General features: G+C 72.9%; 52 protein-coding genes and 1 riboswitch (1 of these 53 only partly in view). Of the genes, 23 read left to right on the top strand and 29 right to left on the bottom strand.

The genetic code is table 11. From position 1 onward, the window contains the following. A partial coding sequence (locus AB0K80_RS29735) for an Hsp70 family protein (RefSeq protein ID WP_365674950.1) occupies positions 1-113 on the bottom strand: 113 nt, incomplete at its 3' end. Positions 114-158: 45 nt separating this feature from the next. Next, positions 159-518, bottom strand: coding sequence for a J domain-containing protein (locus AB0K80_RS29730; RefSeq protein WP_365674936.1), 360 nt, complete (start codon positions 516-518; stop codon positions 159-161). A gap of 172 nt (positions 519-690) precedes the next feature. Here AB0K80_RS29730 and AB0K80_RS29725 point away from each other — a divergent pair, with 172 nt between their 5' ends. Continuing rightward, the gene (locus AB0K80_RS29725) at positions 691-1,062 is read left to right on the top strand and encodes a hypothetical protein (protein WP_365674934.1); all 372 of its coding nucleotides are present in this window, start codon (positions 691-693) and stop codon (positions 1,060-1,062) included. 229 nt (positions 1,063-1,291) lie between these two features. Here the strand turns inward: AB0K80_RS29725 and AB0K80_RS29720 are convergent, their stop codons facing one another. Next, a complete protein-coding gene (locus AB0K80_RS29720) occupies positions 1,292-2,992 on the bottom strand; it encodes a glycoside hydrolase family 13 protein (protein WP_365674932.1) in 1,701 nt (566 codons plus the stop codon). A 314-nt stretch (positions 2,993-3,306) separates the two neighbouring features. On the opposite strand from AB0K80_RS29720, the gene AB0K80_RS29715 reads away from it, so the two are divergent. Continuing rightward, on the top strand, positions 3,307-4,266 hold the full coding sequence (locus AB0K80_RS29715; protein ID WP_365674930.1) for an LAETG motif-containing sortase-dependent surface protein: 960 nt from the start codon (positions 3,307-3,309) through the stop codon (positions 4,264-4,266). A gap of 49 nt (positions 4,267-4,315) precedes the next feature. On the opposite strand, the gene AB0K80_RS29710 is transcribed toward AB0K80_RS29715, so the two are convergent. Then, a complete protein-coding gene (locus AB0K80_RS29710) occupies positions 4,316-5,050 on the bottom strand; it encodes a dienelactone hydrolase family protein (RefSeq protein ID WP_365674928.1) in 735 nt (244 codons plus the stop codon). Between the two features lie 233 nt (positions 5,051-5,283). Here AB0K80_RS29710 and AB0K80_RS29705 point away from each other — a divergent pair, with 233 nt between their 5' ends. The 4 genes from AB0K80_RS29705 (at position 5,284) to AB0K80_RS29690 (ending at position 9,010) form a co-directional block, all read left to right on the top strand. Beyond that, the gene (locus AB0K80_RS29705) at positions 5,284-5,799 is read left to right on the top strand and encodes a DinB family protein (RefSeq protein WP_365674926.1); all 516 of its coding nucleotides are present in this window, start codon (positions 5,284-5,286) and stop codon (positions 5,797-5,799) included. Positions 5,800-5,879: 80 nt separating this feature from the next. Continuing rightward, positions 5,880-6,575: an alpha/beta hydrolase gene (locus tag AB0K80_RS29700; protein WP_365674924.1), complete on the top strand. Its 696-nt coding sequence runs from the start codon at positions 5,880-5,882 to the stop codon at positions 6,573-6,575. A gap of 169 nt (positions 6,576-6,744) precedes the next feature. Further along, complete coding sequence (thrS, locus tag AB0K80_RS29695; RefSeq protein ID WP_365674922.1) at positions 6,745-7,983, top strand: threonine--tRNA ligase; 1,239 nt, start codon at positions 6,745-6,747, stop codon at positions 7,981-7,983. A 37-nt stretch (positions 7,984-8,020) separates the two neighbouring features. After that, positions 8,021-9,010, top strand: a complete 990-nt coding sequence (locus AB0K80_RS29690) for a nucleoside hydrolase (protein ID WP_365674920.1) — start codon at positions 8,021-8,023, stop codon at positions 9,008-9,010. A 30-nt stretch (positions 9,011-9,040) separates the two neighbouring features. On the opposite strand, the gene AB0K80_RS29685 is transcribed toward AB0K80_RS29690, so the two are convergent. The 3 genes from AB0K80_RS29685 to AB0K80_RS29675 all read right to left on the bottom strand — a co-directional run bounded on the left by AB0K80_RS29685 (position 9,041) and on the right by AB0K80_RS29675 (position 11,040). Continuing rightward, entirely contained in the window at positions 9,041-9,430 is a 390-nt protein-coding gene (locus tag AB0K80_RS29685; protein WP_365674918.1) for a signal peptidase I, read from the bottom strand. A 22-nt stretch (positions 9,431-9,452) separates the two neighbouring features. Next, positions 9,453-9,878: a VOC family protein gene (locus AB0K80_RS29680; RefSeq protein WP_365674917.1), complete on the bottom strand. Its 426-nt coding sequence runs from the start codon at positions 9,876-9,878 to the stop codon at positions 9,453-9,455. Between the two features lie 73 nt (positions 9,879-9,951). Beyond that, entirely contained in the window at positions 9,952-11,040 is a 1,089-nt protein-coding gene (locus tag AB0K80_RS29675; protein ID WP_365674916.1) for a HoxN/HupN/NixA family nickel/cobalt transporter, read from the bottom strand. A gap of 27 nt (positions 11,041-11,067) precedes the next feature. Beyond that, positions 11,068-11,265: riboswitch (cobalamin riboswitch) on the bottom strand. 200 nt (positions 11,266-11,465) lie between these two features. Here AB0K80_RS29675 and AB0K80_RS29670 point away from each other — a divergent pair. After that, a complete protein-coding gene (locus AB0K80_RS29670) occupies positions 11,466-12,242 on the top strand; it encodes a hypothetical protein (RefSeq protein WP_365674914.1) in 777 nt (258 codons plus the stop codon). 10 nt (positions 12,243-12,252) lie between these two features. Here AB0K80_RS29670 and AB0K80_RS29665 read toward each other — a convergent pair whose 3' ends face one another. The 11 genes from AB0K80_RS29665 to AB0K80_RS29615 form a co-directional block, all read right to left on the bottom strand. Continuing rightward, a complete protein-coding gene (locus tag AB0K80_RS29665) occupies positions 12,253-12,528 on the bottom strand; it encodes a ribosomal protein L7/L12 (protein ID WP_365674912.1) in 276 nt (91 codons plus the stop codon). Positions 12,529-12,586: 58 nt separating this feature from the next. Then, positions 12,587-13,354: a GAF and ANTAR domain-containing protein gene (locus AB0K80_RS29660; protein WP_365674911.1), complete on the bottom strand. Its 768-nt coding sequence runs from the start codon at positions 13,352-13,354 to the stop codon at positions 12,587-12,589. 296 nt (positions 13,355-13,650) lie between these two features. Next, on the bottom strand, positions 13,651-13,869 hold the full coding sequence (locus AB0K80_RS29655; RefSeq protein WP_365674909.1) for a hypothetical protein: 219 nt from the start codon (positions 13,867-13,869) through the stop codon (positions 13,651-13,653). A gap of 34 nt (positions 13,870-13,903) precedes the next feature. Beyond that, positions 13,904-14,593, bottom strand: a complete 690-nt coding sequence (locus AB0K80_RS29650) for a TIGR03943 family protein (protein WP_365674907.1) — start codon at positions 14,591-14,593, stop codon at positions 13,904-13,906. Next, entirely contained in the window at positions 14,590-15,594 is a 1,005-nt protein-coding gene (locus tag AB0K80_RS29645) for a permease (RefSeq protein ID WP_365674905.1), read from the bottom strand. The genes AB0K80_RS29650 and AB0K80_RS29645 overlap by 4 nt, the downstream gene beginning before the upstream one ends. Positions 15,595-16,021: 427 nt before the next feature. Beyond that, positions 16,022-16,441 carry a hypothetical protein gene (locus AB0K80_RS29640; protein ID WP_365674903.1) on the bottom strand — a complete coding sequence of 140 codons (420 nt, stop codon included), beginning with the start codon at positions 16,439-16,441 and terminating at the stop codon, positions 16,022-16,024. A gap of 427 nt (positions 16,442-16,868) precedes the next feature. Further along, positions 16,869-18,245, bottom strand: a complete 1,377-nt coding sequence (locus AB0K80_RS29635; RefSeq protein ID WP_365674901.1) for an extracellular solute-binding protein — start codon at positions 18,243-18,245, stop codon at positions 16,869-16,871. After that, positions 18,245-21,088 (bottom strand): substrate-binding domain-containing protein, encoded by a 2,844-nt coding sequence (locus AB0K80_RS29630; RefSeq protein ID WP_365674899.1) that lies wholly within the window; start codon positions 21,086-21,088, stop codon positions 18,245-18,247. Before AB0K80_RS29630 ends, AB0K80_RS29635 begins: the two co-directional genes overlap by 1 nt. A 4-nt stretch (positions 21,089-21,092) precedes the next feature. Beyond that, the gene (locus tag AB0K80_RS29625; protein WP_365674898.1) at positions 21,093-21,482 is read right to left on the bottom strand and encodes a hypothetical protein; all 390 of its coding nucleotides are present in this window, start codon (positions 21,480-21,482) and stop codon (positions 21,093-21,095) included. A gap of 104 nt (positions 21,483-21,586) precedes the next feature. After that, positions 21,587-22,648: a hypothetical protein gene (locus AB0K80_RS29620; protein WP_365674896.1), complete on the bottom strand. Its 1,062-nt coding sequence runs from the start codon at positions 22,646-22,648 to the stop codon at positions 21,587-21,589. A gap of 64 nt (positions 22,649-22,712) precedes the next feature. After that, positions 22,713-23,945, bottom strand: a complete 1,233-nt coding sequence (locus AB0K80_RS29615) for a PP2C family protein-serine/threonine phosphatase (protein WP_365674948.1) — start codon at positions 23,943-23,945, stop codon at positions 22,713-22,715. A gap of 153 nt (positions 23,946-24,098) precedes the next feature. Here AB0K80_RS29615 and AB0K80_RS29610 point away from each other — a divergent pair, with 153 nt between their 5' ends. Together AB0K80_RS29610 and AB0K80_RS29605 are read left to right on the top strand one after the other, a co-directional pair. Beyond that, complete coding sequence (locus tag AB0K80_RS29610; protein ID WP_365674894.1) at positions 24,099-24,542, top strand: hypothetical protein; 444 nt, start codon at positions 24,099-24,101, stop codon at positions 24,540-24,542. A gap of 67 nt (positions 24,543-24,609) precedes the next feature. Continuing rightward, positions 24,610-25,482, top strand: a complete 873-nt coding sequence (locus AB0K80_RS29605; RefSeq protein WP_365674892.1) for a hypothetical protein — start codon at positions 24,610-24,612, stop codon at positions 25,480-25,482. 15 nt (positions 25,483-25,497) lie between these two features. Here AB0K80_RS29605 and AB0K80_RS29600 read toward each other — a convergent pair whose 3' ends face one another. Together AB0K80_RS29600 and AB0K80_RS29595 are read right to left on the bottom strand one after the other, a co-directional pair. Then, the gene (locus AB0K80_RS29600) at positions 25,498-26,265 is read right to left on the bottom strand and encodes a methyltransferase domain-containing protein (RefSeq protein WP_365674890.1); all 768 of its coding nucleotides are present in this window, start codon (positions 26,263-26,265) and stop codon (positions 25,498-25,500) included. 40 nt (positions 26,266-26,305) lie between these two features. Further along, complete coding sequence (locus AB0K80_RS29595; RefSeq protein WP_365674889.1) at positions 26,306-27,655, bottom strand: PLP-dependent aminotransferase family protein; 1,350 nt, start codon at positions 27,653-27,655, stop codon at positions 26,306-26,308. An 80-nt stretch (positions 27,656-27,735) separates the two neighbouring features. Here AB0K80_RS29595 and AB0K80_RS29590 point away from each other — a divergent pair, with 80 nt between their 5' ends. Then, positions 27,736-28,512 (top strand): alpha/beta hydrolase, encoded by a 777-nt coding sequence (locus AB0K80_RS29590; protein WP_365674887.1) that lies wholly within the window; start codon positions 27,736-27,738, stop codon positions 28,510-28,512. Positions 28,513-28,598: 86 nt separating this feature from the next. After that, positions 28,599-29,600: an endonuclease/exonuclease/phosphatase family protein gene (locus AB0K80_RS29585; RefSeq protein WP_365674885.1), complete on the top strand. Its 1,002-nt coding sequence runs from the start codon at positions 28,599-28,601 to the stop codon at positions 29,598-29,600. Positions 29,601-29,650: 50 nt separating this feature from the next. On the opposite strand, the gene AB0K80_RS29580 is transcribed toward AB0K80_RS29585, so the two are convergent. Beyond that, a complete protein-coding gene (locus AB0K80_RS29580) occupies positions 29,651-31,726 on the bottom strand; it encodes a PhoX family protein (RefSeq protein WP_365674883.1) in 2,076 nt (691 codons plus the stop codon). A 266-nt stretch (positions 31,727-31,992) separates the two neighbouring features. On the opposite strand from AB0K80_RS29580, the gene AB0K80_RS29575 reads away from it, so the two are divergent. Both AB0K80_RS29575 and metG read left to right on the top strand, forming a co-directional pair. Further along, positions 31,993-33,660: a VWA domain-containing protein gene (locus tag AB0K80_RS29575; protein WP_365674881.1), complete on the top strand. Its 1,668-nt coding sequence runs from the start codon at positions 31,993-31,995 to the stop codon at positions 33,658-33,660. Between the two features lie 98 nt (positions 33,661-33,758). Continuing rightward, positions 33,759-35,375 (top strand): methionine--tRNA ligase, encoded by a 1,617-nt coding sequence (gene metG, locus AB0K80_RS29570; RefSeq protein ID WP_365674879.1) that lies wholly within the window; start codon positions 33,759-33,761, stop codon positions 35,373-35,375. 71 nt (positions 35,376-35,446) lie between these two features. Here the strand turns inward: metG and AB0K80_RS29565 are convergent, their stop codons facing one another. Continuing rightward, complete coding sequence (locus AB0K80_RS29565; protein ID WP_365674877.1) at positions 35,447-36,787, bottom strand: pectate lyase; 1,341 nt, start codon at positions 36,785-36,787, stop codon at positions 35,447-35,449. 140 nt (positions 36,788-36,927) lie between these two features. Here AB0K80_RS29565 and AB0K80_RS29560 point away from each other — a divergent pair, with 140 nt between their 5' ends. Further along, on the top strand, positions 36,928-37,293 hold the full coding sequence (locus AB0K80_RS29560; RefSeq protein WP_365674876.1) for a PH domain-containing protein: 366 nt from the start codon (positions 36,928-36,930) through the stop codon (positions 37,291-37,293). A gap of 151 nt (positions 37,294-37,444) precedes the next feature. On the opposite strand, the gene aspS is transcribed toward AB0K80_RS29560, so the two are convergent. After that, on the bottom strand, positions 37,445-39,208 hold the full coding sequence (gene aspS, locus AB0K80_RS29555; protein WP_365674874.1) for an aspartate--tRNA ligase: 1,764 nt from the start codon (positions 39,206-39,208) through the stop codon (positions 37,445-37,447). A gap of 157 nt (positions 39,209-39,365) precedes the next feature. Here aspS and AB0K80_RS29550 point away from each other — a divergent pair, with 157 nt between their 5' ends. Both AB0K80_RS29550 and AB0K80_RS29545 read left to right on the top strand, forming a co-directional pair. Continuing rightward, a complete protein-coding gene (locus tag AB0K80_RS29550) occupies positions 39,366-41,507 on the top strand; it encodes a SpoIIE family protein phosphatase (RefSeq protein WP_365674872.1) in 2,142 nt (713 codons plus the stop codon). Between the two features lie 88 nt (positions 41,508-41,595). Further along, positions 41,596-42,483: a hypothetical protein gene (locus AB0K80_RS29545; RefSeq protein ID WP_365674871.1), complete on the top strand. Its 888-nt coding sequence runs from the start codon at positions 41,596-41,598 to the stop codon at positions 42,481-42,483. A gap of 55 nt (positions 42,484-42,538) precedes the next feature. Here the strand turns inward: AB0K80_RS29545 and AB0K80_RS29540 are convergent, their stop codons facing one another. Then, a complete protein-coding gene (locus AB0K80_RS29540) occupies positions 42,539-43,516 on the bottom strand; it encodes a pirin family protein (protein ID WP_365674869.1) in 978 nt (325 codons plus the stop codon). Positions 43,517-43,709: 193 nt separating this feature from the next. Continuing rightward, complete coding sequence (locus tag AB0K80_RS29535) at positions 43,710-44,177, bottom strand: SseB family protein (RefSeq protein ID WP_365674867.1); 468 nt, start codon at positions 44,175-44,177, stop codon at positions 43,710-43,712. A gap of 187 nt (positions 44,178-44,364) precedes the next feature. Between AB0K80_RS29535 and AB0K80_RS29530 the strand changes: the two genes are divergently transcribed. The 3 genes from AB0K80_RS29530 to AB0K80_RS29520 all read left to right on the top strand — a co-directional run bounded on the left by AB0K80_RS29530 (position 44,365) and on the right by AB0K80_RS29520 (position 48,152). After that, the gene (locus AB0K80_RS29530; protein WP_365674866.1) at positions 44,365-46,191 is read left to right on the top strand and encodes an acyl-CoA dehydrogenase; all 1,827 of its coding nucleotides are present in this window, start codon (positions 44,365-44,367) and stop codon (positions 46,189-46,191) included. A 334-nt stretch (positions 46,192-46,525) separates the two neighbouring features. Continuing rightward, positions 46,526-47,815, top strand: a complete 1,290-nt coding sequence (locus tag AB0K80_RS29525; RefSeq protein ID WP_365674864.1) for a M18 family aminopeptidase — start codon at positions 46,526-46,528, stop codon at positions 47,813-47,815. Positions 47,816-47,903: 88 nt separating this feature from the next. Continuing rightward, positions 47,904-48,152, top strand: a complete 249-nt coding sequence (locus AB0K80_RS29520; RefSeq protein ID WP_365674863.1) for a DUF6458 family protein — start codon at positions 47,904-47,906, stop codon at positions 48,150-48,152. Positions 48,153-48,164: 12 nt separating this feature from the next. Here AB0K80_RS29520 and AB0K80_RS29515 read toward each other — a convergent pair whose 3' ends face one another. Next, entirely contained in the window at positions 48,165-49,988 is a 1,824-nt protein-coding gene (locus AB0K80_RS29515; RefSeq protein WP_365674862.1) for a thioredoxin-like domain-containing protein, read from the bottom strand. A 30-nt stretch (positions 49,989-50,018) separates the two neighbouring features. Continuing rightward, positions 50,019-50,405, bottom strand: coding sequence for a cupin domain-containing protein (locus tag AB0K80_RS29510; protein ID WP_365674860.1), 387 nt, complete (start codon positions 50,403-50,405; stop codon positions 50,019-50,021). Positions 50,406-50,457: 52 nt separating this feature from the next. Here AB0K80_RS29510 and AB0K80_RS29505 point away from each other — a divergent pair, with 52 nt between their 5' ends. Together AB0K80_RS29505 and AB0K80_RS29500 are read left to right on the top strand one after the other, a co-directional pair. Next, positions 50,458-51,447: a helix-turn-helix domain-containing protein gene (locus tag AB0K80_RS29505; RefSeq protein ID WP_365674858.1), complete on the top strand. Its 990-nt coding sequence runs from the start codon at positions 50,458-50,460 to the stop codon at positions 51,445-51,447. After that, a complete protein-coding gene (locus AB0K80_RS29500; protein WP_365674856.1) occupies positions 51,444-51,938 on the top strand; it encodes an LURP-one-related family protein in 495 nt (164 codons plus the stop codon). Before AB0K80_RS29505 ends, AB0K80_RS29500 begins: the two co-directional genes overlap by 4 nt. Before the next feature lie 16 nt (positions 51,939-51,954). On the opposite strand, the gene AB0K80_RS29495 is transcribed toward AB0K80_RS29500, so the two are convergent. Beyond that, positions 51,955-52,758 (bottom strand): carbon-nitrogen family hydrolase, encoded by an 804-nt coding sequence (locus tag AB0K80_RS29495; protein WP_365674855.1) that lies wholly within the window; start codon positions 52,756-52,758, stop codon positions 51,955-51,957. A 194-nt stretch (positions 52,759-52,952) separates the two neighbouring features. Here AB0K80_RS29495 and AB0K80_RS29490 point away from each other — a divergent pair, with 194 nt between their 5' ends. Then, positions 52,953-53,777 (top strand): maleylpyruvate isomerase family mycothiol-dependent enzyme, encoded by an 825-nt coding sequence (locus AB0K80_RS29490; RefSeq protein WP_365674853.1) that lies wholly within the window; start codon positions 52,953-52,955, stop codon positions 53,775-53,777. An 85-nt stretch (positions 53,778-53,862) separates the two neighbouring features. Here AB0K80_RS29490 and AB0K80_RS29485 read toward each other — a convergent pair whose 3' ends face one another. Next, positions 53,863-54,768, bottom strand: a complete 906-nt coding sequence (locus AB0K80_RS29485; protein WP_365674851.1) for a D-alanyl-D-alanine carboxypeptidase — start codon at positions 54,766-54,768, stop codon at positions 53,863-53,865. 208 nt (positions 54,769-54,976) lie between these two features. On the opposite strand from AB0K80_RS29485, the gene AB0K80_RS29480 reads away from it, so the two are divergent. Continuing rightward, positions 54,977-55,625: the 5' portion of a GntR family transcriptional regulator gene (locus AB0K80_RS29480; RefSeq protein WP_365674849.1), read on the top strand. It continues 2 nt past the right edge of the window; 649 of the gene's 651 nt are visible here — the first part of the coding sequence; its start codon is at positions 54,977-54,979; the stop codon is cut by the window's right edge — 1 of its three bases falls inside, at position 55,625.

Here is a 55,625-nt window from a genome sequence, read left to right as displayed (position 1 = left end):
GACGGGGTGGTCCGCGCCCCTTCCGCGTTGCTGATGACGGTGGGCTCACCGCCCTCCAGGACGGCCACCACCGAGTTCGTCGTGCCGAGGTCGATTCCGACCGAGCGCGCCATCTGGGATCTCCCTCCTCCTAGCTCCGGTCGTACCTCAGGGACCGTTCACCTCCCGCGCTCCCACCGCACCGGCCCGGCCCGCAGCGGCGGCTCGGGCGGCGCCGGGGTGCCGAAGAGCCCGGGCGTGCGCGACGGGGCGGGGGCCGGGCGCGGTGCGCGGGCCGGACGGGGGGCGGGGGCGGCGCGCGTACGGTCGTACGCCGCCCGCAGCCCGGGATCGCGGAGGGTCTCGTAGGCCGCCCGCAGCCGGCCGAACCGCTCGGCGGTGACGGCGTCGACGCGGGTGTCGGGCCGCAGTTCCCGCACCAGGCGGCGGAAGGCCGAGGTGATCGCCTCGGCGGACGCCGAGGGGTCCACGCCGAGCACCGCGTAGGGGTCCCCGGGCATGTCGTCGGTGTGCGGCATCGTCACCTCCCCGCCCCTGTGTGACCTGCGGTTCGGACTCAGGTTGCCTCATAGCTTGAATAAAACTTGAGCGCCCTCATGTCAAGTCTGACGGCCCGGGGGAACGAGGTGGCGCGGCCGTGCGGAGCGGAGGCAAGGTGGGAGGAGCAGGCCGGATCGGAGGTGTGCCGCAGTGATCACCGAACTTGCCGTCGAACGAGTCGAGTTCACCTGTGGTGCGTGCTGGCACCGCTGGAGCGTCGACTACGACGTCCAGCGCTACCTGGACGACCACGGCGACGAGTGGGAGTCGTTCTACCGGGACAACACCGCCGTCGCCTCCCCCTACACGCCCGAGGGGGCACCGCCCTGCGAGCACTGCGGGCGCCACTGGGTGGGCCGCCTGGTGGCCCGGCGCCCCGTCCCCCTGCCGGGCGCACCGGACGCCCCGCGCAGCCGCGTCCCCACGGAGGACACCCACCGCCCCGAACGCCACACGGCCCCCCTGCTCCAGTCCGCCGACCACCCACAACCGACCCCCCAGGGAGCAACGGACAACACCTGACAGGCACCACTACGGCAGCCAACCCAAGGGGCGCGGGGAAGTGCGCGACCAGCCACGACGGCGCCGCAGCCACACACAGCACCCCCTGACGGCCCACCGCAACCATCAACGCGGCCCTGCACAGCCAACCCAAGGGGCGCGGGGAACTGCGCGACCAGCCACGACGGCGCCGCAGCCGCACACACCACCTGCGCGCCCCCACAGCCCCCCCGCCCCACCGGCGGAGCCATCAGCGGGTCAGCCACACCGTCGTGTCCGGCCCGAGCCGTCCGTCCTCCAGGGGCGCGCTGGCGAGCAGCACCTCGCCGGCCGGCAGGGGCACCGTCGTACCGGAGAGGTTGGCCACGCACCGCCAGGTGTCGGTGCGGTCGAACTGCAGGACGCCGTCCGGGGCGTCCTGCGCCCACACCAGGTCCTCCCCGTCGAGCAGCTTGCGGCGCAGCTTGAGCGCCGCACGGTACAGCTCCAGGGTCGAGCCCTCGACCCCGTCCTGCGCCTCGACCGCGTACGCGGCGAACCCCGGCGGCTGCGGCAGCCACGCCCCGCCCGGCCCGAAGCCGTACGACGGTCCGCTCCTCGTCCACGGCAGCGGCACCCGGCAGCCGTCCCGGCCCTTGCGGACGTGCCCGGTCTGCTCCCAGATCGGGTCCTGCAGCACCTCGGTGGGCAGGTCGGCGACCTCGGGCAGCCCGAGCTCCTCGCCCTGGTAGACGTACGCCGAACCGGGCAGCGCCAGCATCAGCAGCGTCGCCGCCCGGGCCCGGCGCAGCCCGGCGGCCTGGTCGACGGCCGGGGCGCGGCCGCCGGACAGCAGCCAGGCGTCCAGGTCGGTGTCCGGCGGCAGCATCAGCCGGGAGGCGTGCCGGATCACGTCGTGGTTGGACAGCACCCAGGTCGCTGAGGCGCCGGCCGCGCGGGCGGTGGCCAGCGAGTCGGTGATGACCTGCCGCAGGGCCGGGGCGTCCCAGGGGGTCTGGAGGTACTCGAAGTTGAAGGCCTGCCCCAGCTCGTCCGGGCGGGCGTACAGCGCGCGCCGGGCGCCGGGCACCCAGGCCTCGGCGACCGCCATGCGGGGCGGGCGGTAGGAGTCGAGGATCTTGCGCCAGTCGCGGTAGATCTCGTGCACCTCGTCCCGGTCGTAGAAGGGGTGCGTGCCCGGTTCGAAGTCCGCCAGCGCCTCCTCGCGGCTCAGCCCGGGCGCCCCGAGGTCGCGCAGCGGCTCGCCGAGGTCCTTGGCGAGGGCGTGCGCGACATCGACCCGGAACCCGTCGACCCCCCGGTCCGACCAGAACCGCAGGGTCCTGCGGAAGTCGGCGCGCACTTCGGGGTTCTGCCAGTTGAGGTCGGGCTGCTCGGGCGCGAACAGGTGCAGGTACCACTGCCCGTCGGGCACCCGCTGCCAGGCGCTGCCACCGAAGACGGACTGCCAGTCGGTGGGCGGCAGCTGCCCGTGCTCGCCGCGCCCGTCCCGGAAGACGTACCGGTCGCGGGCCGCCGAGCCCGGCCCGGCGCGCAGCGCCTCCTGGAACCACACGTGCTGGTGGGAGGTGTGGTTGGGCACGATGTCCACGATCACCTTCAGCCCGAGCCGGTGCGCCTCGGCGACCAGCGCGTCGAAGTCGTCGAGCGTGCCGAGCCGGGGGTCGACGCCGCGCGGGTCGGCGACGTCGTATCCGCCGTCGGCGAGTTCGGACGGGTAGAAGGGGCTCAGCCACAGGGCGTCGACGCCGAGCGCGGCCAGATGGGTCAGGCGGCGGGTGATGCCGCGCAGGTCACCGAGTCCGTCGCCGTCGGCGTCGGCGAAGCTGCGGGGGTAGACCTGGTAGACGACGGCCTGCCGCCACCAGTTCGGGTCCCTGGAGGAGAGGTCGGGCGCGGGGGTGGTCGCGGGGTGGGGCGTGGAGTCGGGCGTGGAGGTGCGGACGGTCACGCGGTCTCCTCTGCGGTGGTGCGAGCTGCGGTACGGGTACCAGCAGGAAATCTGTCCACTACGCCGGAAAAGCGAACACCCGGGTGTACCGGAGCGGATCGTTCCTTGTGTGGCGGAAGTGTGGCGGACGGGCAACTTCCCTTGCGTTCGCGCAGGTTGACAGCGTGCTGCGGCGCAGCCACCATGGGGCGCACTGAGGATCATGTGACCGATGAGCCCAGTGTTTCTCAGACCAACCACCCCCGGGACGGCCGGCCGCCGCGCGCTGCCCTGCTGCCCTCCCCGGGTTCCGGCACACCCAAGATGGGATCCGCATGTCCATAGCGAGACGTGTCACCACGCGCCGCCTGCTGGGGACGGGCGCCGCGACGCTCGCCCTCTGCGCCGCCTCCTTCGCCTCCGCCTCGGGCGCCTTCGCCTCGGGTGCCTTCCTCACCGGCACGCCCGGCGGTGACGGCTGGGGTTCCGGCGGCAGCTACCAGCCCGGGACGGGCGCAGGGACGGAGACCCAGACCGACCGCTGCCAGTTCTCCCTCGACGGCGTCAACTTCTTCGACTCCGTCAAGGTCGACGACCAGAACCTCAAGCCCACCGAGGACGGCAAGGTCCACATCAAGGTCCGCACGGCCGGGGACGCGACCACGTGCACGGCCTCCCTGGCCTCCTACCTCGCCCACGGCGCCACCTTCGCCACCTCCGGCGAGCAGGTGTTCGTCGACTTCGACACGGTGACGGTCAAGCCGGGCCAGACCGAGTCCCTCGACATCGCCGTACCCGACAAGGGCTGCTTCGGGCAGATCGACCTGTACCGGGGCGCGGTGAAGTTCGACGGCAAGCTGGACGCGAAGGACGGCTTCGAGCACGGTGAGCTGCCCAAGGGCCCGGACCGCCCGGTCATCAAGGAGAAGCTGATCGCGGCCTGGAACGGCGGTACGAAGGACTGCACGACGGCCACGCCGCCGTCGTCCCAGCCGCCGTCCACCCCGCCGGCCTCCCAGCCGCCCGCGCCCTCGACCCCGGCCGGGGAGACCACCCCGCCGGCCTCCGAGACGCCCGTCGAGCCGTCGGAAACCGCGTCGACCGACGCGCCCACCCCGTCCGCCTCCGAGTCCACCACCGCCCCGGCCCCCGCGCCGAACGGCGGCGGCGACAACCTCGCCGAGACCGGCGCCAACGGCGCGACGGGCCCGATCGCCGTCGGCGCGGCGGCGCTGCTGGCGGGCGGCGCGGCGCTCGTCGTGGTGACCCGCAGGAAGCGCGCGACGCGTTCCTGACCGTTGCGTGGAAGCCCGGGGCCGGCGACCGCCCCGGGCTTCCCGCTTTTCAGCTGCCGGCCAGGGTGCGGTCGAGGAGGGGGATCAGGCGGTCCCAGTGGCGCCGCAGTCCGGCGGGGTCGAAGGCGTCGGTGTCGGACATGGTGAACCCGTGGACGGTGCCGGGGTAGATCTCGGAGGTGTGGTTGAGCCCCGCGGCGTCCAGGGCCTGGTTGAGCTCGCCCAGCGCCTGGGGTGTCAGGTCGCTCTCGGCGTGGCCGAAGTGGACCTCGGCGGTGATCTCGGCGAAGGCGGACGGCCCGGCCGCGCCCACGGGGGCGTGGAAAGCGGCGAGGGCGGCCACCTGGCCGGGGTGGGCCGCGGCGGTGCGCACGGCCAGGAGGCCGCCGATGCAGTAACCGGTCACCGCGACCGGTCCGGCGGCGACCTCCGGCCGGGTGGTGAGGAACGTGAGGTAGGCGTCGGCGTCCCGCAGCACGCGTGCGTCGGTGTGCGCTTCGAGCAACGGCATCAACCGGGCCACGAGCGCGGTCCGGGCCTCTTCGCCTATGTGCTCGGGGAGGTCGACCAGCGGTGCGGGACCGTGCCGGTAGAAGACGTTGGGGACGAGGACGTAGTACCCGTGCCCGGCCAGTTCGCGGGCCATCTCCCGCAGCACGGGCCGGATACCGAAGCCGTCCGCGTACATCAGCACCCCTGGGTGCCGCTCACCACCGTCGGGGAAGGCGGCGAAAGCGTCGGCCAGGCCGTCCGCGGTGGGAATCGTCAGCGTCGTGGTGGCCATGAATTCTCCTGTCGTGGTCGAAGCGGGGAGCCTGTGGTCGACACGACGGAGGCGGCGCACGCGCGGCAGCGCGGGCCCCTCGGCAGCCTGAACCCCCGTCCGGCGGATCGCGTCGGCCCGGTGTGCCCGACAGGCGGACGAGGCAGTGCTCGACGGGATCCCGCTCATTCTTGATCAAGATACCGGTCATTAATCCCTGGACCGCCTCCGCGATCTGCGGAAGACTCCCCGCGATGACGCGACGAACCGATACGCCTCCCGCCCGGGACGAGCGCACGCAGCTGATGACCTTCCTCGACTACGCCCGTGACACGGCGCGTGCCAAGTGCGAGGGCGTGTCCGCGGAGGACGCCCGCAGGGCCCCGCTGGAGACTTCACCCCTGATGACCCTGTGCGGGCTGATCAGCCATCTGCGGTGGGTCGAGCACCACTGGATCCAGGTGATGTTCCTGGGCGAGGAACCGGCGGGTCCGCTCACGCGGGCGACTGACGACGACCCCGACCCCGAGATGCGGACGGCGGTCGACATCCCGTTGCCCCGGCTTCTCGCCGAGTACGAGGAGCAGAGCGAGCATTACCGTCGCCTGCTGGCCGGCCACGACCTGGACGCCCAGGCCAAGCGCCCCCTCCGCGACGGCCGCCACGTGGACCTGCGCTGGATCATCCTCCACCTCATCGAGGAGACCTCCCGGCACAACGGCCACCTCGACATCGTCCGCGAGCTCGTCGACGGCCGGACCGGCGTCTAGCGCTGCGACCGGAGCCCGGTGTCAGAGCCTCCCGGTAGCGTGCCGGCGACCACATCCGACTCCTGACCGGGGGAACCACCGTGGACATCGTGCTCATCGCCGGCCTGTGGCTCGACGGATCCGCATGGGACGAGGTCGTGCCCGAACTCGCCGCCCTCGGCCACCGTCCGGTGCCGCTCACCCTCCCGGGACAGGGCGACGGCGCCGCCTCCGCGACACTGGACGACCAGCTGGCAGCGGTCGTGGCAGCGGTTGACGCGGCGCCCGGAAAGCCCCTGGTCGTAGGGCACTCCGCGGCAGCGACCCTGGCCTGGCTGGCCGCCGACGCACGACCGGAGAAGGTGGCCGAGGTCGCTCTGATCGGCGGTTTCCCCGCCGCCGGCGGGCAGGCCTACGCCGCTCACTTCGCGATCGAGGGCGGCGTCATGCCCTTCCCGGGCTGGGATCCCTTCGAGGGCGCGGACACCGCCGACCTGGACCAGCAGGCCCGGGACCGGTTCGCGTCCGCCGCCGTTCCCGTCCCCGAGGCGGTCGCCAGGGGAGTCGTGCGCCTGACCGACGAGCGCCGCTTCGACGTCCCGGTCGTGGTCGTCTGCCCCGAGTTCACCCCTGCCCAGGCCGAGGAGTGGATCGCCGCGGGTGAGAGTCCTGAACTCGCCCGCGCCGCCCACCTCGCGTACGTGGACCTGGACTCGGGCCACTGGCCGATGCTCACCCGCCCCCGCGAACTCGCCCGCGTCCTGGCGAAGTCCGCCACCTCCTGCGAGGAACGGTGAAATCCCGTTGGCCCGGCCCCCCACCCGTTGCTACGGTCCCCCCATGCAGCGCGCCCCCCGTTCGTCCCGTACGACGACGCCGGACCCCGTCCCGGCGCGCTGACAGCTGACTGACGTCCGAAGCCCCGGGGCGAGTGCCCCGGGGCTTCGGCGCGTGGTGCTCGCCTCCGTGACCTTTGCGAGGGAGACCGCCATGCACGACCACCGCCGCCTCGGCCGTGAACTCGGCCTGTTCGACACCGACCCGCTGATGGGGGCCGGGCTGCCGTACTGGCTGCCCGACGGGGCAGTCGTACGGCACACCCTGGAGGAGTACGTACGGGAGGCGGAGCGCGCGGCCGGGTACCGGCACGTGTACTCGCCCGTGCTCGGCAAACGCGAGCTGTACGAGATCTCCGGCCACTGGGAGCACTACAGCGACGACATGTTCCCGCCGATGCGGCTCGGCGCCGAGCAGGTGCTGCTGCGGCCCAGTCTGTGCCCCCACCACGCTCTGATCTACCGTTCCCGCTCCCGCAGTTACCGCGAACTGCCGTACCGGATGGCGGAGTTGGGCGGCATGTACCGTTCCGAGCTGTCGGGTGTGCTGGGCGGGCTGACCCGTGTGCGGGCCATCCAGCTCAACGACGCGCACATCTTCTGCACCCTGGACCAGGCCGTCGACGAGGCCCGGGCCGCGCTCGCCCTGATCGCCCGGGCCTACGAGGACCTCGGGATCCGGGCCGCCCGGTACCGGCTCTCCCTGCCCGGGGCCTCGGGCAAGTACGTCGCCGGCCCCGCGCTGTGGGAGCGGGCCACCGCGATGCTGCGGGAGGTGCTGTCCGGTGTGGCGTACGAGGCCGCCGAGGGCGAGGCCGCCTTCTACGGCCCGAAGATCGACGTGCAGATCGCGGACGCCGCCGGACGCGAGTCCACCCTGTCCACCGTGCAGATCGACCTCCACCAGCCCGAACGCTTCGACCTGCACTACATCGGACCCGACGGCGCCCGGCACCGCCCCGTCATGGTGCACCGCAGCATCATCGGCAGCGTCGAGCGCGCGGTCGCCCACCTGATCGAGCAGCACGGCGGCGCCTTCCCGGCGTGGCTCGCGCCGGTGCAGCTGGTCGTGCTGCCGGTCGGGGAGGCGCAGGCGGACTTGGCGTACGACGTCGTACGGCAGGCGCGGGAGCTCGGTCTGCGGGCCGAGGTCGCCGGGCCCGAGGGCGGCAGCCTGGCCGCGCGGATCCGGCAGGCTCGGCTCGTGCCGTACCAGGCGGTGCTCGGGGAGCGGGAGGCCGAGGGAGGGCTGGTGGCCGTACGGCTGCGGGACGGGCGGCGGCCCGGCGCGATGCCGGTGGCCGAACTGCTGCGGAGGGCCGGGCAGCAGGTGGCCGCCCGCGGGAGCCGGCTGTGGGAGGACGCGTAAGGTCGCTCGCACCGCCCGCCGTGGAAGGAGCCCTGCCGTGCCGACCGACACCGACCGCATCCCGGTGATCATCGACTGCGACACCGGCGTGGACGACGCCCTGGCCCTGCTGTTCGCGGTACGGCACCCGGGGCTGGACCTGCGCGCGGTGACCTGCGTGGCGGGGAACACGGACGTGGACGGGGTCGTGCGCAACACGCTGACCGTGCTGGAGCGGGCCGGCGCCCCGGACATCCCGGTCGCCCGGGGCGCCGAGCGGCCGCTGATCGAGGCGCCGCGCTCCGCCCGGCACGTGCACGGGCACGACGGCATGGGCGACCTGGGCCTGCCCGCCCCCGCCCGCACCCCCGCCGACGTGGACGCGGTGACCCTGCTGCGCCGCGAGATCCTGGCGAGCCCCCGCCCGGTCACCCTGATCCCCACCGCGCCGCTGACCAACATCGCGCTGCTGCTGCGCACCCACCCGGAGGTCACCCGCACCATCGAGCGGATCGTGTTCATGGGCGGCGCGGCGGCCACGGGCAACGCCACGCCGGTCGCGGAGTTCAACGTCTGGCACGACCCGGAGGCCGCCGCCGTCCTGCTCACCGCCGGGGTGCCGATCACCATGTACGGGCTGGACGTGTTCTCCCGGGTCGTCGTCCCGGCGGCGGACGTACGGCGGCTGCGCGCGAGCCCCGAGCCCGGCACGCGGCTGGCCGGCGACCTGCTCGCGCACCGCCCGGCCCACCCGGGCAGCCGCCCCGGCGACCCGGACGAGACCGCCGGCGGCCTCGGCGACGCGGGCGCGGTGTGCGCGGTCGCCGACCCGGAGGGCCTGACCACCCGCCGCCTGCCGGTGGAGGTGTCCCTCGCCCCGGGCCCGACCCGCGGCATGACGATCGTCGACCGCCGCCCCCGCCCCGGCGAGTCGGAGCTCCACGACGGCACCCGTGAACAGACCCTGGTGGACGTCGGATTGGACGTGGACGTGGAGCGCTACGTCAAGCTGTACCTGGCCACCGTCGAGGAGACGGGCGCCGGGTGATCCGCTCCGGCGGTGGTGACCGCCGCTCGATCAGCTCTGCACTGGCCCCTCGTCCTTCGCTGTCACGGCGTAGCCGGGCACGGACGGCCACCGGACGGTGAGCACCACCGAATCCTCCTCCGCGAACCATGAGTGATCGACTCCGCGCCCCCACACCACGTAATCACCCTGCTGTTCCAGAAGAACGCTGCGACCGGGGAGTTCGACGCGGAAGCGGCCGCTGACGAGGACCAGGAGAGCTGTGCGTTCCTCACCCCTCACCCACTGCGGTCGTTCATCGCCACGGGGGTGCACACCCCATTTGATCTCCACAGCCTCGCTGTGGCGCGGATCGCCGATGTCCTTGAAGTGCCCGAGGAGCCATCCCCGGTCCAGTGCCGCGTCCTTGCCCGCGTTGCCCACGTACACGCTGTCGTTCACGTGGCCGGACGCTAGCAGCGCCTCAGTCCGGCCGCGACTCCTCGCCGAGCTCGGTGAAGAGGGTCAGCTGGAGGGCGGCGGGGGCCCGCAGGCGGGAGTTGAGGGAGTTCCAGGGAGTGCGGGTCGGCTCCGCGAGCACCTCGGCTCCGGCGGCGGCCAGTCGCGCGGTGGCGGTGGGGGAGTCGTCCACCTGGAAGGCGACCCGGATCGGTCCGGCCACGCGCCGCCCGACCTCCACCTCGTCGATGAACGCGGCGTGGTTCGGGTCGGTGAGCTCCAGGGTGGCCCGGCCGGCCTCCAGGATGGTGACCCGTCCGTCCGGGGAGCTGAACGCGCCCCGTTCGGGCAGGCCCAGGACATCGCGGTAGAAGTGCAGGGCGGCGTCGTAGTCGGCCGCCGTGACCACCAGGCGCAGTTCGCGGACGGCGGGCTGCTGCTGCTCGGGCATGTCGGCTCCCCTCGTCAGGCCGGGCACCACCGTCAACCCGGGGCCCGGCCGGGCGATTCCCGCCGCCGCCCCGCTACGGCGTCTCCGCCGCCCGTACGGCCCAGCGCTCCTCCACCCGCGCCAGCTTCCAGTACGCCACCGCCGCCGCCCACACCACCACGAACAGGGCGACGATGACGTACCCCACGTGGTCCAGGTCCAGGCCCGCGATCCAGCCGGTGACCGAGTCGTGCAGGTCGAGCTTGTCGTGCAGGACGCCGACCAGCTCGATGGTGCCGATGAAGAAGGCGACGGCGATGGACAGGCCGGTGATGGTGAGGTTGTAGAAGACCTTGCGCACGGGGTTGGAGAACGCCCACTGGTAGGCGAAGTTCATGAACGTGCCGTCGAGGGTGTCGAACAGGCTCATGCCGGCGGCGAAGAGCAGCGGCAGGCACAGGATCGCGTACCAGGGCAGCCCGGCCGCCGCGCCCGAGCCGGCCATCACCAGCAGGGTGACCTCGGTGGCGGTGTCGAAGCCGAGGCCGAAGAGGAAGCCGAGCGGGAACATCTGCCCCGGGCGGGAGATGGACCTGGTCAGCCGGCCCAGGATGCGGTTCATGAAGCCGCGCGCGTCCAGGTGCGCCTCCAGCTCCCGCTCGTCGTACGCGCCCGCCCGCATGGCCCGGAACACCTTGAGGATGCCCACCAGGGCGACCAGGTTCAGGGCGGCGATGAGGTAGAGGAACGAGCCGGAGACGGTCGTGCCGAGCACACCGAGGACCTGGTGGGTGCGGGAGTCCTCGTCCATCACCCGGCCGGCGAGCTGCGTGCCGCCCGCGATCAGCAGGGCCAGGACGACCACCACGCTGGAGTGGCCGAGCGCGAACCAGAAACCCACCGACACCGGGCGTTTGCCGTCCGCCATCAGCTTGCGGGTGGTGTTGTCGATCGCGGCGATGTGGTCCGCGTCGAAGGCGTGCCGCATGCCGAGGGTGTACGCGGTGATGCCCAGCCCGATGCCGAACGCCTTGTCGCCGACCTCGTAGTGGCCGGGCACGACCAGCAGGAACAGCACCCCGAACGCGACGACGTGCAGGGCGGCGACAGCCGCCATCAGTCCGGCCGTCTTGACGGTGTCCTCCCGGCGCCAGCGGAAGGGGGCAGGGGTGGGCAGGCTCATCCGGTCACGCTCCAGCACCTCGTGGATCACTTCGTGAGATGCCGTGGCCGGTCTCCTGGCTTACGGGTGCGCGCGCCCGGCCCGCCTTCCCGGCCTGGCGGCCAGTGGCTGTCCCTGCGGGACGTGGGTCGGGAACTCCCCGATCACAGTGGCGAGGGCCGCTCCGGACTGGGCCCCTGAGGGCACGTCACCGGCTTCCCGAACACCACGGCCCGGCAACCGTAGGCCGTCGCCGGGGCCGCTGCATAGCCGCCCGGTCCGGAAAGGTCCAAGATCACACCCCGGAGCGGTCCGGGCCGCCCTCACCCGGACGGCCCGCCGCGGTGGAAAGCCGCCGCGTCAGGTGGTGCCTTAGGAACACGCACCGATCTTGGAACGCGCTGATCCCGGACGGCTCCGTCCGGCTCCGCAGGGAGGCACCCCCGATGACCCACCCCCCGGCCGCCGCCCGTGTCCTCCTCGCCGCCGGGCTGTCGGCGTCCGCCCTGGTGAGCGCCGCCTGTTCCGTCCAGGCGCCGCCGGCGTCCCGGCCGGAGCACCGGGCCTCGCCCGCGTCCAGCCCGGCCGGGCCCTCCGCCGAGCGGTCCGCCGCCCTCACCGCCGAGCAGGTGCGGGCCGCGCTGCTCACGGAGGCCGACCTGGGCGAGGCGTGGGTGCCGACGCGGGGGGCGGCGACCTGGCGGGACGGGCTGCTGAAGGCCAGTACGGAGGACACCGAGTGCCAGCGCCTGCTCGACGTCCTGTACACCGAGGACCTGTTCGGCACCCCCACCGGTCCGCGCGCCACCTCCGCGCTCGACGACTCCGGCACCGAGGCCCAGCTGCGCTACCAGGTCGCCGCACACCGCCCGGCGGACGTGGACCGCACGCTGGACTGGCTGAGGTCGCTGCCCGGAAGGTGCGGGGAGTTCATGGCGGCGACCACCCGGGGCGGAGTGGCGTACGTCCAGGTCTCCGACCTGCCGCTGCCGGAGGCCGGGGACGCGCGGCAGGCCCTGCGGGTGGTGCTCGGCGGGCAGACGGCGGACGGGGAGTCGGCGTACCTGACCGTCGACGTGGCCGCCGTCCGGGTCGGCGATGAGGCGATCACCCTCACCCACGGCGGCTTCGGCGACCTCGCGGCGGAGGTCGCGCAGACGGCCGTCCGGCTCGGGGCCGAGCGCCTGACTCAGATCGGGGAGCAGGGGCGGGCCGACGTGTGAGCCGGGCGGGTCAGCCGAGGCGGTCGACGGCTTCCTTCGCCTCCGCCAGGCCGACGCCCGTCGCCTCCCGGTAGACCTTGATCGCCTGGATGCGTCTGCCGTCCCGTACGAGCGCCTCGACCTCGTCCCGCCACGGCTCGTCCTCGCGCAGCCCCAGGTGGTCGAGGATCCGGTCGAGCTTGCGCTCGACGCGGACGGCACGCCGCTCGGCCTGCGCGATCCGGCTCTGCAGGGTGACCAGAGCCAGCAGGAGGACGAGCGCGAAGAGCACAGTGGTGATGTCCATGACCGGGAGCCTACGAAGGTCACCACGCCCGGTGCACGGCGGCGCACGGCTGCGCGGATCACGGGTCCCGTTCGAACCGCCTGCGGCGGGCGACCACGTCGCGTGCCACGTCGAGGGCGGTGCGGCCCCGGGCGAAGGCGTCGCCGCGCAGGCGGGCGATCGCCTCGTCGGCACCCACGCCGAGCTGCGCCATGATCATGCCGATGGCCTGGAAGAGCTCGTCGTGGTCGGCGGCCAGGCCGCTCAGCCAGGGTTCCCCGCCCAGCGTCTCGTGGTCCTCCCCGTGCGGCAGCGCCATCAGGGCCACCGTCATCGCCCCGGCCACGAGCCGGGCGACGTACAGCTGCCGGTCGGTCAGCACGCCGGGGGTGTCGCGGTAGAGGTCGAGGGTGCCCAGGCACACCGTGTCGTTGCCGAGCGGCATCACGTACACCGCCCTGACCCCGGCGGCCGTCGCCTGCTGGGCGAAGACCGGCCAGCGCAGCGGGTCCTGACCCGTCGTCAGGTCGCAGGCCTGCACCGGCGCGCCGGTCTCCAGCGCGAGCCGGCACGGCCCGTCGCCGAGCGTGGCCTGGATCTGCGCCAGCCGCGCGGCCCGGTCACTGCTGGCGCTCAGCTGGACGGGCATGCCGTCGCTGCGCAGCGACACGCTGGCGCCGGTCACCGGCAGCAGCTCCACCGCCACCGCGCACAGCCGACCCGGGATCTCCCCCGGCGCGGCGCCGCGCACGCCCTCGGCGATCATGTCGGCGGCTCGCGCCCGGTCGATGTCCTTGGGGTGTGGGCCGGGGGCGCCACTGGGGTCGTCCCTGGGCCGCACGGTCACCGCCTCCTTCGAGCACCGCGCCTTTCACCATCGACGGACTCCCGGGGCGGGCCCTCGACAGGGTGGTCCGGCCTGCGCCGCCCGCCCGGAAACGAGCCCCGACTACCCGTGGCCCGCAGGGCGAAACCCGTGCGCAGAGGGCCTTCACGGGGTATCCGCGACCGGCCGCTCAACGCCCCTCGTACGGATTGGCCGGCGCCCTCACCCGCCGCACCCGCGCGGCATCGACGACCGGCGACCACGCCACGTCCCAACCGGGCGCGCCCTCGCGGTGCACCGTGCCGCCGACCGACCGGTCAGCGCCCTTCGTACGGATTGGCGGGCGCCCTCACCCGCCGCACCTCCGCCGCGTCGACGACCGGCGGCCACGCCTCGTCCGAACCGGGCGCGCCCTCGCGGCGCACCGTGCCGCCGACCGACCGGTCAGCGCCCTCGTACGGATTGGCCGGCGCCCTCACCCGCCGCACCTCCGCCGCATCGACGACCGGCGACCACGCCACGTCCCAACCGGGCACGCCCTCGCGGCGCACCGTGCCGCCGACCGACCGGTCAGCGCCCCTCGTACGGGTTGGCGGGCGCCCTCACCCGCCGCACCTCCGCCGCGTCGACGACCGGCGGCCACGCCTCGTCCGAACCGGGCGCGCCCTCGGGGTGCCAGGTGCCGGTGACGGTGACCCAGGTGTCGGCGGGCGGGCCGGCCGCGCCCCGGACCTCGGCCTTGACGGTGGTGGCGTCGGCGGCGCAGCAGGAGACGAGGAGGCGGGTGACGTACCAGGTGCCGTCGCCGTCGCGGGTGACGAACCCGGTCAGGCGGACCGTACGGCCCTGAAGCGAGCGCCTGCTGTCGTAGAACGCCCGGGCGGTGAACTCGTTCAGGGACATCTCCAGCACGTCACCGGCCGGCAGGGCGGGGAAGGTGACGACGCCCTGGGACGACCGCTGGGCCGACTCGCGCTCGGCGCTGTAGGAGCCGAGGGCGGGCGGCGGGAACAGCAGCAGGGCGAGGGCGGGGAGGGTGAGCAGCCAGGCGGCCCGGGGACCGTGGGAATGGGCCTGCCGCTGCCCGCGCGCCAGGGCCGCCACCGCCGCCGCCAGCAGGATCAGCAGCGCCCCGGACACGAGGAGGAAGGGCCGCAGACCGGGGCGTACGTACCGCAGGTACAGGTCGCTGAAGAGCGACACCCGCCAGATCGCCGCCCCGGTCAGGGCGAGCAGGACGGCCGGTCCGTACCGCCTCACAGCAGCCACCACCCCACCAGGACGCTGCTCCCGACCGCCACCAGCCAGGTCGCCGCCGAGAACCGTACGGCGAAGGCCCGGCCGAAGGTGCCCGCCTGCAGGGCGATCAGCTTCAGGTCCACCATCGGGCCGACCACCAGGAACGCCAGCCGGGCGGTGGGCGAGAAGCCGCTGAGGGAGGCCGCCACGAACGCGTCGGCCTCACTGCACACGCACAGCACGACAGCCAGGACGGCGAGCAGCAGCACCGACAGCCAGGCCGATCCGGTGAACACGTCCAGCACCGACCTCGGTACGACGATGTTGAAGGTCGCCGCGGCCGCCGCGCCCACCACCAGGAAGCCGCCGGCGTGCAGGAAGTCGTGCTGGAGGCCGGAGACGAAGGCCCGGGGACCGCTCGCCGCCTGCCGGGCGGACCGCCGCGGCATCCGCAGCCACTCCTCCCGCCCGAACCGGGCCCACAGCCACCCCATGATCACCGCCGCCGCGAGGGAGGCGGCGAGCCGGGCGAGCACCATGCGGGGCTGCCCCGGGAAGGCGATCGAGGTCGCCACCAGCACCACCGGGTTGATCGCGGGCGCCGACAGCAGGAACGCCAGGGCCGCCGCCGGGGCGACACCCCGCTGGATCAGGCTGCCCGCGACCGGCACGGAGGCGCACTCGCAGCCGGGCAGGACGGCCCCGGCCGCGCCCGCGACCGGCACGGCCAGCGCCGGGCTGCGGGGCAGCAGGCGGGTGAAGACCCGCTCGGGCACGAACGCGCCGATCGCGGCCGACACCACCGTGCCCAGCAGCAGGAACGGCACGCCCTGCACGGTGATCGCGGTGAAGACCGTCCACCAGGCGGCGACGGGCGGGGTGTACAGGTCGAGGGCGAGCATCGGCCCGAGCAGGGCGGCGACGGTGACGACGACGGCGAGCGCGGCACCGCCCAGGGCCACCTGGACGAGCCCGCGCAGGCCGAGCCGCAGCCCGTCGGCCACCGTTCGTTGGTTCTCCACAAGCCCCGCCCTGGTCGTGCACAAGTGCCTGCAGGTTACCCGGACCGGCTGTGCGACGGTCCGTCGTCCGTGGCCGGGGGTAACTACTCGGCCAGGGTCAGCCCACCCGCCGTTGCCAGTCCCGCCGCGCGCACGGCTGCCTGGGGTGCGAGCAACTCGCGTGCGTCACGCCTCGACGACCAGCTCCCGCTGCGGGTCATACGTCACAAGTCCCCGACCCTCGCCATGGCGATGAGAGCCCCGGCGACCTCGCTTTTCCGGGACCAGGCAATGTTGATCAATACGCACTCTCCGTTGGAATACACGGAAGAAGTCCAGGGGGATTGTTTGGCCTCCTCCATCGCGGACTCTCCACGAGACAGGAGCCCCGCGAGCCTACGGCCCGGCGGGGCTCCCGCTATACGTGCTGTTTCTTCGTGGGTCGTGACTACTCGGCCAGGGTCAGCTCACTGACCGTTCCAAGTCCCGCGGCGCGCACCGCTGCTTGGCAGAACTCCTCGGGGGGACAATAGTGGTGCCCCGTTATGTAATGGAGCACCAGATCCGGTGCGGCGTAACACGTTCCGTCTGCTCCCTCCACTCGGATTTCCGCCGAGCCGAGCAGGACCTTGGTGTCGCCAGTTGTCCCACCGAAGACGAACGGCCGGTCGGCGTCGCAGAACTCGCAGTGATGGATGCCGCGCATCTGGTTCTCGTAGGCGGCGCAGAGGATCTTCAGGGCTTCAACCACCCGCTCGTCCACCACGCCCCTCGTGTAGTCGTGCTCTGGCGAGAGCCACCCCACGTTGAGCATCTCGCGAGAGGACTCGTCGTAGGAGTAGGGGGACAGGTCAGGGTAGTAAGTCATCTGTTGCTCCTCAGTGCCGTGGGTCGCAGTGTTTCCGGCAGATCGCCAGGTGAACCGGGCCCATGTTTGGCTTGAGAATCTCGCTCAGCAGGGTGTCCCTGCTGACGGTGATCGATCCGCTCATCATCCTGAGACCGGGGGCACCGCGGGTGACGGACGGTCCGTCACCGCCGCACACCGTCCGGTACGGCACCCGCCGGGGGTGGGCCGGGGGGCCGCCCAGGGGCTGGCCGGTGGTCACGTCCCACCGCTGGACGGCGCTCGTATCGCCGCCCACGGCCAGAGTGCGGCCGTCGCGGCTCAGGGCGAGAGCCGTGACGGCCTCGGTGCCGTGCGGTGGCCTACGCCCCCGTCCCGGAGCCTGGTGGGGCAACGCCGACTTCCCCCTCGCCCCGTCGGCGGCTGCCTGCCCGCCGTGGGGCAAGCGTCAGCCGGGCAGCGCCCTGCGCAGCCCCTCGTCCAGGCTCTTCGCCAACTCCGTGTCGTCCGGCGGCCGGTCGCCGAACAGGGCGCCGAGCCGGGCCGTGAACGTCTGCGTGAACGCCCCGTACAGCGGGGTGCGGGGGCGGTGGACCGCGTCCTTCAGCGCCTTGTACAGGGTCGGCTCGGCGTACAGGGGGCGGCCGGCCTTGTCGCGCGGCATGCGGTCGGCGCTCTCCCCGGTGGGGGAGGCCGTCGGCGTGGTGGCCGCCACCGTGCACCGCACCCCGTCGTCCTCGTACGCCGACGCCCGGGTGGCCGCGAACCCGGCGTCCAGCAGGCAGCGTTCGCTCTCCCTGCCGGTGAGAAACCGGATGAGGTCGGCCGCCTTGGCCGCCCGCTCGGACGTCCCCGTCACGGCGAGGTTCTGCCCGCCGAGCACCGCCTTGCCGGGCAGCGGGACGACACCGAGCTGCCGGCGGTCGAAGGTCTGGTGCAGGGTGCCGTAGGCGTACGGCCAGTGCCGCAGGAACGCGGTGCGGCCGTCGGCGAAGTCGTCCAGGGAGGTGTCCTCGTCCGAGCTCTCGGCCTCCGGGCGCAGGGTGTACGACTCCGCGGTACGGCGGCGCAGTTCCGCCACGCCCCGGGTGAGCTCGCCGACGGTGGCCGTGTACCTCCCCCGGGCGTCGGTGAGGTGGACACCCGCCGACGCGAACGCCTCCATCGCGTTGACCGTACGGCCCTCGTAGGCGGCCAGCTGGGTCGTCCAGCCCTTCTCGTAGCCCTCGGGCCGGCGCTCGTTCACCGTCTCGATCAGGTCCTCCAGCCCGGCCCAGTCCATGCCCGGGTCCAGGACGGGGTCCTGCACTCCCGCCTGCTCCAGGTAGTCGCGCCGGTAGTAGAGCAGTCCGACGTCGCTGTTGAACGGCGCCGCGTAGACCTGGCCGTCCCACCGGGCCGTCGCGGCGACCGACGGGATGACGTCGGCGTCGAGCAGCTCCTTCGGCAGCGGCCGGATCAGCCCCGCCGCCGCGAACTCCGGCACCCAGGTCACGTCCAGGTTGACCACGTCGTAGGTGGCGCTGCCGGACTGCAGGGCGCCGAGCAGCTGGCTGCGCTGTTCGTCGGCGTTGCCGGGCAGTTCCACCAGGCGGGCCCGGTAGCCGGTGTCCCCCTGCCGCCGGTTCCAGGCGTCGATGAGCTGCTGACGGATCCCGTTCTTGCCGGTGACGTCCCGGCCGCTGGCGACCACGATGGGGCCGGGCCCGGCGTCCGAGGGCGGGGGCGCCGCCCCGCCGGGGTCGTCGCCGGTGCAGCCGGCCGTCAGGAGCAGGGCGAGGCACGCCGCCGAAGCGGCGAGCCCGCGCAGCGACCACCGGCCCATCAGTCCTCCCCCGTCCCCGTCCGCGCCACCTCGTCGTGCAGCGCCGCGCCCAGCTTCTCGCCCGCGTCGATGCAGCGCCCCCCGCTCGCCGCCGACACCTCGGCGTCCGGCCGGCCCCGGTCACAGCCGCCGGCGGCCAGCGACACCATCGCCACCGGCACCTTCACCGCGCGGGCCCGGGCCAGGACGTCGGCGAGGTCGGCGCCGGCCAGCCGGCCCACGTCCTCGTCGTCGGTGATGTACACGATCAGCCGGGGGCGTCCGGTGCCGTGCCCGTCCATCGCGTCGAGCGCCGCCAGCAGGGCCGCGTGCGGGTCGGCCTCGGCGTCCCGGACCCGGGCACGGGCGCCGATGGCGGCCCGGGCCTCCTTGCGGCTGTGCTGCCCGAACGGCAGCAGCGTCTCGTACGACCGGTCACCGAGGCCCGCCACCGCCCACACGCCGTACTCGTCCTGGCCGCCGAGCCCGCCCAGCGACTGCTGCAGCAGGCGGGGGCCGCCGCCGGGCCCCTCCCACCGGTCGGTCATCGAGCCGGAGCTGTCCAGCAGGAACAGCACCCGGCCGGGGCCGTTGGCGTTCTTGTAGCGCGTCAGCGCCTGCTCCATCTGGTCCCGCCCGGCGGACCGGTCGAGGCCGGTGGGATCGGAGACCAGGCCGTCGTCCGGGCCGGCGTCGGGCGCGGTCCCGGGGTCGTCGGAGTCCATCAGGGGCCGGTCGCCGGTGGCCGCGCGGAAGCCGTCCCGGGCGAACACCTCGCGCCCCCGCTCGCCGGTGAGCCAGGCCCGGAAGCCGTCGGCCGCCGCGTCCCGGTCCGCCCTGTCCCGGTCGGCGCCCTTCCAGCGGACCCGGACGAAGAGCGGTTCGATGCCGGGGACGTCACCGGGGTACTGGGCCATGCGCGGCACCCGTTTCGCGCTGTCGCAGCCGACCCCGCTCTTCATGAGGAACTCGGGCACCAGCGCGGCGGTGCGCAGGTCCACGGACTTCGCGTCGGGCAGGACGCACAGCAGGTCACCGGCGGTGGGCGAGGGCGCGCCCGGGGCGATGCGGCGCTCCGCGCGGGCCGGGTCGACGCTGTCGGGGCGGTGCAGGCCGACCGTGGCGAGCAGGCCCGTGTCGGTGAACTCGGGGTCGGGGCGGCGCACTTCGGCGCCCTTGGCCCGGGCGCGCAGGTCGTCGATCATCCGGGTCAGCGGCGGACCGACGCGCTCGTACAGCGGCTCGACCGCGAGGTCCTGCGGAACGGCCAGCACGACCGGGGAGTAGGCGAAGGGATCCGTATCCGGCTCCAGGGCCGCGACGGCGTCCGAGTCCTGGCCCCCGGTGACCCGGGCGGCGTCGGCGGGGGAGGCCGGGATCCACACGTCCGGCTGCGGGCCGACGTCCCGCTGCGGGTTGTCGGCGTCGCCGGGCGGCTCCTTCCACTCGGTGGACTGCTTGCGCAGCGCGTGGACGGCCCGGGCGGATCCCGCGCTGTAGACGGTGATGCCGCTGCGGCGGCAGCCGTCGGTGGTGTTCTCCTCAGAGGCCAGATACGCGTCGGCGGCGGCCCGCACGGTCCGCTCCAGGTCGGGGTCGGTCAGCACGCGTAACTCGACGGCCGGGGCGCAGACGGTGTCGTCGTCGCCGCGGTGGTGGAAGAACAGGTACAGGGCGGCCGGGACGAGCAGCAGGGCGGCGCCCAGCGCGAACGCCCGGCGGGGGTGCCGGCCGAGCCGGTGCAGACGGGGCAGCCGGGGCCGCCGGAACCAGGCGGACACGGTCCCCCAGCCGGACAGCAGCGCCCCTGGAATCTCCCGGAGCCGCCGGCGGACTGAGTGCGGGGCGGGGCCGGGGTCCGGGTCAGGCTTCGGACCGGGGCCGGGGTCCGGGTCAGGCTTCGGACCGGGGCCGGGGTCCGGATCGGGGTCGGGATCCGGGTCTGGGTCGGAATCCGGGCCCGGGTCAGGCTTCGGACCGGGGTCGGGATCCGGATCTCGGTCGGAATCCGGGCCCGGGTCAGGCTTCGGACCGGGGTCGGGATCCGGATCTGGGTTGGGGTCCGGGCCCCGGTCGGAGTCCGAGTCAGGGTGCTCCTCCTCCGGCCCCGGCGGCAGCCGCCGTACCCCCCGCGCCGACACCAGCACGTCCTCGTCGTGCGCGGCCCGCCACTGCGGTTCCCACGGCTCGTCGCGCAGGGTGCGGTGGCCGCCGGAGGCCATCCGCTCGCGCAGCCCGTCCGCGAGGTCCCGGAACCACTGCTCCCCGTCCTTGCCGAGGAGTTGGACGAGCTCCGCGGTGAACGGCGTGGGCGTACGGGCGTCCCCCGCGTCGATGCGGTGGTTGGCCTGCACGCTCATCAGCAGCAGCACGCGCCGCCGTTCGCGCGACTGCTCCCAGATCCACGCGGCGTTGCCAGCGTTGCAGCAGTCCAGGACGACCACGATCCGCCGGGCCCGGCTGGTGGCCAGAACGGTGAGCACGTCCGTGAACCGCTCCGCCCCGGGGAACACGGCGTGCCCGCCCGCGATCACCCGGGCGTTGCGCATCTGCAGGAACAGTTCGTCGCCCGCGCTGGGCACGGCCCCGTGCCCGGCGAAGTACAGCAGCAACAGCCCCTCCGCCTCGGCGGCGGCCGTGCCGAGCGCGCGGCTGAAGTCGTCCAGGGTCGGCGACCGCGCCAGGGTGATCTCGTGGTCGCCGAAGATCCGGCCGCGCTGGAGCACCTCGCGCAGCCGGTTGAGGTTGTGCTTGACGGCCGGCAGGTCACCGGGCACGCCGTGCGGCGGGTCGGTGAGGTCGTACTCGGACACCCCGACCAGCAGCGCCCGGTTCGCCCACCCGCGCGGGTCGAAACGGCTCACCGGCTCAACCGTCCACCCGGGCCGCGGGCGGATCACCGTCCTCCGTGTCGCTGCGGCCGGGGTCGCCGGCCTGCGGGTCCTCCGGGTCGACGGTGACCGTGGGCGGATCGCCGTCCTCGACCCGGGCGCGGTTGCCCCGCCACGCGTCCACGGCCCGCCTCACCAGGTCCAGCACCTCCACCACCAGGACGGTGGTCTCCAGCACGGTGACGACGATCTCCATGTCGACGCCCATCGGCGTCCCGGCCGTGCCCCCGTCGGTGTCGTCGGTGCGGCGCCGCTCGTGGATCTGGAGCTTGCTCGTACGGACCATCTCGTCGAGCGGTCTCTCCCGCTCCAGCCACTTGTGCAGGGCCCCGACGTCGCTTTCGGTGGCGGTTTCGTCCAGCCGCACACGTATGCTCCGGGCCGCCACTCCATCCCCCTCAGCCATAACTCACCATCATGACACCGCCGTTGCGCACTGGGGAGGGTCCGGAAGCGGGTGGTTCGGCCGGTTCAGCCCTGGGTCTGCAGCTGCCGCAGCTGCCGCTGTACGTGGTCCAGGGCGCCCTGCCGCCGCCCGGGCACCTTCTCCCGCAGCTCCGCCAGGGCGAGCCCGAGTTCGCGGGCCCGCACCGGGTCCGTCACCTGGCCCCACTGGTGGTGGGCCCGGTCCACGGCGGCCTCGACGGCGGGCGCGTCGGGGGCCTGCCCGGCGCCCAGCCGGGCCCGGGCCACCGCGAGCCACGTCCGGCAGCTGCGTACCGCGTCCCCGGCGAACATCGCCAGGTCCGCCCGGACCTCGGCCCAGTGCAGCGCCTCCTGCGAGCCGGGCCCGTGCGCCCGTACGGCGGCCTGTTCGTACCGCGCGGCGAGCGCGTCGGCGTCGGCGTGCCGCCCGGCCTGCACAGCGGCGGTGAGGGCGGCGTGCGGGTCGCCGCTGCCCGGCCCCGCCACCGCCAGCACCAGGTCCGCGCCCGTGCTCTCGGGCGCGATCCGGGTCAGCGCCTGCTGGTGCAGCTGCTCCACCGGCGGCCGGAACCCGCTGCGCAGGATCGTCGCCACCGCCCGCATGTACGCCGGTGCCGCCACCGTACGCCGGGACGGCGGCGGCGCGATGCGACCGTAAACGGCGGCCTCCCGGCCGCAGTCGAGCCGGTGGGCGCGCAGCCACTGCCAGCTCTCGGTGTCGGCGTGCAGGTCGAGCACCAGGGTCGTGGTGCCGCCGGGCCGCAGCCGCAGCTCCTCCCGGAACCAGTGCCAGGGGAAGGCGGTGTAGCGGACCGTGGCGGGGGTGGTACGGGCCATCGCCAGGTGGGGCAGGTGCTGGCGCCGGTCGAGCTGGAGCTGGCCGGTGACGTACACGGTGAGGGGGCCGGGGGCCGCCGCGGCGGCGCGCAGCCGGGTCAGGACGGCCTGCGGGTCGAGCGGGTCGGCGAGTTCGACCACGTTGGCGGTGTCCGTGCCGGACAGCACGGCGGGCGGCACGGCCGCGAGGACGGGGAGCACGGAGGCGGCGTCCACCAGGCGTCCCCTGCCCTGCGGCGAGGCCGCCACCAGCAGCACGGTTCCGGGCATGGTCCCCTCCCCCTGTCGATCAGTTACGGCAGCACGGTAACCGCTGCGGCTGCAAAGGGGGGCCTCAGGACTGCAAACCTCCCCGTTCGTGGCCTTCGCGCGCGCCCGGCCCCGTCGCCGCTCCCGCCCACGGCACCACGTCCTGGCCCAGCGGCCCGCCGGCCCGCCGGACGGCGAAGACCGTGGTGTCGTCGCCCAGGTGACCGCGGCAGTGGCGCAGCGTGCCGTCCCGGACGAAGGCGACCAGGCGGGCCGGTTCCGCCAGGCGCGGATCGTGGGCGACGGCCCGGCGCACGTCGTCGGCGAGCCGGTAGAACGCCCCGCCGGCGTCGCGGGCCTCGGTCACCCCGTCGGTGACGATCAGCAGCGTCTCGGACGGGGCGAGGGACAGCCGCCGTACCGGGGGCGGGCCGGCGCCCAGGTCGCCGAGGCCGAGCGGGAGTCCGCCGCCGGCCGGCAGGGCGCGCACGCCCGAGGGGCCGACGGCCAGCGGGGGTTCGTGCCCGAAGAACACGGCGTCGACCGTGCCCGGGGCGTCGTCGCGGAACCCGACGAGGACGGCGGTGGCGAACCGGTCCCCTTCGCCCCGGCCGAGGGCGCCGGTGTGGGCGCGGTGGCGCAGCATGCGGGTCTCCAGCCGGTCGGCGACGGTGGCCAGGTCCGGCTCGTGGTACGCGGCCTCCCGGAAGGTGCCGAGCAGCGCCGCCGCCGTCTCCACCGCGCCGAGCCCCTTGCCCTGCACGTCGCCGACCAGGACCCGGGTGCCGTGCGGGCCGGGCTGGATGTCGTAGAAGTCGCCGCCGACGCGGGCCTGGGCGTCGGCGGTGAGGTAGACGCCCGCGTGGTCCAGGCCGCCCCAGCCGGCCGGCAGCGGGCGCAGCACGGTGCGGCGGACGGTGTCGGCGACGTCCCGCATGTGCACCGCCCGGGACTCGTCGCGCACCCGCACGGCACAGGCCAGGGTGGCGAGCAGTCCGCCGAGGGCGACGAGCACGAAGTCGGCCGGACCGGACCGGTACTCGGCAGGCCAGAGGCTGTCCACGGCGATGTAGGTGCCGACCGCGAGCGCCGTGAAGACGGCGGTGCCCCACACCCCGCAGATCGCGGCCGCGATGCCGGGCACCAGCACGAGCCAGGAGACCATCCGGAAGTCGCCGGCGGTGTTCAGGTCGACCGTCGGGATCACGGCGAGCAGCAGCAGCGGCGGCAGCCAGGCCACGCTGCGGCCCCGCACCCGCAGCAGGCGGTGCCCGCGCACGGCGTCCCGGCGGCCGGCCCAGCGGTACCGGTCGTGCAGGCCGTGCCCCCCGTTCCCGCTGCTCACGGCCCCAGCGAACCATGCGGCGGCACCCGCCGCATCCGGTCCCGGACCGGGGGACCCACGCCGACTTGCCGACGGCCGTACGCCGATGTGCCCTGGTAGCAGGGGCGGAGAGGGAGGAGTGCTCTCATGGCTCACGCGGCACCCGCGCCCGGCCGGGCGCGCACGCAGCGGCAGCGTACGCCCGACGTGTTCGGCCCACGGGTCCACACCGCCGCGCGGTGGGCGCTGCCCGTGGTGCTCGGGCTGCTCTACGGCTACTGGGCCGCGGCCAACCGCCGCGACGGCGGCCCCATCACCGGCTGGAACGTGCTGTTCGGCTTCGTGACGGCGTTCGCCTTCATGGTGCTGTACGTGGCCGTACGGGCGGTGGCCCCGCGGCTGATGCGCGAGATGCACGCCCTGGCCTGGGCCGTGTTCGCCGGCTGCGCGATCGGCTTCCTGTACGAGCAGGGCGGCGCGACCGTCCTGGCGGCCATCGTGCTCGGGCTGGTGATCGCGGCGGCGTTCTTCCTCGCGCTCCTCTACCGCTTCTCCGCCCGGGAGGACGCCACCGGCCCCGGCGAAGCGTGACCGGGCCCGTCGCCCGTTCGCCGCAACGCCGCTCGCGGCCGGGTCGCCCGGCGCCTTGGCTGGAAGGGTGTCCGTACCCGTCCGCACCACCGTGTCGGCCGTCCTGATCGCCCTGTCCTGCCTGCTGGCGCCGTGCGGGGCGCTCGCGGCCTGGGCGGCGTACGGGCTGGCCGACACGGACCGCTACGTGACGGCGATGGCTCCGCTGTCCGCCGACCCGGACGTGCGCGCGGCGGTCGCGGACGGACTCGGTGCACAGGTCCTGGCCGAGCTCGGCCGCCGCCTGGGCCCGCAGGCCGGGCAGGTGCGTGCCACGGTCGCCCCCTTGGTGCGGGACGCGGCCCGCTCCTTCACCCGGACCGAGACGTTCCGCGTCGCCTGGGACGCGACCAACCGCGCCGTCCACACCGCCGTCCTGCGCGCCCTGCGCGACGACCGGCCCGGCACCGGCCCGGTCACCGTCGACCTCACGCCCGTCGCCGCCCGGGTCCAGGCCCGCCTCACCGGCGCCCCCGTCCCGGCCCGGACCGTCATCACCGTGCTCCCGGCCCGGGAGGTGCCCGGGCTCCGGAAGGGATACCACGTGCTGGACACCGCCGCCCTCTGGCTGCCGCTCGCCGCCGTCGTCTTCGCCGTCGCCGGCATCACCGTCGCCGCCTGCCGCCGCCGCGCCCTGACCGCCACGGGCCTCGGCACGGCTCTCGGCGGCGCCCTCCTCGCCGCGGCGATCGCCCTCGGCCGCGTCCTGACCCTCGCCGACCTGCCCCCCGACCTGAACGGCCCGGCAGCGGGCGCGGTCTACGACGCCCTCACGGCCCCCCTGCGCTCGGCGTCCTGGCTCCTGCTGGCCCTCGGCCTGACGGTGGCCACCACAGCCTGGCTCACCGGCCGCCGACCCTCCACGGAGCCGCCCCCGGAGCAGGAACGCACCCGCGCCTGACCCCGGACCCCCGCATCAGCCCTCCTCGCGCCGGCGGGCGAGGTGGACCGTGAGGTCGGCGATCATCTCGACCCGGTCCGGCAGAACCCGGGAGATCCGGCTGAGCACCCGCTCCCGCTGCGGGGCCGGCAGGACGAGGTAGGCCGAGAGGGTGGAGAGGTGACCGACGTAGTCGCGGGCGCTCATGGTCAGGCGCCGTGCGATCACCGACTGCCGGACGTCGGCGAACCACTCGGACCGCCGCAGCTCCGTCCCCGGCCACTGCATCTCCTGGTCCGCGGGCGTCCCGTCCGGGGACGGAACCTCGTCGCTGTCCAGGAACGGTGCCCGCGCCGCGCGCACCGCGTCCTCCACGGCCGGGTCGGCCGGCCGGGCCGCCCCGCCGCACGAGGCGAACACGCCCCCCGGCTCCAGCAGCCCGGCCACGCGTGACCACCGGCCCTCGGGCTCCGTCCAGTGCAGGGCCGCCGCCGCGTAGACCAGGCCGTACCGCTCGTCCGGCCGCACCTCCTCGAACGCGGCCCGCACCGTCCTGACGTGCGCCGGCACATGCTTGCGCAGCTCGGCGAGCATGGCCCCGTCCGGGTCGCTCGCGGTGACCCGCACCCCCCGCCGCGCGAACAGACGGGTCGCCTTGCCCGTCCCGGCACCGATCTCGAACGCGGTACGGACCCGCCGGCCCGCGTACGCCATCACCCTGTCGACCAGCTCCTCGGGATACCCCGGCCGGAACCGCTCGTAGGCTTCCGCCACCCCGCCGAAGCTCAGCGCGCGCCCAGACATGCCGAGCATCCTGACACGATCCGCACGACCGCCGCCCGCCCTAGGGTCTCCCCGGCCCCCGTGCGATCCCGGCCAGCACCCGCAGCGCCCGCCGCAGCTCCGCCTCACCCGTCGAGGCCAGTCCGATCCTGACCGCGTCGGGCGTGCGGCCGGGGTCGACGGCGAAGGCCGGGCCGGGGGTGAGCGCGATGCCCTGGGCGGCGGCCGCCGCGGTGAAGGGGTCGGCGCGCCACGGCGCGGGCAGCTCCCACCAGGCGAAGTAGGCGCGGGGGTCCGACCGTACGGTGAACCCGGCGAGCTCCTCGGCGAGGAGGCGCTGCCGCCGGGCCGCGTCGGCCCGTTTCGCCGTGACCAGGTGCTCCACCGTGCCGTCGGCGATCCAGCGGGCCGCCGCCTCCAGCGCGAAGCGGCCCGCGCTCCAGCCGCCGGACCGCACCGCGTGGGCCACGGCCTCGCGCCGGTGCGGCGGTACGACCAGGAACCCCACCGTGAGCCCGGGCGCGACCCGCTTGGACAGCCCGTCGACGACGTGGGTGAGCCCGGGCGCGTGGGCGGCGAGGGGCGTGGCCGGGCCGGTCGCCGGGTCGGCCAGGAACGACCAGATGCGGTCCTCGACGACGGGCAGGTCCAGGTCGGCGACGGTGGCGGCCAGGTTGGCAAGCCGGGCCGGGGTCGTGGTCGCGGACGTCGGGTTGTGCAGGGCCGGCTGGAGGTACAGCGCGGACAGCGGGGCCGAGCGGTGCGCGGCGGCGACGGACTCGGGGCGCACGCCCTCCTCGTCGACGGCCAGCGGGACCAGCCGGATGCCGAGCCGGGCGGCGATCTCCTTGACCAGCGGGTACGTCAGGGGCTCGACGCCGACGCGTCCGCCCGGCCGGACCAGGGAGGCCAGGGCGGCGGCGACGGCCTGCCGGGCGTTGCCGGTGAACAGCAGGTGGTCCGGGTCGGGGCACCAGCCGGGCGTGGCCAGCAGCCCGGCCGCCGCCCGGCGGGCCGGCGCGGTGCCGGCGGCGGGTGCCGGGCGCAGGGCGTCGGCCAGCACGTCGGGGCGGATCAGCTGCCCGAGGACCGGGGCGAGCAGTTCCGCCTGGCCCGGCGCGGACGGGTAGTTGAGCTCCAGGTTGACGGGGGCGTCGCCCGGCCCCGGCTCGGCGAGCGCCCGCCCGGCGGGAGCGGGTGGCGCGGCCCGGACGAAGGTGCCCCGCCCGACCTCGCCGACCACCAGCCCGCGCCGTACGAGTTCGCCGTACACCCGCCCGGCCGTGGAGGCGGCGATCCCGCGCCGGCGCGCGAACAGCCGCTGCGGAGGCAGCCGCTGCCCGGGCCGCAGCCGCCCGGCCGCGATGTCGTCGGCGATCCGGTCGGCGATCCGCCGGTAGTCGTCCGCCATGTCCGGGTCCCCCCACTGGATTGCACCGAGGGCAAAGATCTTATTGCACCGAGTAACGGGGCGGACCTAGGGTCATGGCCATGGCACCCTTCCTCGCATACGAGGACAAAGGCCCCGGTTCGGCCGGCCTTCCCCTCGTCCTGGTCCACGGCCATCCCTTCGACCGCACCCTGTGGGCACCCCAGATCGAGGCCTTCTCACCGGCCCGCCGTGTGATCGCCCCCGACCTGCGCGGCTACGGCGGCTCCCCCACGAGCCCCGCCGTCACCGACTTCTCCGACTTCGCCCGGGACCTCGTGGCCCTGCTGGACGACCTGGAGGTCGGCTCCTTCGTCCTGGCCGGGCTGTCCATGGGCGGCCAGATCGCCATGGACTGCTGCCGGCTGTTCCCCGGCCGCGTCCGCGGCCTGGTCCTCGCCGACACCTTCCCGGCGGCCGAGACACCGGCGGGCCGCGCGGCCCGTCACGCGATGGCGGACCGGCTGCTCGCCGAGGGCATGGGGCGGTACGCCGACGAGGTCCTTCAGAAGATGGTCGCCCCGGCCGCCGGCCCCCGGGTCAAGGCGCACGTCCACGGCATGATGACCGCCACCGGCCCGCAGGGTGCCGCGGCCGCCCTGCGCGCCCGGGCCGCCCGCCCCGACTACCGTCAGACGCTGACCCGCGTCACGGTCCCGGCCCTGGTCGTCGTGGGCGCCGACGACACCTACACCCCCGTCCGCGACGCGGAGGCCATGCACGCCCTGCTGCCCGACTCCACCCTGCGGATCATCGAGGGCGCGGCCCACCTGCCGAACCTGGAGAAGCCGGCGGAGTTCAACGCGGCGCTGCGGGAGTTCCTCGCCCGCGTCGGCTGACGGCGCGCTCACCCTCCCCCGCGTACGCTGCCTTTTCAGACGCAGGGACCGGGCGGTCCCCCCCGCGAACGGAAGGCCGGGACGACGTGGGCACTGCGGCTGACCAGTGGACGCACACCGACGGCGACGTGCCCGCGCGCCGGGCCGGGCGGCGGCTCGGCCGCTGGTGCGCCGGGCTGCTGTTCGCCGCGGTGAGTGCGGTGGCCGGCTGCCGGGCCGCCGACAGCGACGGCGTCACGCCCCTACCGCAGCTGCTCGCCTTCCTGCCCTGGCTGCTCGTGCCCACCGGTGCCGGCCTGCTGCTCACCCTGCTCACCCGCTGGTGGGCCGGGGCGGTGTGGGGCGTGGCCCTGCTGGCCGCGCTGGCCTGGTACCTCGACCCGTACGGCAGGACCGGCGACCCGGCCGGCCGGCCCGTCGCCGAGCTGCGCGTCCTGACCGCGAACGTCGAGTTCGGGCAGGGCACCGGCGCGCTGATCGCCGCGGTGCGCCGGGAACGGCCGGACCTGGTGTTCGTCCAGGAGTGCGAGGACACCTGCGACGCGGCGCTGCGGCGCGAGCTGGCCGGCACCTACCCGCACCGGCGGGCCGTGCCCGGCGGCGGCTCCGCGGGCTCGGTCATCCTCAGCCGCCTCCCGCTGCGGCCCGCCGACGCCGTCCCCGGCACGATGGGCATGCCGGGCGCCGTGGCCGACGTGCGCGGCACCCCCGTACGCCTCCAGCTCGCCCACCCGATGCCGCCGCTGCCCGGGCAGCTGGGCGTGTGGCGCGCGGAGCTCGGGAGGCTGCGGGACACGGCCGCCGCCGGCCGGGGCACCCCGAGGGTCCTGGCCGGCGACTTCAACGCCTCCCAGGACCACGCGGCCTTCCGCCGCATCCTGGACACGGGCCTGACGGACGCGGCCCGCCTGGCGGGAGCGGACCGCACCCCGACCTGGCCGTCGCGCACCGCCCGGGCCTCCTTCGGCGCGCAGATCGACCATGTCCTGGTCTCGGCGGACTTCTCGGCCGGCCGGGCGCGGTTCCTGGACCTGAAGGGCACGGACCACCGGGCGGTGCTGGTCGACCTGACGCTGTACCGGCGCTGAAGGGGGCTGGGCAGCGCCTCGATCCGAGGGCGCTGTCCAGCCCCGTACGGTCAGACCCCGATGTCCCGCCCGTCCGCGCGCCACACGGCGACCACGGCGGGCCGCACGATCCTGCCCGGCCCGTCCGGCCAGGTGCTGGCCGGCTTCTCCACCGACGCCCCGTCGACCTCGCCCGGATGCTGCACCGCCACCAGCACCCGCCGCTCCTGGACGATCGGGCCGCAGGTCTCGGCCCCCGTCGGCACCGTCAGGAACTGCTTGAGCTCCCCGCGCCGCGGCCCGCGCGTGGCGACCCCGAACAGCCCGTCGTGCGAGCCGAGCCGGCTGCCGTCGGTGGAGATCCACAGGTTGCCGTACGGGTCGAAGGCCAGGTTGTCCGGGCAGGAGATCGGGCTGACCTGGTCCTTGGGGAAGCCCGCGAAGTAGGTCGCCGGGTCCTTGGGGTCGCCGGCGACCAGGAACAGCGACCAGGCGAACCGCGTGCTCTCGGGCCGGTTCCAGTGCTCGGTCAGCTCCAGGACGTGCCCGTGCTTGTTGGCGTTGCGCGGGTTGGCCTCGTCCGCCTGGGCCTTGCCGCCGGCCCCGCGGTCGGAGTTGTTGGTGAGGGCCACGTACACCTTGCCGGTCACCGGGTTCGGCTCGATGTCCTCGGGCCGGTCCATCTTCGTCGCGCCCACCTTGTCACCGGCCAGCCGCGTGAAGACGAACACCTCCTCGGCGGTCATGCCCGGCACGTGCGAGACGGCGCCCTTCGCGGTCGCGGTGGCCAGCGGGATCCACTCGCCGCAGCCGTCGAACTCCCCGTCGGACGGCAGCTTGCCCGTACCGTCGATCTCGATGGCCGGGGAGTCGCCGGTGAGCTTGGCGACGTACAGCGTGCCCTCGTCGAGCAGCGTCTTGTTGTACTCGCGGACAGCCCGCGAGCTGCCCTTCTTCATCCGCTTGCTGCTGACGAACTTGTAGAAGTAGTCGAACCGCTCGTCGTCGCCGGAGTACACCACCGGACGGCCGTCGTGCGTCAGCCGTACCGTCGCCGCCTCGTGCTTGAAGCGGCCGAGCGCGGTGTGCTTGCGCGGGGTGGAGGTGGGGTCGTACGGGTCGAACTCGACGACGTACCCGAAGCGGTGCACCTCGTTCGGCTCCTGGGCGAGGTCGAACCGCTTGTCGAACCGCTCCCACTTGCGCTCGGTGGCGCCGGTGCCGATGCCGTACCGCTTGTCGGTGGCCCGGCTGCCGTTCGCGAAGTACTGGTTGAAGTTCTCCTCGCCGTGCAGGGTCGTGCCCCACGGGGTGACGCCGCCGGAGCAGTTGTTGAGGGTGCCGAGCACCTTCCGGCCGGTCGGGTCGGCGGAGGTCCTCAGCAGGTCCGAGCCGGCCGCCGGGCCGGTCAGCCGGAACTCGGTGGTGGCGGTGACCCGGCGGTTGAGCTGGTGCCGGGTGACGGCGGTCAGCCTGCCGGTCCTGCGGTCCTCCTCCACCACCACGGCGGACAGCCCGTGCGCGGCCCAGGCGATCTCGGCCTGCTCGCGGGTGGGGTGCGCGGCGTCGTACCCGCGGAACATCAGCACCTCGTCGGTGTACTCGTGGTTCGCGACGAGGAGCTGCCGGCCGCGCTCGCCGGGCAGCGGCAGCAGCGCGAGGAAGTCGCAGTTGTACCCGAACTGCCCGGACTGCGCCTTGGCGGTCTGCCGGTCCGGGTCGAAGGCGGGCGCACCGCGCAGGATGGGCTCGCCCCAGCGGATGACGACGTTCTGCCGGTAGCCCTCCGGGACCGTCACGGCGTCGGCGGTGTTGGGCGCGACGGGCGTGAACCGCAGGCCGCGCGCGCTCCTCGGCGTCCGGGACGCCGCGTCGGCGGCGCCGGGGACCGCGGCCCCGGCGCGCGGGGCGCCCGCGACCTGCACGGCACCGGCACCGGCCGCGGCGACCGTGACGACGGCCGCGGCCCGCATCACCGAGCGGCGGCTGAGGGCCCCGGCGATGACGTCACCGGCGTACGCGTTGGAGCTGGTGTTGGGCACCTCGTGGAAGCAGGCGTCACCACACCGGAAACGACAGGTCATGGCGGACCGGCCGCCGGGATGAGAACCGGACGGCGTTCCGATCAACGGCAGCAGCTTGCGCACTTTGCTCTCCCCTTGGGTGCCCTTGGTGTCCTCGTGACCGTAGGAGCACATATGCGCGAGAGCCGGGCGCCCTGGTGAACAGATGGTGAACCTGCGGCAACCGTAGCGGAGTTGGGGCGGGGACCCGGGGCGGGCGACACGCGGACCGAATGCGCCTCTTGACAAAGGGGACGCCCTCCGCAAGATCGCGGGCAGGGGCCGCTAACCTTACGTGTCCGTCCTGGCCAGGGATTGACGGGCTCCAACTCATGCGAAGGGTTGCGCACATGGGCATTCTCACTCTCCTGCGGAACGCGTTCGGCCGGTCACGCAAAGCGAGGGCCGCCGCCGAAGCGGAGGGTGCGGCGCAGGAAACGACGACTTCGCAGGAGCCTTCCCGCGAGCCGGCGTCTCCGCAGCCGGCTTCCGCCGCGACGGAGCCCCGGACGGCGGCGGAGCCCAAGCTCCCGTCGCCCTCGACGGAGCCGGAGCCCGCCCCGGCCCCCAGCACGCCCCACGTCCCGGAGCCCCGCCCGGCAGCCCGCGAGGAACACGACCTCGTCGCGGCGGCCTTCGACAAGGTCTCGGTCCCGAAGCCGACCCGCTCGGAGGACCACGACGAGCCCACGCCTGCACCGGCGGAGCCGGCGGTGGCGGAGCGTGAGCCGGAGCCGGAGCGTGTCCCTGAGGTGGAGCGTGAGCAGCAGCCCGAGCAGACGGCGGCCGAGCCGGAGCCCGAGCCCGAGCAGCAGCCCGAGCCGGTGACGGAGCCGCAGCCGACGGCGGAGAACAAGCCGACACCCACCGAGGAACCGAAGCCCGAGGTCGAGGCCGAGACCGAGGCCCAGCCCGAGGTCGAGCCTGAGCCTGAGACCAAGCCCGAGCCTGAGGCCAAGACCGAGCCCGAGCCCAAGGCCAAGACCGAGCCCGAGCCCAAGACCGAGCCTGAGGCCAAGACCGAGCCCGAGCCCAAGTCCAAGACCCAGCCCGAGCCCAAGGACGACACCGAGGCCAAGACCGAGCCTGAAACCGCAGCCACCCCCGAGCCGAAGGCCGAGGAGGCCGAAGACGGGGTCGAAGAGGCCGAGGAAGAGGCCGGAGAAGCCAAGGAGAAGGCGGAGGAGGCTACGGCGAAGGCGGAGCCGCGGTCCGCGCAGCCCGAACCCGCGGCCGCCGACGGCGAGCCCGCCCCACAGGGGCCACCCGCACCCGACGACGAAAGCAGCACGGGCGGTGCGGGTGGGAACACCGAGGCCGAAGGCGAAGCCGAGGCCGCCAAGCCACAGCCCGCACAACCCGCCCTCCCCCTCGCCCGCCTCAGGACCCGCGCCCCCGGCCTCACCACCGCCTACAAGGCCGCCGGAGCCGCCCTGAAGAAACACCACCTCACCGGCGCCCGCGCCAAGGTCTACCTCGTCCTGGACCGCTCCGCCTCCATGCGCCCGTACTACAAGGACGGCTCCGCCCAGGCCCTCGCCGAGCAGACCCTCGCCCTGGCCGCTCACCTCGACCCCGAGGCCACGGTCCACGTCGCCTTCTTCTCCACCGAGCTCGACGGCACCACCGACCTCACCCTCACCGACCACGAGAACAAGATCGACACCGTGCACGCGGAGCTCGGCCGCATGGGCCGTACGAGCTACCACGTGGCCGTCGAGGAAGTCCTCGCCCACCACACCAGGACCGCCCCGGACACCCCCGCCCTGGTGGTCTTCCAGACGGACGGCGCCCCGGACGCCAAGACCCCCGCCACCCAGGCACTGACCGACGCCGCGGAGAACCACCCGTCCGTCTTCTTCTCCTTCGTCGCCTTCGGCGACCCCGAGAACAAGGCCTTCGACTACCTCCGCAAGCTCAAGACCCCGAACACGGCCCACTTCCTGGCCGGCGAGACCCCGCGCGAGCTGACCGACAAGGAGCTCTACGAGGCCGTCCTGACCGACTGGCGCCCGTAGCCACGGGAGAACCGACACGGGCGGGGGGTGGACCACGGCCGGTCCACCCCCCGAAACGCATGTGAGTCGATCTTCAGCGGGCCAGTAGGATTTCGACCATGGCGGCCACTGGATCCGAGAAGCAGGCGGGGAAGGCGTACTACGTCTCCACGCCCATCTACTACGTCAACGACGCTCCTCACCTGGGCCACGCCTACACGACCGTCGCAGGGGACGTGCTCTCGCGCTGGCACCGTCAGCGCGGCGAGAAGGTGTGGTACCTCACCGGCACGGACGAGCACGGTCAGAAGATCATGCGCACCGCCGAGGCGAACGGGGTCAGCCCCCAGGAGTGGTGCGACAAACTCGTCACCGAGGCCTGGCGCCCCCTCTGGGAGCACCTGGACATCGCGAACGACGACTTCATCCGCACCACGCAGAAGCGGCACACGGACCGCGTGCAGGAGTTCGTCCAGGATCTCTACGACAAGGGCGAGATCTACAAGGGCGGCTACGAGGGCCCCTACTGCGTGGGCTGCGAGGAGTACAAGCTCCCCGGCGAGCTGCTCGACGGCGAGGGCGAGTACGCGGGCCAGAAGCTGTGCTCCGTGCACAAGCGGCCGGTGGAGATCCTCAAGGAGGAGAACTACTTCTTCAAGCTGAGCGAGTACACCGACAGGCTGCTCGCCCACTACGAGGCGAACCCGGACTTCATCCAGCCCGAGTCCGCCCGCAACGAGGTCGTGAACTTCGTACGGCAGGGCCTGCAGGACCTGTCCATCTCCCGCTCCACCTTCGACTGGGGCATCCCGATCCCCTGGGATGACAAGCACGTCATCTACGTGTGGGTCGACGCGCTGCTGAACTACGCCACCGCGGTCGGCTACAACGAGAACCCGGAGAAGTTCGCCTCGACGTTCCCGGCCGACGTCCACCTGGTCGGCAAGGACATCCTGCGCTTCCACGCGGTGATCTGGCCGGCGATGCTGATGGCGCAGGGCCTGCCGCTGCCCCGCAAGGTGGCCGCCAACGGCTGGCTGATGGTCGGCGGCGAGAAGATGAGCAAGTCCAACCTGACCGGTATCAAGCCGCAGGACCTGACCTCGCACTTCGGCGTGGACGCGTACCGCTGGTACTTCCTGCGCGCGATCGCCTTCGGCCAGGACGGCTCGTTCTCGTGGGAGGACTTCTCCGCCCGCTACACCAGCGAGCTCGCCAACGACTACGGCAACCTCGCCTCGCGCGTGGCGGCCATGGTCGGCAAGTACTTCGGCGGGGAGCTGCCGGCCGCGACGGCCGACGGCGAGGCCGAGAAGGCGGTCCACGACGGCCTGGCGAAGGCGGTCGCCGAGGCCGACCGGAAGATCGGCGAGGAGCTGGACTTCCAGGGCGGCATCCTGGCGGTCTTCGACTTCGTCAAGCAGGTCAACGGCTACCTCACCGAGCAGGAGCCCTGGAAGGTCGCCAAGGACACCTCCGAGGAGGGCCGCGCCCGCCTCGCGACCATCCTCTACACGGCGGCGGAGTCCCTCCGCGCGGTCGCGGTCCTCCTCAACCCGGTCATGCCGGAGACCTCCCGCAAGCTCTGGGACTCCCTGGGCGCGGAGCCCGCCCTCGGCGCCCTGGCCGACCAGCGGGTCCAGGACGCCGGCACGTGGGGCAGGCTCCCCGCCGGCGTGACGGTCACCAAGGGCGCGGTCCTCTTCCCGCGCCTGGAGGAGAAGCCCGGCGCGTAACGCGCCACACGATCAGCCAGGGGCCCGGTGGTTCCGTACGTACGGATTCACCGGGCCCCTGCGTTGTTCCGTCAGGACAGCACGCCGGCGCCCGTCGTCGTCGCCAGCTCGGCCGGCAGGTTCTTGGCGGAGGTCTGGAGGCCGGCTGTCAGGGTGGGCGTCCAGTTCACCGTCGTCTTGATCTTCTTCGAATTCGCGGCGTTGTACGCGGCCACCAGGTCGGTCCGCGTGCCGTTGACGAGGTTGCCCGTGCCGGCCACCGCACCCGTGCCGTCACCGCTGAGCAGCTTGGCGGCCTTCGCGCCGGACGGCAGCGTCCAGGCGTTGTGCTCGGCGACGACCTGCGCCTTCGCCCGCGAGTCGATGCTGTACTTCGGCGCGTAGCCGTTCAGCGTCGTGGTGTCGTACGCGTTGTTGTAGAGGTGGATCTGCCCGAGGCGGGCCAGCGGGGCCCGCTGCACGATCCCCTTCCACACGTTGTGGTGGATCGTGACGCGCAGCTTGCCGGTGCTGTCGGTGTCGCTGCTGCCGATCAGCATGGTCTTGTCGTGGTGGGTGAACTGGTTGCGTTCCACGGTCACCAGGTCGGAGCCGTTGGTGATGTCCAGGGCGCCGTCGTGGACCTGGTACTTGCGGCCGAAGTACGTCTTCTCCTGGCTGTCGAAGAACGGCGCGTCGGTGAAGGTGTTGTGGTCCGCCCAGACGTGGGTGGCGCCGCGCAGGGTGACGGAGTCGTACGCCGAGTTCCACTCGCCGGCCGAGCCGTCGGTGGGGTCCCACTGCGGGAAGCAGTCCTCGGTGGCGGAGAAGGTGAGGTTGCGGACGATGACGTTGTCCACGCCCTTCACCTGGAGGCTGCCGCCCTTGATCCCGGCGTTCGTGCCGGGCACGCCGACGATCGTGGTGTTGGCCGGCACCTTGAAGACGATGGTCTTCGCCTGCCTGGCCTGCGCGGCGGCGCGGGCGTTCTCCTGGGTGCCCGAGGGCGCCTTCTTGCCCCAGGTGGCCGGGTCGTAGGCCTTGAGGTAGGCGTCCAGCGTGTAGCCGGTGCCGGCGGCGTAGTCGGCGCAGGTCAGCTTCTTGCCGCTGTCGTCGGTGTTGGCGTCGATGGTGCCCTTGACCTTGATGATCCGCGGCGTGGTGTCGGAGACGGAGCCGAGCGCCCGCACCAGCTGCGCCCGGGTGCTGACGGTGAAGATGTGCGCGGAGTCGGCCTTGGCGCCGCCGGTCGTGCCCGACCCGGAGGCCGCCCAGCCGTCCTTGGCGGGCAGCGTCTGGTGGTAGAGGTCGGCGGTCGTGGCGCCGGCGTTCGTCACGAGGACACCGGCACCGGTGGCGGCGGCCAGCACGGCGGCGGAGACGACGACGGCACGGCGCTTGCTCAGCGAGCGGCGGTGGGAGGCGGATGCCACGTATGCGTCCTTACGGGAATGGTGTGAAGGGACAGTTCATCCCCTCAGTGGCCACCGCCTCCGCAAAGGTTGCCCTGCCCGCCGCGCCCGGCGAGGATCATGGCTGGCACGTACACACGCGCACCCAGGGGGGACCCACCATGGCACTGTTCGGCAACGCCCACACCGTCGACCCGGGCAAGGCCCAGCAGGACTACGCCCGCCTGCTCGGCCACGGCGAGCAGGTGCACGCCGCGTACCTGCTGATCCGGGACACCATCCTGTTCACCGACCGCCGCCTGATCCTGGTCGACAAGCAGGGCCTGACCGGCAAGAAGGTCGAGTACCACTCCGTCCCGTACCGCAGCATCACCCACTTCTCCGTGGAGACCGCCGGCACCTTCGACCTGGACGCCGAACTGAAGATCTGGATCTCCGGCACCCCGGCCCCCATCGAGAAGACCTTCACCAAGGGCGTCGACATCTACGAGGTCCAGGCGATCCTGACCCAGTTCGTGGCGCGGTAGAACCCGCCGACCATGCCCAGGCACCGCGAAACGGCTGCCCGGGCTTCGCGACGGCCTGAACGATCCTCACCCCGGTCTTCGGCGTACCGGAGCCCTGGAGACGACGGTGGCCCGGAGCCGAGACCGGCTCCGGGCCACCGTCGTACGCGGGTTACTTCGGCTGCGGCTTCCTGATCGACAGGTGCAGCTCCCGCAGCCGTGCCTCGTCCAGTTCCGTCGGCGCGCCCATCATCAGGTCCTGGGCGTTGCCGTTGAGCGGGAAGGCGATGGTCTCGCGGATGTTCGGCTCGTCGGCCAGCAGCATCACGATGCGGTCGACGCCCGGGGCGATACCGCCGTGCGGCGGGGCGCCGAAGCGGAAGGCGCGCAGCATGCCGGCGAACTCGCGCTCGGTGGTCTCCCGGTCGTAGCCGGCGATCTCGAAGGCCTTGAGCATGATCTCCGGCTCGTGGTTCCGGATCGCGCCGGAGGACAGCTCCACACCGTTGCAGACGATGTCGTACTGCCAGGCCAGGACGTCCAGCGGGTCCTGGGTCTCCAGGGCCTGAAGGCCGCCCTGCGGCATCGAGAAGGGGTTGTGCGAGAAGTCGATCCGCCCGGTCTCCTCGTCCTTCTCGTACATCGGGAAGTCGACGATCCAGCAGAATCGGAAGACGCCCTCCTCGAAGTGCCCGGCGCGCTTGGCGGCCTCGACCCGCACCGCGCCCATGATCTTGGAGACCTCGTCGAACTCGCCCGCGCCGAAGAACACCGCGTGGCCAGGGGCCAGCGACAGGCGCTTGGTCAGCTCGGCGACGTTCTCCTCGGTGAGGAACTTGGCGATCGGGCCGGACAGCGAACCGTCCTCGCCGACCCGCACCCAGGCCAGGCCCTTCGCGCCCTGCGAGACGGCGTAGTCACCGAGCTGGTCGAAGAACTTGCGGGGCTGGTCCTGGACCGCCGGGACCGGCAGGGCGCGCACGTGCTTGCCGGCGAACGCCTTGAACTCCGAGCCCGCGAAGAGGTCGGTGATGTCGACGAGTTCCAGCTTGGCGCGCAGGTCCGGCTTGTCGGAGCCGTACTTCAGCATCGCCTCGCGGAACGGGATCCGCGGGAACGGCGAGGTGACGTGCCGGCCGCCGCCGAACTCCTCGAACAGCTCCGTCATCAGCTTCTCGATGGGCTGGAAGACGTCCTCCTGCTCGACAAAGCTCATCTCGACGTCGAGCTGGTAGAACTCGCCCGGCGAGCGGTCGGCGCGGGCGTCCTCGTCGCGGAAGCAGGGCGCGATCTGGAAGTAGCGGTCGAAACCGGAGATCATCAGCAGCTGCTTGAACTGCTGCGGCGCCTGCGGAAGGGCGTAGAACCTGCCCGGGTGCAGACGGGAGGGCACGACGAAGTCGCGGGCGCCCTCGGGGGAGGTGGCCGTCAGGATGGGGGTCGCGAGCTCGTTGAAGCCCATCGCGGCCATCTTCTGGCGGATCGCCGAGATGACCTGCGTGCGCAGCATGATGTTGCGGTGCATGCGCTCGCGGCGCAGGTCGAGGAAGCGGTACTCCAGGCGCAGTTCCTCGTTGACGCCGTCCTCGGTGTTGATGGTGAAGGGCAGCGGGCCGGCCTCGCCGAGCACCTCGACCTCGGAGACCTCGACCTCGATCTCACCGGTGGGCAGGTTCGGGTTGACGTTCTCCGCACCGCGCGAGACGACCCGGCCGTCGACCCGGACGACGGTCTCCTTGGAGAGCTTGTCGAGGGCCTCGTACGCCTCGGTCCCCGGACGGGCGACGAGCTGCGTGATGCCGTAGTGGTCGCGCAGATCGATGAAGAGGATGCCGCCCAGGTCGCGCCGATTGTGCAGCCAGCCACTCAGCCGGACGTCGGTGCCGACGTCAGAGGCGCGGAGCTCGCCGCAGGTGTGGGACCTGTACCGATGCATCGTCGTTCATCCAGTCTTCGCGGATAGGGGTCGGTGTTTCACGTGAAACTGGTCCCCAGGGTACCGGCCACCTCAAGATCGTCGCCCATCCATAACGGGACGCGTGCCTGTACGGCTTCGGTGGCAGTGTTCGATCATCTCTCCTTAAAGTGGGGCAATGCGTACTGGTGAGCCCCTGCCCGCCGTGGGGGAGGTCCTGGCCGCCCTCGCGACCGGGCTGTGGCACTGGGACACCGCCACCGGGCTGGTCACGGTCGACTCCGAGGCCGCACGGCTGCTCGGGCTGCCCGCCGAGCAGGTCAGCCTGACCGAGGCCCAGGTGCGGTCCCGGCTGCACCCGGTCGACTGGAACGAGATCACCGGGGTGGTGCAGCTGGCCGCCGCGGAGGGCACGCTCGCCGAGGTCCGGATCAGGATCATGGACGACAAGGGGCGGGTCGTCCGGGTCGTCCGCAGTCGCTCCAAGCCGTCCTTCGACCGGGTGCGCAAGGCCTACGAGCTGATCGGCACCCTCCAGGAGGTCACCGAACCCGCGCCCGGCACCCCGGCCGGGCGCAGCGCCGTCACCGGCGACTGGCGGCGCTCCCGGGAGGCGTTCCTGCTGGACGCGGGCCGGGCGCTGGCCGAGGCGCGCTCCACACAGGAGGTGCTGCGGGTCGCGGCCAACCTGGCGATGCCCGGCTTCTCGCCCGACGGGCTCGCGGTGTTCGGCGTGGAGGGCGACCGGCTGACGATCATCGGCCACCACGGGCAGCGGCCTGGCGACGAGGACCCGTTCCTGCACATGCCGCTGGACACCGACTACCCGGCCGCCGAGGTGGTCCGCACCGGCCGGGCGGTCTACCTCTCCTCGCCCGTGCAGTACAAGGCCCGCTACCCGGTGACCTGGCCGCTGGCCGAGCGCTTCGGGCGCCGCTCCTGGGCGTTCCTGCCGCTGATCGTGGCCGGACGCACCATCGGCGCGTGGCTGGCGGCCTTCGCCTATCCGGTGGCGTTCACCCCGGACGAGCGCTCGGTGCTGACGACGGTGGCGCGGATGCTGGCCCAGGCCCTGTCCCGGGCGGGCGCCGCCGAGAGCCAGCGGGAGCTGACCGACGGACTGCAGCGCACGATGCTGCCCCGGCTGGGCCCGCAGCGCATCCCCGGCATGCTGGTCGCCGCCCGTTACGTCCCCACCGGCGGCGGCCTCCAGGTCGGCGGCGACTGGTACGACGTGATCCCGCTGCCCAGCGGCCGTTTCGCCCTGGTCATCGGCGACGTCCAGGGCCATGACGTACGGGCGGCCGGGCTGATGGGCCAGCTGCGCATCGCGCTGCGCGCGTACGCTTCCGAGGGCCACCGGCCCGACGCGGTGCTCTCCCGGGCCTCCCGCTTCCTGCACGGCATCAACGACGCCGAGCCGGCCGAGCTGCGCTTCGCGACCTGTCTGTACGTGGAGGTCGACCCGGTCGGCGGGGTGCTGGAGGTGGCCCGTGCCGGGCATCCCGACCCCGTGATCCGGATGGCGGACGGGACGGTACTGACCCGGCCGACGGCGGGCGGGCTGCCCCTGGGCATCGACCCGGACGCCGACTACCCCACCACGCGGTTCGCGCTGGAGCCCGACGAGACCATGCTGATCTGCACCGACGGCCTGATCGAGACGGGCGGGCACGACCTGGAGACCGGCTGGCAGCGACTGCGGAGCATCCTCGAGGAGCACAAGGGCGACCTGGAGGAACTCGCCGACACGCTGGTGCAGGCCGTGCACGGGCCGACCTCCCACCACACCACCGGTCCGCTGGCCGACCGGCGCGAGGACGACATCGCCATGCTGCTGCTGTGCCGGGAGGGCGAGGGCTGTGGCTGCGGCGGCACGGCGAGCGTACGGCCGCTCGTGCGCCGCACCATGCTGACCGTCGCGCAGGCCGAGCCGGAGCGGATCGCGGTGGCCCGGCAGCAGCTGCGCGAGCTGTTGCACGACTGGGACTCACCGGACCAGGTGGACTCGGCGGTGCTGCTGGTGTCGGAGACGCTCACCAACGTCCTGGTGCACACCGACACCGACGCCCTGCTGACCGCGCAGGTCGACGGCGAGCCCGGCGAGCGGCGGCTGCGCGTGGAGGTCACCGACGCCAGCGACGATCTGCCGCACAAACGCCGTCCCGGGGAGCTGGCGTCCTCCGGCCGCGGCCTGATGCTGATCGAACTCCTGGCCCACGCCTGGGGCGTCGACCCACGCGGGCGCGGCAAGAGCACGTGGTTCGAGCTGTACGAGTCGGCCGACGGGTCAACACCCGGCACGGCATCAGCCTTTTGAGTGATCGGCAGGTGAGTGACGACGGCGGCCTCGGCACCGCCTGCACCATGTGTGCTCTGTTCCGTCCCGGCGGCGTAGAAGGAGCGACATGGGAACGTCGGCACCCCAGGAGGGCGAGGCCGGGGAGAACGCGAGGGAACCGCACATGCTGCGCCGGTTCAGCGAGGATCTGGCCGAGGCGACACGGCGTCAGGCACAGGCCCACGCCGAGGCGATGAGCATCAGCGTGCAGGCCGAGAACGCGGCACGACGCGCCCGCGCCGAGACGGAGGAGGACGTCGTACGGCGGATGCGGCGGGCGTACGCCCCGGGTGCGGTGTCCAGCCTGTCGGTGCGCGGCCGCCGGTTCGGGCTCGCCTTCAAGGGCACCACGGTGGGCTTCGTGGCCGCCGCGCTGGTGGCCGTGGGGGGCACGGTGGCCTACGTCCTGGCCCAGGAAGGCGGCCCTTCCGGCCGGGGTGCCGGCACCCCGCCTCCGGCGGCCGGCCCGACCGCGTCCCCCACCGCCTCGTCGCCCACCGCCTCTTCGCCCACCGCCTCCTCCCTGGGCACCTCGGCCTCACCGGCCGCCGGAAGCTCCGCCGGGGTGCAGGGGACGGGTGGTGCCGCGGCGGTGCGGGAAGAGCGCAAGCTCGTCCTGCGGACGGCGTCCAACCTGGACCTGGACTTCACCGACGGCATGGACGACATCGCCCTCTACCAGCCGTCGAACGACGACGGCAGGTCCGTCATCGGAACCAGCGGCGATCTCGCCGCCGTCAGCGGTCCCGCCGACGCCCGGACGTGCACCGCGGCCACCGACTTCGGCTTCACCGTCACCAAGAAGAACATCCGCAAGGGACTCACCGCCTGCGTGCTGACGGATGAGAACCGCGCCGCGGCGATCACCGTGCTGGGCTGGCAGGAGGACGACTACGGCCTGGTGTCCGTCACCCTGCACGCGATCACCTGGGAGAAGCCCGACGAACGGACCTGACGCGCTCCGGCGGACCCTCCGCCGGAGCGCGCCCCGAGCGCCCCGGAACCGGCGCTCACGCCTCCGGTCCGGCCTCGGACATCCCGTGCACCGCCGGGATCGTCCCCAGCCGGCCCTTCTGGAAGTCCTCGAAGGCCTGCATCAGCTCGTCCTTGGTGTTCATGACGAACGGGCCGTAGTGGGCCATCGGCTCCCGGATCGGCCGGCCGCCCAGCAGCACGACCTCCAGGTCCGGCGACCGGGACTCCTGCTGCTCGTCCGCGCGGACGGTCAGCGAGGAACCGGCGCCGAAGACGGCCGTCTGCCCCATGTGGACGGGACGGCGCTCGTCACCCACCGCGCCCCGGCCGGCCAGCACGTACGCCAGGCCGTTGAAGTCCTCGCGCCACGGCAGGGTGACCTCCGCACCCGGCGCCAGCGTCGCGTGGATCATCGTGATCGGGGTGTGCGTGATGCCGGGACCGGCGTGGCCGTCCAGCTCGCCGGCGATCACGCGCAGCAGCGCGCCGCCGTCCGGGGAGGTCAGCAGCTGCACGGAGCCGCCGCGGATGTCCTGGTAGCGGGGGGCCATCATCTTGTCCTTGGCCGGGAGGTTCACCCACAGCTGGAGGCCGTGGAAGAGCCCGCCGGACATCACCAGGTGCTCCGGCGGGGCCTCGATGTGCAGCAGGCCCGAGCCGGCGGTCATCCACTGGGTGTCGCCGTTGGTGATGGTGCCGCCACCGCCGTGGCTGTCCTGGTGGTCGAAGATCCCGTCGATGATGTACGTGACGGTCTCGAAGCCGCGGTGCGGATGCCAGGGCGTGCCCTTGGGCTCGCCGGGCGCGTACTCCACCTCGCCCATCTGGTCCATCATGATGAACGGGTCGAGATAGCGGTAGTTGATCCCCGCGAAGGCCCGGCGCACCGGGAAGCCCTCGCCCTCGAAACCGCTCGGCGCGGTCGTGACGGCGAGCACGGGACGTGCCACGGCGTCGGCGGGAGCGGTCACACGGGGCAGCGTCAACGGGTTCTCGACGGTCACTGCGGGCATGTCGGTACCTCCTCGGTGTACGCCCACTTTAGTTGAGCGTTGAACTTTCTGCCAGCAGAACAGAGAAAACCGGGAGGGCATTCCCGTACCCGGGCGCGCGTCGGCCCCAGGGGATGCAGGCAGGGCGGAGGCCGTGCGGCCGTCCGAGGAGAGCGACCGTCCGAGGAGAGCGACTGTCAGCCGTGATCCGGTGTCAGCCGTACATCCGGCGCATCGCGAACTCGACCATCTGCTCGACCGCCTTCGCGTCGAACACGATCCGGTGCTCGCCCTCCATGTCGAGGACGAACCCGTAGCCGGTCGGCAGCAGGTCGATCACCTCCGCGCCGGTGATCACGAAGTACTTGGACTCCTTGCCCGCGTACCGCCGCAGCTCCTTCAGCGAGGTGAACATCGGGATCACCGGCTGCTGGGTGTTGTGCAGGGCGAGGAAGCCGGGGTTGTCGCCGCGCGGGCAGTACACCTTCGAGGTCGCGAAGACCTGCTGGAAGTCCTCGGCGGACATCTGCCCCGTGGTGAAGGCCCGGACCGCGTCCGCGAGCGAAGGCGGGGACGGCTCCGGGTACAGCGGCGCCTGCTGCTGTCCGTACCCGCCGGGCATCTGCTGCTGCGGCGGGACGTAGCCCTGCTGGGCACCGACGTTCTGGTCGTAGCCGTACATGGGCGCAAGCGTACCGAGCGCGGTGGTCCCTCATACGGGCTCCGGGCCCCCGGTGTGACCTGTCACAGATGACCGGATCGGGGTTGCTTCTTATTACCGGCGGGTAGCATCATCGGAGCTACTTGTTGGTACGTGAACAGATGCGAGGAGTCAGTGCCTCGCCGACCCGACAAACGGAGCCGTCGCCATGGGGCACTACAAGTCGAATCTCCGCGACATCGAGTTCAACCTCTTCGAAGTGCTGGGCCGCGACAAGCTGTACGGCACGGGCCCGTTCGAGGAGATGGACGTCGAGACCGCGAAGAGCATCCTCGAGGAGCTCACGCGGCTCTCGGAGAACGAGCTGGCGGAGTCCTTCGCGGACGCCGACCGCAACCCGCCCGTCTTCGACCCGGAGACCAACACCGCCCCGATCCCCGCGTCCTTCAAGAAGAGCTACCAGGCCTTCATGGACTCGGAGTACTGGCGCCTCGGCCTGCCCGAGGAGATCGGCGGCACCACCGCTCCCCGCTCGCTGATCTGGGCCTACGCCGAGCTGATCCTCGGTGCGAACCCGGCCGTGTGGATGTACTCCTCCGGCCCGGCCTTCGCCGGCATCCTCTTCGAGGAGGGCAACGAGGTCCAGAAGCACATAGCGAAGATCGCTGTGGAGAAGCAGTGGGGCTCCACGATGGTGCTCACCGAGCCGGACGCCGGCTCGGACGTCGGCGCCGGCCGCACCAAGGCCGTCCAGCAGGAGGACGGCTCCTGGCACATCGAGGGCGTGAAGCGGTTCATCACCTCGGGTGAGCACGACATGTCGGAGAACATCCTCCACTACGTGCTCGCGCGTCCCGAGGGCGCCGGCCCGGGCACCAAGGGCCTGTCCCTCTTCCTCGTCCCGAAGTACCTGTTCGACTTCGAGACCGGCGAGCTCGGCGAGCGCAACGGCGTGTACGCCACCAACGTCGAGCACAAGATGGGCCTGAAGGTCTCCAACACCTGCGAGATGACCTTCGGCGACAAGCACCCCGCCAAGGGCTGGCTGATCGGCGACAAGCACGACGGCATCCGCCAGATGTTCCGCATCATCGAGTTCGCGCGGATGATGGTCGGCACGAAGGCGATCTCCACGCTGTCCACCGGCTACCTGAACGCGCTGGAGTACGCCAAGGAGCGCGTCCAGGGCCCGGACCTGGCGAACTTCATGGACAAGACCGCGCCGAAGGTCACCATCACCCACCACCCCGACGTACGCCGCTCGCTGCTGACGCAGAAGGCGTACGCGGAGGGCATGCGCGCCCTGGTGATGTACACCGCCTCCATCCAGGACGCCATCCAGGTCAAGGAGGCGAACGGCGAGGACGCCTCCACCGAGCACGCGCTGAACGACCTGCTCCTGCCGATCGTCAAGGGCTACGGCTCCGAGAAGGCCTACGAGCTGCTCGCCCAGTCGCTGCAGACCTTCGGCGGCTCGGGCTTCCTCCAGGAGTACCCGGTCGAGCAGTACATCCGGGACTCCAAGATCGACACCCTGTACGAGGGCACCACCGCGATCCAGGGCCAGGACTTCTTCTTCCGGAAGATCGTCCGCAACCAGGGCGCCGCGCTGAACTCCCTCGCCGAGGACATCAAGAAGTTCCTGGCGCTCGGCACCGGCGGCGAGGAGCTGGCCGCCGCCCGCGAGCACCTGGCCAAGGCGGCCGTGGAGCTGGAGGCCATCGTCGGCCTGATGCTGACCGACCTGGCGGCCACCGAGCAGGACGTCAAGAACATCTACAAGGTCGGGCTGAACACCACCCGCCTGCTGATGGCCTCCGGTGACGTGATCGTCGGTTACCTGCTGCTCAAGGGCGCCGCGATCGCCGCCGAGAAGCTGCAGACCGCCTCCAGCAAGGACAAGGCCTTCTACCAGGGCAAGATCGCGGCGGCGAAGTTCTTCGCGGCCACCGTCCTGCCGGGCGTCACCCTGGCCCGCAAGGTGGCCCAGGGCGTCGACCTGGAGATCATGGAGCTGGACGAGGCCGCGTTCTAGGCCCGGCCACGGAACCTGCGCCCCATGCCCCGGCGCCGCGGATGTCCGCGCCGCCGGGGCATGGCGTATTCCGTGCCGACCGGACGCGGGAGTTGTGCCGCCACGTCGAACGGGGCCTGCGGCTTCGCGCCCCCGCGGGCGTCTGGCCGCATCCGCCGCACCGGCCCTGTCCGGGGCCGCCGGCGTCACACTGACCACCGCCACCGCCGCCTCGGCGGCCGGCCTCGACGCGCCGATGCGGCTCGACCGACCCGCCGGTCCTGCCGAGATCACCGCACGCGGGTCCGTCCCTTCTCGCAGGGAACGGGCCCGCGTCCGTCGTTAAGGTGAACCCATGACTTTCGACCGCGGCCACACCGACGATCTGATGACCTTCCTGGCGGCGAGCCCGACCCCGTACCACGCCGTGGCCAACGCCGCGGAGCGGCTGGAGAAGGCCGGCTTCCGGCAGGTCGCGGAGACGGACGCCTGGGACGGAACGGCCGGCGGCCGGTACGTGCTGCGCGGCGGCGCGATCGTGGCCTGGTACGTCCCCGAGGGCGCCGCGCCCCACACGCCGTTCCGGATCGTCGGCGCCCACACCGACTCCCCCAACCTGCGCGTCAAGCCCCGGCCCGACAGCGCGGCGCACGGCTGGCGGCAGGTCGCCGTGGAGATCTACGGCGGACCGCTGCTGAACTCCTGGCTGGACCGCGACCTCGGCCTCGCGGGCCGCCTGGTCCTGCGCGACGGCTCCACCCGCCTGGTGAACGTGGACCGGCCGCTGCTGCGGGTGCCCCAGCTCGCCATCCACCTGGACCGCTCGGTGACCTCGGACGGCCTCAAGCTCGACAAGCAGCGGCACATGCAGCCGGTGTGGGGCCTGGGCGACTACGTACGCGACGGCGACCTGATCGCCTTCCTGGAGGAGACGGCCGGTGTCCCGGCGGGCCAGGTCACCGGCTGGGACCTGATGACGCACTCCGTGGAGCCGCCGGCCTACCTGGGCCGCGACCGCGAGCTGGTGGCCGGCCCGCGCATGGACAACCTGCTGTCCGTGCACGCGGGGACGGCGGCCCTGGCCGCGGTCGCCCAGTCGGGCCCCGACCTGCCGTACATCCCCGTCCTGGCCGCCTTCGACCACGAGGAGAACGGCTCCCAGTCCGACACGGGCGCGGACGGCCCGCTGCTCGGCACCGTGCTGGAACGCTCGGTGTTCGCACGGGGCGGGTCGTACGAGGACCGGGCGCGGGCCTTCGCGGGTACGGTCTGCCTGTCCTCCGACACGGGCCACGCCGTGCACCCCAACTACGCGGAGCGGCACGACCCGACGCACCACCCCCGTGTCAACGGCGGCCCCCTCCTCAAGGTCAACGTCAACAACCGCTACGCCACGGACGGTTCGGGCCGGGCGGTGTTCGCCGCCGCCTGCGAGAAGGCGGGCGTGCCCTTCCAGGCGTTCGTCTCCCACAACTCCATGCCGTGCGGCACCACCATCGGCCCGATCACCGCGGCGCGGCACGGCATTCGGACCGTCGACATCGGCGTGGCCATCCTGTCGATGCACAGCGTCCGCGAACTGTGCGGCGCCGACGACCCGTTCCTGCTGGCCAACGCCCTGGTGGCGTTCATGGAGGCGGAGTAGACGTCCTGTCAAGTCCCTGTGAGGCATGGGCCGTGCCCGGCCGGGTACCCGGAGGTGACCGGAAGGACCGGACAGGGAGGCGACACTCATGGGCCTCGGCGGATGCATCATCCTCATCGCCGTGGGAGCCATCCTCACATTCGCGACCGACTGGAAGATGCAGGGGGTCAACCTCGACCTCGTCGGCGTCATCCTGATGATCGTGGGTCTGATCGGCGTCACGACGTTCAGCAGCATCGCCCGGCGCCGGCGCGTGGTGGTGCCCCCGACGACCCCGGTCGTCGAGGACGACCGGGTGCACCACCGGCACGGCTACAACGACGGTTACGGCGTCTGACGGGTCCCCGGCTCAGGCGTCCAGCCCGGCCAGGACCAGGGGCAGGCGGTCCGTCCCCCCTTCGGTGAGGCGGACGGGCACGCCCCAGTCCTGCTGGTGGACGTGGCAGGCCGGGTACTCGTTGGCCGGATCGTCGTCGCAGGAGGCGGCCATCGCGGACACGTGCAGCACGCCTTCTGGGACGGCGGGATCGAGCTCCAGGGCGCGGGACAGATCGGTTCCCGCGCCTTCGCCGTCGCGCAGCAGCTCGGGCGGGGTGGCGGAGACCAGCAGCCGGGTCGAGGGCCCGTAGCGCGTGTCCAGCTTCTGTCCCGCCGGAGCCTCGAAGATCACGTCCAGCTGGAGCCGCCCGGGGGCGACCTCGGTGGCTTCCCGCTGCGTACGGTGGGCGACCCCGGCGACCTGCACGGCCTCCTCCGGCAGCCGCAGCCGGGTCAGCCGGTGCCGGGCCGACTCCACGACCACGATGTCCTCGCCGACGAGCACCGCGTCGCTGGGTTCGCGCAGGTCGGTGGCGAGCGTGGTCACCTCGCCGGTCGCCGGGTCGTAACGGCGCAGGGCGTGGTTGTAGGTGTCGGCGACGGCGACCGACCCGTCGGGCAGGGCGGTGACGCCCAGCGGGTGCTGGAACAGGGCTTGTCCGGCCGTGCCGTCGCGGTGGCCGAAGTCGAACAGGCCGGTGCCGACGGCGGTGTGGACCGAGCCGTCCGCGCCGACCCAGCGCAGGGCGGAGGTCTCGGAGTCGGCGAGCCAGAGGCGCTCGCCGTCGTGGGAGACCGCGAGCCCCGAGGGCTGGGCGAACCAGGCCTCGGCGCCGGGCCCGTCGACGAGCCCCTCGTTGGTCGTGCCGGCCGTGACGGTCACGGTCCGCTCGGCCGGGTCGTACGCCCACAGCTGGTGGACGCCGGCCATCGCGATCCACACCCTGTCCTGCCACCAGGCGACGTCCCAGGGGGAGGAGAGGTCCACCTCGCGGGCCGGACCCGAGGTGGGCGAGCCCTGCCACCACTGCCGGCCCGTGCCCGCCAGCGTCGTGACCTCGCCGGTGGCCACCTCCAGCCGCCGCAGGGCGTGGTTGACCGTGTCGGCGACCACCACCGAGCCGTCGGGCAGGAGGGCGAGCCCCTGCGGCTCGTTGAAGGCGGCGGTGTCCGGGCCGCCGTCGGCGAACCCGCGCACCCCGGCGCCGATCCGCCGCACCACCGTCTCCCCGTCCCCCGCCAGCTCCACCAGCTGGTGCCGGGTGGTGTCACTGACCAGGAAGGTGCCGGACGGCAGCAGCAGCGCCTTGCCGGGGAAGCGCAGCGCCGTCGGCTCCGGCTCCGGCGGCACGTACGGCCCGTCGCCGCGCCGGAGCGTGCCCTTGGCCCCGTGCTCGGCCTCCAGCTCGCTCACCAGCCGCTCGATGGCGTGCACATGCCCCTCACCGGCGTGCTGGGCGACGACGTACCCCTCCGGGTCGATGACGACCAGCGTCGGCCAGGCCCGCACCGCGTACTGCTTCCAGGTGGCGAGCTCGGGGTCGTCCAGCACCGGGTGCTCCACCCCGTACCGCTCCACCGCGTCCACGACCGCCTGGTGCTCCGCCTCGTGCACGAACTTCGGCGAGTGCACCCCGATGACCACGACCGTGTCCCGGTGCTTGGCCTCCAGCTCGCGCAGCTCGTCCAGGACGTGCAGGCAGTTGATGCAGCAGAACGTCCAGAAGTCCAGGATGACGATACGTCCGCGCAGGTCGGCCAGGGTGTACGGGGTGCCGCCCGTGTTCAGCCAGCCGCCCTTGCCGATCAGCTCGGGGGCGCGGACGCGGGCGCGTCGGGGTGCCGAGTGGTTCATGCGTTCCAGGGTGCCACCCGGCACCGACACTCACGTCAGCGCGTGTCCCGTCGTGGCGTCCACATGGTCGGGGACGTCGTCGTGGCGGTCGCCGACCGTGAGGGTGCCGGCCGGCTCGAAGAGCAGCAGGGCGGTGGGCACGGGCGCGTACGGCTTGTGCTCGGTGCCGCGCGGGACGGTGAAGACGCTGCCCTTCGGCAGGACGACCGTGCGCTCGGTGCCCGCCTCGCGCAGGCCGATGTGCAGCTCGCCGTCCAGGACGAGGAAGAACTCGTCGGTGTGGTCGTGGACGTGCCAGAGGTGCTCGCCCTCCACCTTGGCGATCCGCACGTCGTAGTCGTTGACGGCGGTGACGATGCGCGGGCTCCACCGGTCGGTGAAGGAGGCCAGGGCGTCGGTGAGAGAGATCGGTTCCATGCGGTCATCGTGCGGGGTACCGGGCCGGGCCCACGAGTGCTAGGAATCGCACATGCCGCAAGGATCCTCTCAGCCGCACCGTGTGGTGCTGGTCGTCGACGAGAACTCCAACCCGTTCGAGATGAGCTGCGCCATCGAGATCTTCGGGCTGCGCAGGCCCGAGCTGGGCCGGGAGCTGTACGACTTCCGGCTGTGCGCGGCCGGTCCGCGCACCCGGATGCGGGACGGTTTCTTCACGCTCACCGGGGTGGCCGGGCTCGGCGCCGCCGAGGAGGCGGACACGCTGATCGTGCCGAACCGGCCCGACACCGGCACCCCGCGGTCCCCGCGCGTCCTGGACGCCGTACGGCGGGCACACGCGCGTGGGGCCCGGCTCATCGGGTTCTGCTCGGGCGCGTTCACGCTGGCGGAGGCCGGGCTGCTGGACGGGCGGCGGGCGGCCTGCCACTGGATGTGGGCCGGGGCGTTCCGGGCCCGCTTCCCCCGGGTCCGTCTGGAGCCGGATGTGCTCTTCGTCGACGACGGGGACATCCTGACCGCCTCCGGCAGCGCGTCGGCGCTCGACCTCGGTCTGCACGTCGTACGGCGGGACCACGGCGCGGAGGTCGCCAACGCCGTCTCCCGGCGGCTGGTGTTCGCCGGGCACCGGGACGGCGGACAGCGGCAGTTCGTGGAGCGGCCGGTGCCCGAGGTGCGGGACGAGTCGCTGGGCCCGCTGCTGGCGTGGGCGCAGGAGCGGCTGGGCGAGCCGCTGACGGTGACGGACCTGGCGGCACGCGCGCGTGTCAGCCCGGCGACCCTCCACCGGCGCTTCCGCGCCCAGCTGGGGACGACCCCCCTGGCGTGGCTGACCGGGGAGCGGGTGGCGCTGGCCTGCCGGCTGATCGAGCGGGGCGAGGAACGGCTGGAGGTGGTGGCCGCCAGGAGCGGACTGGGGACCGCCGCGAACCTGCGTACCCGGCTGCGGGAGGCGACCGGACTCAGCCCGTCGGCCTACCGGCGGCGTTTCGGACCGGTCCCCGGGGAAGCGCTGAAGGCATGAGATTCCTCGTGTACGACCGGCTCCTCGGCATCGGCGACGACTACTGGATCGAGGACGAGCGGGGCACCAAGGTCTTCCTCGTCGACGGCAAGGCGCTGCGCCTGCGGGACACCTGGGAGCTGAAGGACACCCAGGGGCGGGTCCTGATCGACATCCACCAGAAGATGCTCGCCCTGCGCGACACGATGGTCCTGCAGCGGGCCGGCGAGCCCCTGGCCACCATCCGCCGCAAACGCCTGTCCCTGCTGCGCCACCACTACCGGGTCTCCCTGGCCGACGGCAACGAGCTGGACGTCAGCGGCAGGATCCTCGACCGCGAGTTCGCGATCGAGTACGACGGCGAACTGCTGGCCGTGATCTCCCGCCGCTGGATCACCCTCCGGGACACCTACGGCATCGATGTCGTCCGCGAGGACGCCGACCCGGCCCTGCTGGTCGCCCTGGCGGTGTGCGTGATCCACCTGGCGGAGAAGGAGCGGGAGGACGACTAGCACATGCCGGCGAGCGCTACCGCCCCGGCCGCCGGGGCGGTTCCAGGCCCAGGACGCGGTCCTTCAGGGCCGGGAACTGGGACCTGGTCGTCTCGGCCTTCCCGGGGTCGAACTCCACCGTGAGGACCTCCTCGCCCGGGCCGGCCTCGGCCAGCACCTCGCCCCACGGATCGACCACGATCGAGTGACCCGCCTGCGGAACTCGGGCGTGTGTTCCGGCCGTTCCACACGCGAGCACGAACGCCTGGTTCTCCACCGCCCGTGCCTGAGCCAGCAGCGTCCAGTGCGCCCGGCGGCGCTCCGGCCAGCCCGACACGACGACCAGCGTCTCGGCACCGGCGTCGACCAGACCGCGGAAGAGCTCGGGGAAACGGAGGTCGTAACAGGTGGCGAGGCCCAGGCGCGTGCCCGGCAGACGCACCGTCACGAGCTCCTCGCCCGCGCCCATCAGCACGGCCTCGCCCTGGTCGAAGCCGAAGCGGTGGATCTTGCGGTAGGAGGCGGCGAGTTCGCCGGAGGGGGTAAAGAGGAGTGAGGTGTTGTACAGCGTTCCCTGCGGGTCCCGTTCGGGGATCGACCCGGCGTGCAGCCACACCCCCGCGTCGCTCGCGGCCTTGGCCATCGCCTCGTACGTGGGCCCCTGGAGCGGCTCGGCCTCCCGCTCGAACTCCTCGTACGCGAACGCGCCCGTGGTCCACAGCTCCGGCAGCACGACGAGGTCGGCCCCGGCCTGTTCCCGTACCAGCGCGGCGACCCGGAGCCGGCGCGACGCGACCGATTCGCCCTCGTCTACGGCGATCTGGAGCAGAGAGGCGCGCACACTACCACCGTCCTGGCATAAGGGCCGTCCACAGGGGCTTCCCCGCAGGCCTACGATCGTCACACGAAAGGACTGCCGGGGTGCCTCACAGCAGCGTAACTTAGCGTCTCGAGACACCCGCCGACAGCAGCCACCTCCCACTGGCGACGCCGCCACCACCTGCCCGTGTACCAACCGCCGAGGGGTCCCGTTCCGTGAGTCTGCATCCCACCCTCCAGCCCTACGCCGACGCCTGGACTCACTCCATCGAGGCGATATCCGAGCTGGTCCAACCGCTTGTGGAGGCAGACTGGAACCGGCGCACCCCCTGCCCGGGCTGGTCGGTGCGCGATGTCGTCTCGCACGTCATCGGGCTGGACTCCGAGATGCTCGGCGACCCGCGCCCGATCCACACGCTCCCGCGCGACCTGTTCCACGTCACCAATGACCACCAGCGCTACATGGAGATGCAGGTCGACGTCCGCCGCCACCACACGGCGCCGGAGATGACGGCCGAGCTGGAGTACATGATCATCCGCCGCAACCGCCAGCTGCGCAACGACTCGCGCGACCCGGGCACGAAGGTGCGCGGGCCGCTCGGCACCGAGCTGACGCTGGAGGAGTCCATGCGCCGGCACGCCTTCGACGTGTGGGTGCACGAGCAGGACCTGCGCACGGCGCTCGGGCAGCCCGGCAACCTCGACTCCCCCGGCGCGCACGTCGCCCGGGACGTGCTGCTCGCCGAACTCCCGCGGGTCGTCGCCGAGCGGGCGGACGCCCCGCGCAGCTCGGCCGTCGTCTTCGACGTGCACGGCCCCGTGGAGTTCCTGCGCACGGTCCGCGTCGACATCCAGGGCCGCGGCACCGTCGAGACGGCCCCCGCGCTCGGACCGGCCGCCTCCCTCACCCTCGACTGGGAGACGTACGTACGGCTGGCCTGCGGCCGGGTGAGCCCTCAGGCGGTGGCGGACCGGGTGAAGACGGAGGGCGACCCGGAGCTGGCGGCGGCGATCCTGCGGAACTTCGCGGTGACGCCGTAGGGCGCACGGGACCCGTCCCGGACGGCGAAGGGGCCCTCCGCCGAGCGGAAGGCCCCTTCACTGGGGTCCTGCTGGTCGCGGTGCGTCAGCCCAGCTTGGCGAAGCCGTAGTTGAGCAGCTTCTTCGCGTCCGAGGTGCGGGTGTCCTTGCTGGTGGAGGCGAGGACGGTGCCGATGACGGTCTTGCCGTTGCGGGTGGCGGCGAAGACCAGGCAGAACTTCGACTCCGGGCCCGAGCCGGTCTTCACACCGATCGCGCCGCTGTAGGTGCCGAGCAGCGCGTTGGTGTTCGTCCACGTCGGCATCGTCCGGGTGCCGCCGGACTTGGTGATCGTCTTCGCCGTGTACTTCTGCGTCTTGACGACCGTGCGGAACGTGGCGTTCTTCATCGCGTTGCTGGCGAGCTTCGTCAGGTCGCGCGGCGTGGAGTAGTTGTTGCCGCTGCCGATGCCGTCGAACGAGTCGAAGTGCGTGTTCTTCAGGCCGAGGCTCTTGGCGGTGGCGTTCATCTTGCCGATGAACGACTTCTGGCGCGCCGCCCGCGTCGAGCCGGTGCCGAACTTGTCGGCCAGGGCGAACGCGGCGTCGCAGCCGGAGGGCAGCATCAGGCCGTACAGCAGCTGGCGGACGGTGACCTTGTCACCGACGATCAGGCCGGCCGAGGAGGCGTTCTTCGACACGATGTAGTCGCTGGCCGCCATCGGGACGGTGTACTTCGCGTCCAGGTTCAGGTTCGACTGCTTCAGCACCACCAGCGCGGTCATGATCTTGGTGGTGGAGCCGGTGGAGCGCCTGGTGTCCGCCGTCTTGGTGTACAGCGTCCTGCCGTTGGCGTTGTTCATCACGAAACCGCCCTTGGCGGTGATCGTGGGCGTCGCGGGAGCGGCCTGCGCGGGCGCCGAGTAGAGGGCTCCGGTCGCGAACAGGGCGCCGGTGGTCACGGCGGCGCCGACGGCTCTGCGGATACGGATGCCCTGGATGCCGGTTTTCAAGTGAGATACCCCGCTTGTCTGTAATTCCCCTATTTAGCGGCCGAGTTGACGTCGAACGGCTGTGAAAACTGAGGGGGCCGCATGTGTAAGACACGTAAGTAGCACAGACGGTTGCGTGATCACCGACACACTCGTCGGCTGCGCGCGGGTCCGGTCCGCATCATGGACGCATGCAACCACGCGTCCCTGTTGTATCTATGCTGTCGGCATGACCGTCGCCGTGAAGCAACCGCCCGCCGCCGACCGCGTCTACGCCCACGTCAAACAGGGTGTGCTGAACCGCCGCTACGAAGGCGGGACCCTCCTGACCGAGGGTGAACTCGCCGAGGCCGTGGGGGTCTCGCGCACGCCGGTGCGCGAGGCGCTGCTCCGGCTGGAGGTCGAGGGGCTCATCAAGCTTTACCCGAAAAAGGGTGCGCTGGTGCTGCCCGTCTCCGCCCAGGAGATCGCGGACGTGGTGGAGACCCGGCTGCTCGTGGAGGAGCACGCGGCACGCAAGGCCGTCCCCGCGCCCCCCGGGCTCATCGAGCGGCTGGAGGGCCTGCTGGCCCGGCAGAAGGAGCAGGCGGCCGCCGGTGACCTGGAGGCGGCGGCCGTCACGGACCGCTGCTTCCACGCCGAGATCGTGCGAAGCGGCGGCAACGAGATCCTCTCGCGGCTCTACGACCAGCTCAGGGACCGTCAGTTGCGGATGGGCGTGGCCGTGATGCACTCCCACCCGGACCGGATCGCCAAGACCCTCGCGGAGCACGAGGAGATCCTCGGCGCGCTGCGCTCCGGCGACGCCGAGGCGGCCGTCGGGCTCGTGCACCGGCACGTCGGCTGGTTCTCCCACCTGGCGCGCGGGGAGGTCCGGT

This window comes from Streptomyces sp. NPDC052682, assembly GCF_040678435.1.
GTDB lineage: Bacteria > Actinomycetota > Actinomycetes > Streptomycetales > Streptomycetaceae > Streptomyces.
Note: the sequence above shows the minus strand (reverse complement) of the source record. Positions and strands in the feature narration are given on the sequence as shown.

Bases quoted from the DNA above. Each gene is read 5' to 3' on its own strand.
- AB0K80_RS29730 (WP_365674936.1), bottom strand. From the start codon at position 518: ATGCCGCACACCGACGACATGCCCGGGGACCCCTACGCGGTGCTCGGC.
- AB0K80_RS29715 (WP_365674930.1), top strand. From the start codon at position 3,307: ATGTCCATAGCGAGACGTGTCACCACGCGCCGCCTGCTGGGGACGGGC.
- AB0K80_RS29710 (WP_365674928.1), bottom strand. From the start codon at position 5,050: ATGGCCACCACGACGCTGACGATTCCCACCGCGGACGGCCTGGCCGAC.
- AB0K80_RS29705 (WP_365674926.1), top strand. From the start codon at position 5,284: ATGACGCGACGAACCGATACGCCTCCCGCCCGGGACGAGCGCACGCAG.
- AB0K80_RS29680 (WP_365674917.1), bottom strand. From the start codon at position 9,878: ATGCCCGAGCAGCAGCAGCCCGCCGTCCGCGAACTGCGCCTGGTGGTC.
- AB0K80_RS29675 (WP_365674916.1), bottom strand. From the start codon at position 11,040: ATGAGCCTGCCCACCCCTGCCCCCTTCCGCTGGCGCCGGGAGGACACC.
- AB0K80_RS29670 (WP_365674914.1), top strand. From the start codon at position 11,466: ATGACCCACCCCCCGGCCGCCGCCCGTGTCCTCCTCGCCGCCGGGCTG.
- AB0K80_RS29665 (WP_365674912.1), bottom strand. From the start codon at position 12,528: ATGGACATCACCACTGTGCTCTTCGCGCTCGTCCTCCTGCTGGCTCTG.
- AB0K80_RS29640 (WP_365674903.1), bottom strand. From the start codon at position 16,441: ATGACTTACTACCCTGACCTGTCCCCCTACTCCTACGACGAGTCCTCT.
- AB0K80_RS29635 (WP_365674901.1), bottom strand. From the start codon at position 18,245: ATGGGCCGGTGGTCGCTGCGCGGGCTCGCCGCTTCGGCGGCGTGCCTC.
- AB0K80_RS29620 (WP_365674896.1), bottom strand. From the start codon at position 22,648: ATGCCCGGAACCGTGCTGCTGGTGGCGGCCTCGCCGCAGGGCAGGGGA.
- AB0K80_RS29610 (WP_365674894.1), top strand. From the start codon at position 24,099: ATGGCTCACGCGGCACCCGCGCCCGGCCGGGCGCGCACGCAGCGGCAG.
- AB0K80_RS29600 (WP_365674890.1), bottom strand. From the start codon at position 26,265: ATGTCTGGGCGCGCGCTGAGCTTCGGCGGGGTGGCGGAAGCCTACGAG.
- AB0K80_RS29595 (WP_365674889.1), bottom strand. From the start codon at position 27,655: ATGGCGGACGACTACCGGCGGATCGCCGACCGGATCGCCGACGACATC.
- AB0K80_RS29590 (WP_365674887.1), top strand. From the start codon at position 27,736: ATGGCACCCTTCCTCGCATACGAGGACAAAGGCCCCGGTTCGGCCGGC.
- AB0K80_RS29575 (WP_365674881.1), top strand. From the start codon at position 31,993: ATGGGCATTCTCACTCTCCTGCGGAACGCGTTCGGCCGGTCACGCAAA.
- metG (WP_365674879.1), top strand. From the start codon at position 33,759: ATGGCGGCCACTGGATCCGAGAAGCAGGCGGGGAAGGCGTACTACGTC.
- AB0K80_RS29560 (WP_365674876.1), top strand. From the start codon at position 36,928: ATGGCACTGTTCGGCAACGCCCACACCGTCGACCCGGGCAAGGCCCAG.
- aspS (WP_365674874.1), bottom strand. From the start codon at position 39,208: ATGCATCGGTACAGGTCCCACACCTGCGGCGAGCTCCGCGCCTCTGAC.
- AB0K80_RS29550 (WP_365674872.1), top strand. From the start codon at position 39,366: ATGCGTACTGGTGAGCCCCTGCCCGCCGTGGGGGAGGTCCTGGCCGCC.
- AB0K80_RS29545 (WP_365674871.1), top strand. From the start codon at position 41,596: ATGGGAACGTCGGCACCCCAGGAGGGCGAGGCCGGGGAGAACGCGAGG.
- AB0K80_RS29540 (WP_365674869.1), bottom strand. From the start codon at position 43,516: ATGCCCGCAGTGACCGTCGAGAACCCGTTGACGCTGCCCCGTGTGACC.
- AB0K80_RS29535 (WP_365674867.1), bottom strand. From the start codon at position 44,177: ATGTACGGCTACGACCAGAACGTCGGTGCCCAGCAGGGCTACGTCCCG.
- AB0K80_RS29530 (WP_365674866.1), top strand. From the start codon at position 44,365: ATGGGGCACTACAAGTCGAATCTCCGCGACATCGAGTTCAACCTCTTC.
- AB0K80_RS29525 (WP_365674864.1), top strand. From the start codon at position 46,526: ATGACTTTCGACCGCGGCCACACCGACGATCTGATGACCTTCCTGGCG.
- AB0K80_RS29520 (WP_365674863.1), top strand. From the start codon at position 47,904: ATGGGCCTCGGCGGATGCATCATCCTCATCGCCGTGGGAGCCATCCTC.
- AB0K80_RS29515 (WP_365674862.1), bottom strand. From the start codon at position 49,988: ATGAACCACTCGGCACCCCGACGCGCCCGCGTCCGCGCCCCCGAGCTG.
- AB0K80_RS29510 (WP_365674860.1), bottom strand. From the start codon at position 50,405: ATGGAACCGATCTCTCTCACCGACGCCCTGGCCTCCTTCACCGACCGG.
- AB0K80_RS29505 (WP_365674858.1), top strand. From the start codon at position 50,458: ATGCCGCAAGGATCCTCTCAGCCGCACCGTGTGGTGCTGGTCGTCGAC.
- AB0K80_RS29500 (WP_365674856.1), top strand. From the start codon at position 51,444: ATGAGATTCCTCGTGTACGACCGGCTCCTCGGCATCGGCGACGACTAC.